The following is a 57,671-nucleotide window of genomic DNA, read 5'->3' as shown; positions in this document are numbered from 1 at the left end:
GTTGTATCCGGTTTCTCAAGAAGTAAAAAATGGTTTAAAATATCTAGAAACAGCAGATTATTCAAAATCCGATGCACTAATTGCTAGAAACATTTCTTGTTTAATAAAACTTTCCTGGACAGAAGAAGAAGTAAAAACGCGTGCAGAAAAAATGGTTGCAGCTATTCAATCCATACTATAAAACCCAAATATGAAAAAAGTACTTACAATTACCTTATTATTTTTATGCATTTTTTCTACCTTTTCTCAAGTTAAACAAGACAAGTTTTGGGATTTATTACTTAGTAATAAGCGTACAGAAGCTGCTAGCCAATTAAAAAAAATAAATGTAAAATCGAATATAGAAGCGCTAGTTTTAAATGAGTTATTGCGAGTAGAACAAGGGAAACTTACAACTAATAAGGCTTTTTTAGGAGCTTTTTTAGAACAGCCAGAATTTGAAAATTATTTATATGCTCTATGGAATGAGCCTTTTATTTTTGATGCCTATTTAGAAACAGGTTTTAGTCCAAAAAACATAAATCATATAGAGCAAGTATATGCAAGCAATCTTAAAAATTTAACCATTAAAGACGCTATGCATTACCTTAAGTCTGTAGAAAAAAGACACCAAGGAGATTGGGATGCCTACTTTAAGCTAAATAATAAAATTAATGCCATTACCAATTGGCAATATTGTGGTGTTTTTGAAAACCTTAATGATAGTGGTTTAGACAAAATTTACGACCCAGAAAAAATAGCACAAAGCACAACCCCTTTTGATGCAGGAAGTAACGGACTTGTAAATTGGTATACCGCAAATACAGAAAAAGAACCTTATCAGTTTTTTACAAATCATGCAGAGTTTGGAGCAGGAGTTCATTATGCTCAAACCTTTATAAAAGCAGAACAAGAAAAACGTGTGTTAATGCGTATTGGTAATGGCTCTGCCTTTAAAGTATGGTTAAATGACGTTTTAGTTTATGAAAATGCAGAAGACCAAACCACAGAGTTAGATGCTTATCAGGTTACTATTACCGTTCCTGCTGGAGAAAATAGATTATTAATTAAAAATGCTGAAAATTCTGCAGTTAGCTACTTTATGGTTTCGTTAATAGAAAACGGTAAAGCTGTAGAAGGGTTTACCTATTCTTCAGAATATAAGGCATATAATAAAAGTACTTTAGCACAAATTAATCCGGAAATAGTACCTAATTCTTTTGAAGAATTCTTCATAAAAAAGAAAGAAGAAAATCCTAATAATTTCTTTTATGACTATTGTTTAATCAATACCTATTTAAGAAACTCAAAATATAAAGAAGCTAAAAAGATAATACTTCCTTGGTCTGAAAAATATCCTAAAAGCTCTTTTATTCGTAAAATTCTTATAGAAATTTATGGTGTAGAAGAAGATTATACCTCTATTAATGAGATTACAGAAAACATGGAAAGGGATGATGAAGACTACTATTTGCCTTTGGTTTTAAAAATTATTGATACAGATGCTTTAAGTAGAATGACAATGAGTGAGTTTGAAACGTTTTTAAATAAATTTAAAAATTCTGTCGATTTAAACTTATTTAATCTAACTGCAGATTTTTACCTAAATGCAAGAAAAGAAAACAAAAAAGGACTGAAAAAGAATTTAGATGATTTAATTGATGAAGCAGAAGGAAATACAAGGTTACTTTTGCGTTATGCGCCTTTGTATGCTGTACTTTATGATGATGATGATACCACTATTAAAATATTAGAAGACATAAATAAAAACTATTCTATTACTCAAGCGTCAAAATCGCTTTCTTATTATTATGATAAAAACGGAAGAAAAGAAGATGCTATTAACGTGCTGTATCAAGATTATGACAATCTAAAAAACGACAATTATTACTTACAATCTATTATTGAAAAACTACAAAGCTATGATAAGTATAAAGAGTCTATTGCGTATATAGCAGAAGGTTTAAAAAATTTTCCACATTCTTTTACCATGCTAGAGTATAAAGGTGATGCATTACTGCAATTAAACAAAAAGAAAGAAGCTATTGCAGCCTATGAAGCTTCTTTAAAATACAATAGTGCACATACTGCTTTGCGTAAAAAAATTAGCGATTTAAAAGAAGAAAAAAATAGAATTGATGATTTGGTTCCAGAAAAAGTATACCATTTTATTGCTGAAAATAAAGGAACAATACCTTCAAACAATTATGGGTATAATGTGTTGTTAGATGATGGTAATATTGAATTGTATCAAGAAGGAGGAGGTAAATATAGATTTATTTTGGTATATGAAATTACTTCAGATAATGGTGTAGAGCGTTTTAAAGAATATGATTTAGGTCTTTCGGGTAATTATAATATTATTAAATCTGAAATTGTAAAAGATAATGGTAGCGTAGTTCCTGCAGATAGAAGTGGTTCTAGTTTAGTTTTTAACGGTTTAACTGTAGGAGATGTTATTCATTTAGACTACCAAAATACATTTTCTAACGTAGGAAGGTTTTATAAAGACTATATAGATTATTTTCAAATGGATAGCTTTCATCCTATAAAACAGTCTAGTGTGCAAATACTAGTGCCTAAATCGTTACACTTTAAACAACAGGTAATTAATGGAACTTTAGATTTTAGTACAAAAGATGTAGATGGCTATACTTTATATACCTGGAATTTAAATGATAGCGAAGGTTTAACACAAGATGAAAACTATATGCCAGCTACTGTAGATGTAGCAAGAGGTATTCATGTTAGTACTATTGACAGTTGGAATGATATTGCAGTTTGGTATTCAGACCTTGTACGTTCTAGAATAGAAATTAACGCTACTGTACAAAAAGTTTTTGATACCCTTTTTCCTAATGGCTATACAACACTGAGCGAAACCGAAAGAGCTGAAACTATTTATAAGTATATAACAGATAATTTTACCTATAGTTATGTAAGTTTCAGGCAAAGTGGTTATGTGCCACAAAAACCTTCAAAAACTATAAATACAGCGCTTGGTGACTGCAAAGATTTTTCAACCTTATTTGTTACACTGGCAAGAATGGCAGATTTAGATGCTAATTTGGTGCTTATTTTAACATCAGATTATGGTGAGCAATCTTTAGTATTACCTAGTCAAGATTTTAACCATTGTATTGCTAAAGTAAAATTAGATGGTAAAGATCAATTTTTAGAATTAACAGATAAATATATGCCGTTTAAGGCATTACCTCGCTCTTTGTATTTAGCAACAGGACTAGAAATACCTTATGAAACTACTAATACCACTAAAAAACACGAGTTATTTCAGTTAAAAGATGTACAAAGAACTCCTGCTGTTTTTTCTAATACAGTAGATGTAAAGGTCAATCCAGATAACTTAGCTTTAGTAGTAAATACAGAGTTTACAGGTCATGTAGCATCGTATTACGAAAGTCTTTTTGCAGAACCAAACCAAGAAGTACTTAAAAATTCTATTTATGATGATTATAACTCCAGAATAGAAGAAGACTTTGTGCTAAACAATCTTACAAGTGTTAAAAGAGTAGCAGATGCTAAAGCTGTAAATTACATTGCAGATATTACTATTACCAATAAAATTAAAAAAATAGGATCTATTCAAATTATACAATTACCAATAGTAGCAAACCCGTATACTAGCGGAATTATTAGTCATGAAACTAGAAACTATCCTATTAATTACGCAGATTATGAAAATGTAGACGAATACAAAACAGCGTATACCATTACTATTGATGAAGAAAAGTCCTTTATTGAAATTCCACAAAACCATAAACTTTCTTTTAAAGAGCATGTGTATGAAATAACCTATACATTAGAAAAAAACAATGTATTACAAGTCAATATTCATGCTATTCCTTCTTTAAAACCTATTCAGCCTGAAGATTATGAAGCGTTTAAAACGTTTGTAAAAACTATTTTAGATGCAGAAAAAGAACTGATTGGGTTTAAATAGATTGCTCTTTATTAAAATTATTAAATCCCTTAAAAGTTTTTTTAAGGGATTTTTTTAGTTCTAAATTTTTTACCAAAACATGTTAACCTTTACTGTAATAGTGACATAAAAGTAAAAACATTTAAAACTATTTATCATGAAATTATGTAAACAATTTAATTCATCTATTTTACTTTTAACTATACTAACAATATTTATGGTTTCCTGTAATATTGATGATTTTGAACCTATGGATAATGAGCAAGAGCAAGAACAAACCTTCGCTTTAGATGATTTACAAGGAGACTGGATTAGAGTTGGAGGAAATAATCCTGTTAATAATGGACTTAAAGTAAATGTACAAAATGACTTAGGAATATTAACAGATGCACAACAATCTGGTTTTGTAGAAGGAGATATTAAATGGAAAAACATTGTAGGTCTTGGTAATGGTGCATATACGCATGACGAGTTAGGAAGCGATTACAATTATTATTCAGCAACTATACAGTATGGTGTAGATGATACTTTGCGTGTAGATGTTAACCATTCTGGGTTAGGAAACATACAAAAATGGGTTCGTGAAGCTAATTTTACTCCTCAAAGTGTTTTTCTTCAAGAATTAGAAGGAAGCTGGATTAGAGTAGGAGGCAACAACCCAGTAAATAATGACGTTGTAGTAGAGGTTTTAAATACCAATGGTACTATAACAGATGCTGCTTTATCAGGCTTTAGTAATGGAGATATTAAGTGGAAAGATATTTACGCTATTGATGCTAATAGTTTTATCTATGAAGAGTTAGGTAGTGATTATAATTACTATACTGCAGAAATGGAAATAGGTGTAGCAGATACCTTAAGAATTTCGGTAAACCACAATGGTACTGGTAATATTCAAAAATGGGTAAGACAGTAATTGTTAAAATATAGATAGTAAAAGACACTATAGCTAGTAACAAAGAAAAACCTATTTAGTTTAGTAAATAGGTTTTTCTTTGTTTTAGTATGTATTTCATTTAATAATTTACATACTCTACAATTTCTAAACCATAACCAATCATACCAACACGTTTGCTTTGTGCAGAGTTAGATATTAGTTTTAGCTTATGTATGTTTAAGTCATGTAATATTTGCGCGCCAATACCAAAATCTTTACTGTCCATTTTAATACGTGGTGCTTTTACTATTTGACCTTCTACCTGTGTTTCTTTTAAAATGTTTAATCGTTTTAAAAGATTCATAGATTGTGATTGCTGATTTATAAAAATAACGGCTCCTTTTCCTGCGTCATTAATAACTTTAAACATATCGTCTAGTTTTTCATCTGCATTATTGGTTAATGTACCAAGAATGTCATTGTTAACAAGTGTTGCATTAACACGAGTTAAAACAATTTCGTTTGCAGACCAACTCCCTTTTGTTAATGCAATATGAATTTGATCGTTTGTAGTTTGATGGTATGCTCTTAAACGGAAGTTTCCAAAACGCGTTTCAATATTAAAATCTTCTTTTTTCTCAATTAAAGAATCGTGCTCCATTCTATAAGCAACTAAGTCTTCAATAGAAATAATTTTTAAATCGAATTTTTTAGCAACTTCAACCAATTGTGGTAAACGTGCCATGGTTCCGTCTTCATTTAAGATTTCAACTAGAATTCCTGCAGGTTTTAAACCGGCTAAACGTGCTAAATCTACAGAAGCTTCGGTATGTCCTGTTCTACGTAGCACACCTCCGTTTTTGGCGCGTAAAGGAAAAATATGCCCAGGACGACCCAAATCTTGTGGTTTAGTATCTTCTTTTACTAAAAATTCAATAGTTTTAGCTCTATCATGTACAGATATTCCTGTGGTGCAACCATGACCTATTAAATCTACAGACACTGTAAATGGTGTGTGGTGTAAAACAGTGTTGTTTTGTACCATTAAATTTAAATTTAATTCTTCACAACGATCTTCGGTTAGTGGTGCACAAATTAATCCACGACCATGTGTAGCCATGAAATTAATCATCTCTGGAGTTACTTTTTCTGCGGCAGCAATAAAATCACCTTCGTTTTCTCTGTCTTCATCATCTACAACAATAATAACTTTACCGTTTTTAATATCGGTTATGGCTGCTTCAATAGTATCTAGAGTATACTCTTTTTTATTGCTTTCTTTTGTTGGTGTTATCATGTTACAAAGGTATTCTTATTTTAATGTATTAGAAAAGTCTTCCGTAATTTTATTTCGTTTTAAAAAATAAGTTAAAGGGTAAACAACCCAACCCAATAGAAGTTCTATAGGTTTTTTAAGGTTTGCTTTTTTATCTATTAACGCATAAAGAGCATGTAAGTTTAAAAACGATTTTATATAATAAATAAGCAACATTACAAATGAAATTATACTTAATTGTATTGAAGCTGTTGCAAAATTAGGAAGTTTATTGTTGTTAAATACAAAGAATAAAATTGTTAAAATTAATCCTGTTATATAAAACGTAAATGCGGTGTTAGAATGAAAAGTATAATTTTTGTAAATAGATTTTGCTTTATCTAGGTTTTCGGGTTTTATTAAACTGTTTTCTGTTGTTTTCGCTATTTCTGTTTTAGATTTGGCTTTGGTTTTAAATAGTTTTTTTAAAGGTTCTATAATGTGATCAAATTCAAATAACCCTCTATCTGCTGTGGCTCTCTGGGTTAGAAAAATACCTAAAGGAAGCATGACTATGGTAGAAATCCATGGTGCTATTACAGGGTTTACACTTCCGTTACTAGCACTGTTTTTTGCAAAAATACCAATAAAGTGGTATGTTAAAAACAATAAAATAGCAATTACCATTGGTAAGCCAATTCCTCCTTTTCTAATTAAAGCACCAAGAGGAGCACCAACAAAAAATAAGATAATACAAGCAAAACCTAAAGCAAATTTTTCATGTAATGCTACTACGTGTTTGTTGTAGTTGGTTTGTTTGTTGTTTAAAAACTTTTCTTTAGTAGTTATTACTTGTTTTGTACTATTGGTAGTGTTTATTGCTAAATCTAACAATTGAATTTTCTTTTTAGTATCAAACAAGTCTAAAATATCACCAGTAAAAGTAGTTTCTTTTTTGGGTATTAATCCAGTATTTAATACCGCAATTTGAGATCTGTTATATAAATTTTCAGCAAAAACATCATATTCTTTTTTGCTTTCAACAGCAAGTGAGTCAATAGTATAATTTAAATCACTAACATTAAGCATGCTGTATTTATCTGAAATGTTTTTTTCGTCTAGATCTTGACTGTTTTCTTCAGATAAATCTAAGTTAAAGGTGTATGTTTTAAAAGAACTTTTAACTAATGGGTTTTTTTCTCTTGCTTTATAATCACTAGGAGGAGTGTCATCATAAAAATAACCATCGTGTAATATAAGTTTTAATACACTAGAGTTTTCATCACCTACAAGTTCACCTGTTTTAGATACAATGGTTCTATAGTTTTTATTTCCTTTTGCGCTGTTACTTTTTTCATGTATAACAACACCTTTTAGATCTTTACCATTTAAACCACTTTTTTCTTCAACTTTGATGTTAATATTACCAACATCATTAAATTGTCCTTCTGCAATTGCCATTGCAGGCTTTAATTTTTTTATATTATTACGTAAGTTGTATGAATTGTATTCACCCCAAGGTATCACACTATTACTAAAAAAGAAAGTGGTAATACCTAGTATACCTATAAATATACCTAGTCCTGCCATGGCACGTTGTAATGAAGTACCTGTAGATTTCATGGCAGCAAACTCATAGTTTTCGGCAAAACTACCAAATACCATAATAGATGCTAATAGTATGGTTAATGGCAATACTAACGGAATTAACTTTGGTGAGTAATACAGTAAGAATTTTAAAACGACAACTAAATCTAAGTCTTTACCTGCTAATTCTTTTATAAATAGCCAAATGGTTTGTAAAACAAAAATCAGCATGAGTATTAAAAACACGCTGATAAAAGTTTTTAGGTACGTTTTTAAAATGTATCGATCTAAAATTTTCACACTTTAATATTTGTAGCTTATTGTTTTGTTATAAGGTAATAGAGTTATTTTTTTACTGAATGAATAACGCAATGCCGAGATAACTTGTTTTTTATTAATCTAATTTTTCTATGTAGTAGTCTTTAAACTTACTTTTGTCAAAGGTAAATAAGCTTTTTGATAAAGTCTCATTAGTTTGAAAAGAATTAACAGTTAAAGTGGTTTTTGTTCCGTTTTTTCCTGTTTCAATTAAATTGTAAATGTGTTTTGTTTGGGCATCTATTCCTAAAAGAACCGATTTAATTTCAGAATTAGAATCTATAGGAATTAATTGTACGTATTGTATTTTTCTTCCTTGTACATTTTGAGTAATATCCATTTTGTACGTAAAGCCTTCTTCGTAAAAAGAAAGCATTTTACTTGGTGTAATACTACCTTCGTCTTCCATACTTTCAGAAGAGATAGTTACCTGCTCGTCTTCTGGACTGATGCTGTATAAGGTTTTACCATCATAAATTCTTGTAATACCAAGGATATTAAGTTTAAATTTTTCGCCTTGCATAACTACATCACCTCGAGTTTCTTGTTTGATGTTTTCTGCTGTATTATGCAACATATATTTAAAATCTATAGTAATATTGTTATAGCTTTTTACTTTTTGAGAAACTTCATCTAATAGCGTTTTTGCATCTTCTTGTGCAACGCTTGAAATGCTTAATAAAATGGTAAATAAGAAAATTAACTTCTTCATGAATGATTTTTTTTTATTTCCTTGTCCTAAAAACTTAAGGAGCAGAAATATTGTTTGTTTTTTTTGTTATAAACTTTCGTTTGCTAATAATTGATCTAGAGCAACTAAATCGGGAACCAGAACTTGTCTTGCTTTACTACCTTCAAAGCCTCCAACAATACCCGCAGCTTCTAATTGATCTATTAGTCTTCCTGCCCGATTGTAACCTAATTTTAGCTTACGTTGTAGTAAAGATGCAGATCCTTGTTGTGCTGTAACAATTATTTCTGCAGCTTCTCTAAATAGTTTATCTCTATCACTTATATCTATATCAAGACTTGTGCCACTTTCTTCTCCAACATACTCCGGAAGTAAATGTGCATCAGGATATGCTTTTTGCGCACCAATAAAATCTACTATTTTCTCTACTTCTGGTGTATCAACAAAAGCACACTGTATACGCACTAGGTCATTTCCTTGGGTGTAAAGCATGTCTCCACGACCAATAAGCTGGTCTGCTCCAGAGCCATCTAAAATAGTTCGAGAATCAATTTTACTTGTTACTCTAAAAGCAATACGTGCAGGGAAATTGGCCTTAATAATACCTGTAATTACATTTACAGATGGTCTTTGGGTTGCAATAATTAAATGAATACCAATAGCACGAGCCAATTGTGCTAAACGTGCAACTGGTGTTTCTACTTCTTTACCAGCAGTCATAATTAAATCGGCAAACTCATCTACCACCAAAACGATATATGGTAAAAAAGCATGACCATCATTAGGGTTTAGTTTACGTGCTTTAAATTTGGTGTTATATTCTACAATGTTACGGCATAATGCGTTTTTAAGCATTTCGTAACGATTATCCATTTCAATACATAACGAGTTAAGAGTATTAATTACTTTAGTATTGTCTGTAATAATAGCTTCTGCTTCGTCTGGTAGTTTTGCTAAATAATGGCGTTCTATTTTATTAAATAATGTAAGCTCTACTTTCTTAGGGTCTACTAGAACAAACTTCACTTCTGCAGGATGTTTTTTGTAGAGTAGTGAGGTAAGTACAGCGTTTAACCCTACAGATTTACCTTGACCAGTTGCTCCAGCCATAAGCATGTGTGGCATTTTGGCTAAATCTACTACAAAGGTTTCGTTGCTAATGGTTTTACCAAAAGCAATAGGCAGTTGCATTTCTGATTTTTGAAACTTTTGCGATGCAATAACAGAGCGCATAGAAACAATGGTAGAACTTTTATTAGGTACCTCAATACCAATAGTTCCTTTTCCTGGAATTGGAGCAATAATACGAATACCTAAAGCAGAAAGTGATAAGGCAATATCATCTTCCAGGTTTTTAATTTTAGAAATACGTACTCCTGCTTCTGGAACAATTTCATATAATGTAACTGTAGGTCCAATAGTAGCTTTTATGCTTGCAATACCAATTTTGTAATTGTTTAAGGTTTCAACAATTCTGTTTTTATTTTCTTCAAGTTCTTCCTGGTTTATAGAAATGCCTTCGTTATCATATTTTTTTAATAAATCTAAAGGCGGAAATTGGTAATTTCCTAATTCTAAAGTAGGATCAAACAACCCAAAATCAGCAACTAGTTTGTTGGCTAGGTTATCGGTTTCAGAGACTTCTTCTGCAACTTTTTCTACTTTCATAGCAAGCGCATCTTCTGCAACAACTTCTTCCTCTTCTTTTGCTATTTCTATTTTAAAGTCATCGGTTGCTATTTCTGTTTTAGCTTCCTTTTTTATTTCGGTGTTTAGCTCTTGTTTAACTACAATAGGTTCTTCTTTAGGTGTAGTAACTTGATGTGCCGCTTTAATTTCTTCCGCTTCCGCTGTTAAGTCGTTATCTATTGGGATAAATTCTTCTTTTATATCGTCAATTTCTTCGTTAATTCCTTTTTTCGCTTTTTTAAAGATATTTTTAAAGGTTTCTACAGTCATTTCAAAGCGTATTGCTAAATAAGTTATTAACCCAAAAAGGAGTAATAGTACGATTCCTGTTTTGCCAATATAATCTTGTAGAAAAGAATTTATTTCAAAGCCTATAACACCACCTAATAAGTCGTTTTTATGGGCAAAAAAGCCAAAAAATATGGATAACCAAATAATAATTAATGTTCCCCAAAACCAATGTTTACGTAGTTTTTCTTTTTTTAAATTAAGTAACACATACACACCAGAAAGAAATATTAAACCAGAAAATATAAAAGAGGAAACACCAAAACCACGTTGTATAAAAAAGTCACTTAACCAAGCACCAGTTTTGCTTAGCCAGTTTTGTGTTTTTACGTTTCTAGAGGTAAATTCAGACAATGTACTTTGGTCTGCTTTTCCTGTGAAAAAGAAAGATAGTAAGGATATAAAAAGTAATAAGCCAAGTATAATAAAAAGGCTTCCTACAACTAGTTTTTGCTGGCTAGTTAGCTTAAAATTAAAACTTGGCGCTTTAATTGTTTTTGTTTTTTTTGTTGTTGTCTTTGTTTTCTTTTTAGCCATATTTATTTTCCACATTAGTGAAAATCTTTAATTTCTAATCCTATTAGAATCTAGTTTAGGTGTAATTTGCTTAATTTTTTATAGGCAAAAATACAAATTACAAATGGTAACGAAACTTTATTCTAAAAAATTGTAAACAATGTTTTTACTATAATAAAAGGAAGTTAATTTATTAAAAAATTTTTGGAAAATATATAATACAACCAATTATAGAGGCTGCAATAGCAAAAATAAAGACAGCGCCTGCAGCAAGGTCTTTAATAAGTCCAATTTTGGTATGATGTTCTGGGTGAATAAAATCGGCTATTTCTTCTATGGCAGTATTTATGCCTTCTATTGCCATGATAAGCGAGATACATAAAATTTGAACAATCCATTCCATAGCAGAAAGCTGGTAGTAAAACCCAAGTATGGTCATGATAATGCCAATACAAAATTGAATTTTAATACTGCTTTCTGTTGTGATTAATAAAAAAGCTCCTTTAAAAGCATACTTTACACTTTTAAGCCTATTTATTAAAAAGGAATCTTTTTTATGCATTATAAAGCTTTAAGTGCAGCCTCGTAATTAGGTTCTTCAGTTGTTTCTTGTACTTGTTCTGTATAGGTAACTACTCCTTTTTCATCTATTACAACTACACTACGTGAATGTAAAGTCTCTAAAGGACCAGTTGTAAAGTTTAAACCGTATGCTTTACCAAAACTTCCATCCTTATAATCAGAAAGGTTTATTACATTTTCTAAACCTTCTGCACCACAAAAACGTGCTTGAGCAAATGGTAAATCGTGTGAAATACATAATACCTTAGTATTTTCTAAGCTACTAGCTTTTTCGTTAAAGGTTCTTACAGATTGCGCACAAGTTCCTGTATCAATACTAGGAAAAATATTTAAAACCACTTTGCTTCCTGCAAAATCAGCTAGTGATTTTGCTCCTAAGTCTGTTGTTGTTAAGGTAAAGTCAGGTGCTTTTGTGCCTACTTTTGGTAATTCTCCTGAAGTATTTATTGGGTTTCCTTTTAAGGTTACTGTTGCCATAGTTATATATTTTAATGAATTTAATTAATGTATAAAATTAAGAATAATTAGATGCTAAAACTATTTGTTTTCTTTTTTTTTAAATTTTTTGTTTTAAAATTAAATAGCTGTAAAACTTCTTATACTTGTTGGTAACTCTCTTATAAATAGTTAAAACCAATATTAAAAGTTTTTAGTTTAATATATTTTAAAATTTAAAGCGCATTTACATACCTGTATATAGCTTATACAATATGTAATTAGTAGTGTGTTTTGTTAATGTGCTGGTTTTTAGTATTGTAATTTTTATTTTTTTGTTGTTGCTTTTGTTTTATCCTGTTTTTTTATTGTTTTAATAGCTCACTTTTTTTAACTTTAAGTTTGTGTGATAATCAGTATCTATGGTAAAATAAAAACAATCGATTTTACTTATACTTATATGCTTTGCTTAACCATTACTTTTATAAAAAATTAAACGAACTTAAAAACGAAAAAAATATGGATCATAACAATAATGGAGATGTTAGTCAATGTCCTTTTATGCAAGGAGCAATTACTACTACTGAAAAAACAGTAACAGATTGGTGGCCAAACACCCTTAATTTAGATATTTTACATCAACACGATACCAAAACAAATCCGTTAGGAGCTGATTTTGATTATCATGAAGAATTAAAAAAACTGGATGTGGATGCTCTTAAAAAAGATTTACATGCCTTTATGACAGATTCTCAAGATTGGTGGCCAGCAGATTGGGGACATTATGGAGGATTAATGATTAGAATGGCTTGGCATGCTGCAGGTTCTTACAGATTACCTGATGGACGTGGAGGAGGAGGAACAGGTAACCAACGCTTTGCTCCTTTAAACTCTTGGCCAGATAATGTAAGTTTAGATAAAGCAAGACGTTTGCTTTGGCCTATAAAAAAGAAATACGGAAACAAAGTAAGTTGGGCAGACCTTATTATTCTTGCAGGTACTATTGCATATGAAAGTATGGGATTAAAAACCTATGGTTTTGCATTTGGTCGTCAAGATATATGGCATCCAGAAAAAGATGTGTATTGGGGAGCAGAAAAAGAATGGTTAGCACCTAGTGATGAACGTTATGGTAATGTAGAAAAACCAGAAACAATGGAGAACCCGCTAGCAGCGGTACAAATGGGATTAATTTATGTAAATCCTGAAGGTGTTAACGGTAAACCTGATCCTTTAAAAACAGCACTGCAAGTTAGAGAAACATTTAAGCGTATGGCTATGAATGATGAGGAAACAGTAGCTTTAACAGCAGGAGGACATACCGTTGGTAAAACTCATGGTAATGGAGATGCCAGTATTTTAGGTCCTGATCCAGAAAGTGCAGATGTAGACGCACAAGGCTTGGGTTGGGCTAACCCAACAAAATCTGGTAAAGGAAGATATACGGTTACTAGTGGTTTAGAAGGTGCTTGGACAACACACCCAACAAAATGGGATAACGGCTTTTTTGAAATGTTATTTAACCATGAATGGGAATTACGTAAAAGTCCTGCTGGAGCTTTACAGTGGGAACCAGTAAGTATTAAAGAAGAAGATATGCCTGTAGATGTTGAGGATATGACTACTAAACATAACCCAATGATGACTGATGCAGATATGGCTATGAAGATGGATCCTATTTATAAAGAGATTTCTTTAAAATTTAAGAATGATTTTGATGCGTTTTCAGATGCTTTTGCACGCGCTTGGTTTAAGTTAACGCATCGTGATATGGGACCAAAAGATCGTTGGTTTGGGCCAGATGTACCTCAAGAAGATTTAATTTGGCAAGATCCTGTACCTAAAGGAAATTATGATTATAATGTGGATGCTGTTAAAGCAAAAATTGCAAGTACAGACTTAACAATTTCAGAATTAGTATCTACCGCTTGGGATAGTGCAAGAACCTATAGAGGATCAGATTTTAGAGGTGGTACAAATGGTGCACGTATTCGTTTAGAACCACAAAATGCTTGGGAAGGTAATGAGCCAGCACAATTACAAAAAGTATTGTCTGTTTTAGAACCTATTGCTGCAGAATTTGGTGTTAGCGTAGCAGATACTATTGTATTAGCTGGTAATGTTGGTGTAGAAAAAGCCATTAAAAATGCAGGAATGCAAGTAGCGGTTCCTTTTGCTCCAGGTAGAGGAGATGCTACTCAAGAAATGACAGATGTAGAATCTTTTGAATCTTTAGAGCCTCTTGCAGATGGGTATAGAAACTGGCAGAAAAAAGAATACGTGGTTAGTCCGGAAGAAATGTTGCTAGACAAAACACAATTACTTGGTTTAACAGCAGCAGAAATGACTGTTTTAGTTGGAGGTATGCGTGTTTTAGGAACCAATTATGGCGGAACAAAACATGGTGTATTTACAGAAAATGAAGGAGCATTAACTAATGATTTCTTTGTACACCTTACTGATATGATTTACGAATGGAAATCACTAAATAATGGAATCTATGAAATTAAAAACCGTAAAACAGGAGAAGTTAAATTTACGGCAACTCGTGTGGATTTAGTATTTGGATCTAATTCTATTTTACGTGCCTATTCTGAGTTATATGCACAAGATGACAATAAAGAAAAATTTGTAAAAGACTTTGTTGCAGCTTGGACCAAAATGATGAATGCTAATCGTTTTGATATAAAATAGAAAAAAGTAAAGTTATTTTAAAAGGAATGGATTTAGATAATTCATTCCTTTTTTATGGAAAAGAAAAATTTAAAAAAAAAATGGAAAAAATAGATACAGTTTTTGAAAGTATACGTAACCAAGATCATGCTACTTTAAGAACACTATTGTTAGAAAATCCAAGATTAGCGGAAGCAAAAGACCAACGTGGTTTTACACCACTAATCTTAGCAACGTATTTTGATAACGAGACTGCTACCAAAATTTTAGTAGAGCACAAAGCACCAATAAACGATAAAGATGCTTCTGGAAACACTGCCTTAATTGGTGTTAGTTTTAAAGGAAACGTTGCCTTTGCAACCTATTTAATTGAAAATGGAGCAGATGTAAATGCCGTAAATAATAATGGTACAACAGCGTTAACTTTTGCTACACAATACAATCAAGTGGCTATTGTAAAATTGTTGTTAGCACATAAAGCAGATACTACAATAAAAGATAACGAAGGTAAAACCGCTTTAAACTATGCCGAAGATAAAGGTTTTACAGAGATTGTGGCACTTTTAAAATAATAAAAGCATTATAATAATAGCGTTTAAAGTAAGCTTTTAAAGGTTTTCTTTAAGCGCTTTTTTTATTAAAGGTATGTTTGTTTTCAAGTTGTATTTATTGCATTAATGCAATCTGAAATTTTGTTGCATGAAATGCCATTTCTAAACCTTTAAGCGTCATATCATTTTTGTTGGCTTCAAATAATTGATGTAAATGTTCTTTTTGTTTTAAAATATTATAGGTGTCTCTCTTAAAAATTAGATATTTTAAAAGAATAAGATTCGTTGCAATAGTATCTGAAGTACTTAAGTCGCTTTCTTTTAAATTTGCATTAAGAATGTCTTTTATCTTGCTATCGTTTTCATAAAGTTCATCAAATAAATACGCATTTGCTAGATCGGTCTTGGTCATCTTTGAATACGCTTTTTCGTCAGACATATCTTTTCTATACGTCATTTTGTTATCCTTTAGAAAATACCATCTGGTGTACGAATCATTTTCAAGTTTTATTTCTTTTTCAAATTTTCTTTCTCTGGAATTCCAATTGGTAAAAGCAATTAAAAGTTCTGTTCCATCTTCTTTTTTTAAAACAGACATTTTTATTAAATAGTTTCTTTTTCCAGGTTTTTCTATCTCTATTTCTAAAGGAGTGTCTACCGAAACATATTTTTTTATTGCTTTTAGTATGGCACTAACATCTGCTGTTGTAGCAGTAGGAAATAAATTTTCTCTTAAAAATAAATCAATATATAAATGATGCGTGGTGTAGAAATCATCCATTTTTAGATAGTTGATTTCCTTAAGCTTATCTGATTTTATTTTTATTTTATCCGATTGTGCAAATGCACCGTTAATAGTTAAGAGAAGTAGTATAACGATACGTGTTATTTTATGCATGTTTTGTTTTTTCTTGTTAATACGGGAAGCAACGAAATTAGCTTTTATTTGTTGGGTAAAAAATACGTAACTCTACGTATTTTAGTTAACAAGGCTAAGGTGTATTAGTGTGTTTGTTTTATGGTAAACCCTAAGCTAAAAAACCACCTTGATTTGGCAAAGTGATTTTTTAAAATTCTTTTCAATTTTAAGCTTCTTAAAGGCAGCTAAAAAGAGAAACTAAAATATGTTGATACAGTAGTTAAAAGGTGTATTAAATTGTAATTGTTGCTCCCATAATTTTTAAGAATTCTCTAATAAAACTTGGGTGTGCTGGCCAGGCAGGAGAGGTAACCAGGTTACCATCTACAAATACACCATCTGCAGGAATATCTTGAAATTCACCGCCTGCTAATGTTACTTCTGGACCAACAGCAGGATATGCAGTAAGTTTTCTTCCTTTAACAACATCTGCAGCAGTTAGTATTTGAATTCCGTGACAAATAGCAGCTACAGGCTTATTTGCTTCAAAAAAGTATTTTACTATTTCAATGATTTTTTTGTTTAATCTTAAATATTCTGGCGCTCTTCCTCCAGCAATTACTAAACCATCATAATCTGCAACTTCAACTTGGTCAAAACTGTAGTTTAATACAAAATTATGTCCTGGTTTTTCGGTATAAGTTTGGTCTCCTTCAAAATCGTGGATTGCGGTTTTAATGCTGTCTCCTTTCTTTTTATCAGGACAAACGGTATGCACTTGATAGCCTACCATTTCAAGCATTTGAAACGGAACCATAGTTTCATAATCTTCTGTAAAATCTCCTGTTAAGAATAGTACTTTTTTCATGGTGTTTTGTATTTGTTAATTGTGTTGTTTGTGTAGTTCAATTTTGATTTTAAAACACTTACTGTGTTGTTGAACGAAGATAGGAGAAAAATCTTATAATTTCAAGTGCTTATTTAAACAAAAAACCACCATGTAAAAGCATGGTGGTTTTTTTATAAATTAACTGTATTATTAATCGTTTTTAGTAAAATATTCTTCATTAGATACAGCAGCTTCACTTACAGATATGCTTGCAGTTTTAAACCAAACTTCGGCGTAGTTACCATCTGCATATTGTTTTTGTACATCACCATCATGTGTTTCTGCACCAGAACACCAGTTTTTATTTACTTCTGGAGATTTGCCGTTGGTTTGGTTGTAAGCACCAAGTTTAAAGAAACATCCTTCACCAGTATAAGCTTCTTTACGTTCTACACCATCTTGACCAATGGGTACAAATAGTTTTTGTGTTTGTTCTGGTATGTCTGCTTTTGTTGTAAATTCAGATTCAATAAGGTTTTTGGTAAAGGTTTTGGTTTCATGACCTTCACTGGTAAAGGTTAGGTGCATGACACCATCTTTAACTTCTACTTCATAGCTAAACTCTTCACCTAAAGCAATACCATCTTTAGGTTCTTCTGGATAGGTGTTTGCTTCTGTACCAACTACAGAAAAATCATTTCCCCAAACAGCAGAAGAGTAATCCCATCTTTTTGAGTTATCATCTCCTGCTGTATTGATTTCATAATGCCAAAATACAGATCCTTTGGTGTGCCCAGGAAACTTTTTATAAAATATTTTTAGAGGTTCGTTTTCAAAGGCATCTGCACTGTGAATTTGCCCTACAACCACTGCGTGTGTTGCTGCTACACGAGCATCACCTGTTGCAGAAACTTGCATTACTTTTAAGGTTGCCGTTAGCTTATCATTAGCTGTTTTTGGATACCATTTTTTTATTTGTGCTAGTTCTGTTCTGGTATTGTTTGAGGTTCCGTGTGTATCTCCTCCATTAGGAGCTTTAAAAACAACCCAGTTTGTATTGTCTTCGTTTACGGTGTAAAAATAATCTTTGTTTTCAAAATTATTTGCAATTCCTGCGTTAGAGCCATCTCCTAAAATTAGTTTCCAATCGTCAAAAAACGGAATCACATCACTTGCGTATACTGTTTTTTCTGTTGTTACTTCTTTTGTTGTTTCGGTTGGTTTGGTTTCTTTTTTACAGCTATTTAGTGTTGTAAAAATACTTAGTAGCACACATGTTGTCAGTGCTGTAATAGGTTGTTTAGTCATTATTAGTTAGTTTTTGTTTAATAATAGTTAAAGCATTAGAAGGAATTATTGTAGAAATACAATAGTAATGCTTGAACTAAGTTAGAAAAATAATTGGTTAACCAATTATTTTTAACAAAAAAAAACCTTATTGAAGCAAAGTTAAATTACTGTTTATTGCTATTGTTGTGTTTTCCAATCGTTTTTTAAATAGCTAAGTGCATCCTGTAAGGCTTGTTTTGATGGTTTAGGATTATAACCTAATTCGTCAATTGATTTACTAATATTATAGTCCTGTTTTAATCCGTAAAACATATCTAGATAGTGACGTTGCATTAAGGGTTCTTTTCCGGTTAGCTTACTACTATATTCCATTAAAGAAGCAACAGCATATAATAGGTATTTAGGTACTTTTTTTGGGGTTTTTAGTTTTAGTTCAGGATATAAATCTGCTGCTATTTTTACACTTTCTTGTAATGTGGTATGTGTTGGATTAGAGAGAATATAACGCGCTCTATTTTTACCTTTTAACATGGCTTGGTAGGTTCCAAATGCAACATCTTTTACATCGACCCAATTTAAAGTAACATGGGTATCTACAGGGATTTTACCTTTTAAAATTTGATACACCAAATTGTTAGAATAGCTAAGCTTGTGTGCATAGCTACCAATCATTGCAGATGGCAGAATTAAAACGGTTCTTATATTGTGTTTTTCACCTAATTTTAAAGCTAATTTATCTGAATCATTTTTAGAATTATAATACCAGTTTCTTCGGTCTTTATTGTACCCATTATCTACATTAGCTGGTAAGGATGTAAAATCTAAAGAAGCAACAGAACTTACATATACTATATTTTTAATACCACATGCATTTGCTGTTTCAAACAGGTTTTGTGTGCCTTTTAGGTTATTATCATAAATTTCTACTTTTGGATTTTTTGCCCACATACTAAAGTTAGCAGCTACTGCATAAAGATGTGTAACATTTTTAAATGCTTTTTTTAGGGATGCTTTATCTAAAAGATCTGCTTGCATAACCTCGCAATCTAATCCTTTAAATGGAGTTCTGTTATGTATATCTCTAACGGTTGTTCTTACTTTTAAATTTTTAGAAAGTAATAAACGTATTAAATTGTTTCCTAAATGTCCATTTCCACCTGTTACTAATGCAATTTCTTTACTCATGTTTTTGTTTTTGTTGGTGTAAAGGTATACAGTAATAGAGGGTTTAAAAATAACATTTGTTAGAAAGCAATTTGTTTTCTAATACGACTTAAAGATTGTGGTTCTATGCCTAAAAAGGAAGCAATATTATCTATAGACACGTTTAAAGCTAGATTAGGGTGTTGTTTAATAAATTTTAAATACCGCTCTTTTGCAGTTAAAACTTGAAAATCTTTAACGCGTTCTAGTTTGCAGCTAAGATGCTCGTTAGTAACCGTTTTTATAAAGTTACTCCAAAAGGTAGATTGTGCTTGTAGTAAATCAAAATCTGGTTTTGCTATTTTTAGCAACTTACAGTTAGTAATCGTTTCGTAGTAGTCAAGCGCTGCAGTTTCGCTCATAAAACTATCTAAAGAGGTAAAGAAATCGTGTGCTGCTACTAAATGTTGCACAACTATTTTTCCGTTTATATTTTCATATCCTTTTACAATACCTTCACTTAAAAAATAAATATAGCGTTCTGTTTTTCCAGCTTCTAAAAGTAGGGTTTGTGCAGGTACATTTTCGGTAATAAAATAGTTTTCAGCCAAACCAATATCTTCATTAGTTAAGGTAAATCGAGATTGAATATAGTTTAGTAGATTTTTCATAATAGCGCATTAACAGTTCTAGAGTATGTATATGATAGAATACGGTTTAAAGTATTGTAATCGAGTAAAACGAAGATAGTAGAAAGATTTACAAGCACAAATTTTCATTTAAATAAAAAAACCACCTTGCTTACGCAAAGTGGTTTAACTACTAATTTTCCTTTTTCGTTTTTCTATTTATCAATAGAACCTAAAACACGCTTCATAAAGGTATTTGCTGCATCTTTTTTAGAGGCACCTTCTTTAATCATTTTATTTACTTCAATAGCACCATACATATTAGAGATTAATTCTCCAATAACATCTAGTTCTTCATCTTTTAATGAGGAAACTTCGGTTAAGGCTTCTAAGGTTTCAATGGTTTCAACAATATAGTCTTCATCATTGTCTTCAATAAATTGTGTTAGGTGTTTTATTACTGGTAATTTCATAAATAGTTTAGTTTTTTATTTCTGCAAATACAGAAATGTGTTTTCATATTATGCTACTTCGTTTACTAATTCTTTTAAAACATCAAATTTGTTCGTCTGTGTTTGATTTACAAATTTTCCGTCTTTAAAAGTGGCAAACGTTGGTAAATTATCTACTGTAGCTAATTTTCTTGATTCCGGAAATTTTTCCGCGTCAGCGATAACAAACGTAATATCTTCTAACTCACCAGCTAATTTTTTAACCTTTGGTTTCATTATACGACAGTTACCACACCAAGTTGCAGAGTATTGTACTACAACGGTTTTGTTAGTAGTAATAATTTCATTTAAGTTATCTTGACTTAATTCTTGAACCATGATATTTGCTTTTTTTTAGTGAGTGGCTAAATATGCTGCTGTTGCTTTGGCGTCAGCAGACATTGCGTCTTTTCCTTCTTCCCAGTTTGCAGGACAAACTTCTCCTTTTTCTTGAACGTGTGTTAAAGCATCGATAATACGTAAAAACTCATTTACGTTTCTACCAATAGGCATGTTGTTTACACCTTCGTGTTGTACAATTCCATCTTCATCAATTACGTAAGTAGCTCTATAAGTTACATTGTCACCTTCTACAGTTACTACTCCTGTTTCTTCGTTATATTTTTCATTAGTGATATCTAAAATACCTAAAGTAGAAGCAAGATTACGGTTTGAATCTGCTAAAATTGGGTAAGTAACACCTTCAATACCTCCATTGTCTTTTGGTGTGTTTAACCATGCGAAGTGTACTTCTGGAGTATCACAAGAAGCACCAATAACAATAGTGTTTCTTTTTTCAAATTCTGCTTTGGCTGCTTCAAAAGCATGTAATTCTGTTGGGCAAACAAAAGTAAAATCTTTTGGGTACCAGAATAATAACACTTTTTTTTTGTTGTTTTTTGCTTCTTCAAGAACGTTCACTTTAAAAGTGTCTCCCATTTCGTTCATTGCGTCTACATTTAAATCTGGAAATTGTTTTCCTACTATAGCCATTTGTTTTAAATTTTTTATAATTAATACTTTGTTTTTTCAGTAGACAAATATACAGTTGAAGCATAAAAAAACAAGCCTAATAAAATTTTAAAATCTTATTAGGCTATAAATTTTTATTATAGTAAAATGTAAATGTGATAATTTACAATTATTTAGATTTAAGTTGTCTTATTTTAATGTTAAGTGCTGCAAAAAATAAGGTTGTAAATGGACTTAGCCAGTTAAATATGGCATAGAAAAAATACTCTCCAACTCCAACACCTAGAACACTAGATTGGTAAGCTCCACAAGTATTCCATGGGATAAGAACAGAGGTTACTGTACCTGAGTCTTCTAAAGTTCTACTTAAGTTTTCTGGAGCTAGACCTTTATCTTCATAAGCTTTTTTAAACATTTTTCCCGGAATAACAATGGCTAAATATTGGTCTGATGCTATGGCATTTAATCCTAAACAGCTAATTACTGTACTGGCAAATAAACCAAATACAGAGTTTGCTAGTTTTAAAAGTTCTTTTGTTATTCTTGATAAAGCACCAATGGCATCCATAATACCACCAAATATCATGGCACAACAAATTAAGTAGATGGTCCATAGCATACCTTGCATTCCGCCAGCACTAAACAAATCGTTTAGTTTTTCATTATCTGTAGCAATTTGGGTGTCTGTGAAAACGGAATTAATTACAGCTGTAAAATTAGAATCTGATAATGCGTTAAGCACCTCTGTTTGAAAAATAAACGCAAAAACTGCAGCAAGTAAAACACCAGAAGTTAATGCTATTAAAGGTTTCGTTTTTAACAATATTAAAACAATTACAGCTACAGGAACAAGAAATAATAAAGGAGTAATATTAAAAGTGGTTTTTATACTGTTTAATAAGCCGCTAATATCTGCACTTCCTGTTGTTTCTATATTAGCACTCATAATAGAGAATGCAATCAAGGTAATAATAAGCGTAGGTACTGTTGTTATGGTCATATATCTAATGTGGGTAAACAAATCTGTTCCAGCCATAGCAGGAGCAAGGTTTGTGGTATCACTTAGAGGAGACATTTTATCGCCAAAATATGCGCCAGAAATTACTGCACCAGCAATCATTCCAGGGTGAATCCCTAATGCAGAGCCTATACCAATAAGTGCAATGCCAACGGTTGCAGAGGTGGTCCAGGAACTACCTGTTGCAATAGAGATTATAGCACAAATAATTACCGAAGCAGGTAAAAATATGGCAGGACTTAAAACTTGTAAGCCATAATACACCATGGCAGGAATTACACCGCTAATTAGCCACGTTCCTGCTAATGCACCAACAAGAAAAAGAATCATAATAGGAACAAAGACACTTTTAAGGTTTTCTTTAATTTCTTTAACCATTACTAAAGGAGAAACTTTATTGTATAAACCATCAATAAAAGCAACAAAACCACCAACTAATAATATAATTTGGTTAGAGTATTCTCCAAACATTTCGCCATCAGCAAAAAAGATATTATAAGCCAATAAGCTCATTAGTATTACAACAGGAATAAGTGCTTCCCAAATATTAAGCTCTTTATTATCTATTATTTTTTGGTCTTGAATATCAATTTCTGAAAGATTATCGTCTTTGTGCATGTATATTGTTGGTTTAAGAAGTGTAATGTTACGATTTTAGTATAAAGTATGCAAATGCAAAAAAGGTTTGAAGCAATTCAAACCTTTTTCTTTTCTTAAAAATAAAATTGTATTATTTTAGAATATGTAATGCTAACATGCATGTTTTTATGTTATTAAATGTACGTTCTATATCGGCATCTAATCCTATAGAAAAACGAATTAAGCCATCACTTAAGCCCATTTCTTTTTGTTCGTTTTCTGGTATTTCTGAAGAAGTAGAACTACCTGGAGCAGAGAATAGTGTTTTATAAAAGCCTAAACTTACCGCTAAGTAACCAAGGTTTTTTTCTTGCATCATTTCCATTAATGCATTGGCTTTATCTAAAGAGCCAACATCTATGGTAAGCATGCCCCCAAATCCGTATTTGTCATTCATCATAGACTTAAATAATTCGTGTGAAGGATGTGAAGCTAAACCAGGATACACTGTTTTAAGCCCTAAATTTTCAAACTTTTCCGCTAAGTAGCTAGCGTTTAAACTATGCTGCTGCATTCTTATATGTAAAGTTCTTAAGTTTTTTAAAATAGAAGCAGCTCTTAGGCTATCCATAGTGGAGCCTAATAACATACATGCGCCATCGTTTACGTTTCGTAAATCGTTTATAAATTCTTGTGTGCCACAAACAACGCCTCCAACGGTATCACTAGAACCGTTAATAAATTTGGTTAAACTGTGTATTACCACATCTGCACCTAACTCTGCAGGAGAAATAGATAATGGTGAAAACGTATTATCAACAACTAATTTAAGGTTGTGTTTTTTTGCTAGCTTGGCTAAGCCTGCAATATCTGCAACTTCTAATAAAGGGTTACTCACAGATTCACAGTATATTATTTTAGTATTTGCTGTAATTGCAGCTTCAACTACATCTAATTTTGTGATATCTACAAAAGTAGTTGCAACGTTAAAACGTGGTGTAAAGTTTTTTAAGAAAGCGTAAGTACCTCCATAAATAGTTCTGCTTGAAACAATATGATCTCCAGAACCACAAAGTTGCATAATTACAGGAGTAATTGCTCCCATTCCTGAAGCAGTAACGTTGGCAGTTTCTGTACCTTCCATAGCAGCAAGTGCTTCGCCTAAATATAAATTAGAAGGTGTTGAGTGTCTGGAGTATAAGTAGCAACCATCTGCATTACCCTCAAAGGTGTCAAACATGGTTTTTGCCGATAAAAATGTATAGGTAGAAGAGTCTGAAATAGAAGGATTAACACCTCCAAATTCCCCGAAATATTGTAAATCTTGTATGTTATTTGCTGGTTTAAAAGTCATAATTAAAAAACGATTTAGTTTATATGCTTGTAAAATTCATTATTATTAGATTAATAATCAATAGATGTGATTTTATTTAGATTTTAAATCTATAAATAGTTATTTTTACAGTTTTAAAACAATAAAGGATAGAGTTATTTCTGTTTTTACTGAAAATTTTTCAATATGACTTTTGATGCCATAGACCAAAAACTAATGCAACTTTTACAACAAGATAGCAAACAAACCAATAAAGAACTATCTAATAAGCTTCATCTTTCTGTAACAGCGGTTTATGAAAGAATTAAAAAGCTGGAAAATCAAGGCGTTATAAATAAGTACGTGGCTTTGGTTAATAAAGAAAAAGTAAATAAATCTTTTGTAGCTTTTTGCCACGTAAAGCTAATACAGCATTCACAAGAGTATGTAATAAAGTTTGAAAAGGAAGTCACCAGTTTACAAGAAGTTTTAGAGTGTTATCATATTAGTGGCGACTACGATTACCTTTTAAAAGTATTGGTGAAAGATATGGAAGCTTTTAGGGAGTTTATGGTAAATAGATTAACTAAAATTAATCATATTGGTAGTACACATAGTATGTTTGTTATAAATGAAGTAAAACATACTACAGCAATAAAGGTGTAAAATTAAAACCTAAAGATTACAGTGTTTTATAAAATTATCAAAAAGAAAAGGAGCTAAAATTAAAATTGCACTATATTTAAAAACAGAATAAAAAAACCTATCTTATTTTAATGAAAATTTTTTCCTTTCTTATATTAATTACAATACTTATAACTTCTTGTTCTAGTGCAGAAAAATTTAATCAACAAATACAATCATTACATAGTGTAGCATCTTTACATAAAGACGTAGATAAAGCATATATACAACTTAAAAAGCAGCATCCTAATCTTAATTTATACATTAGTAAAGAACGCTTAGATTATAAATTTGATAGCCTTAAAAAAAGTATAGATAAGCCACTTACAAGTTATCAATTTTATGCTAAAATTTATCCGGTTATAGGCACTGTAAAACAAGGTCATATAGGTGTTTATGCACCAAAAAAACATTTTACAAGAAAGGAGTATAAGGCCTATACAAAAAAAGAATTTACGTTTAACGATTTAGATTTTGATTATTTAGAAAATAAACTTTTGGTAATCAATACAAGATCTAAAGACTCTTTTCTTGTTGGAAGTGAGGTTGTTAAAATAGAAGAGGAACCTATTGCAGAAGTAATAAATAAATACAAAAACTTAATAACTTCAGATGGCTATAATACCACTTTGTATGATAGGGTTTTAGGAAATAGATTTGCTTCTTATTACAATAGCGATAAATATTTTATAGATAGCTTACAGGTTACTTTTAAAAAAGAAGACTCTATATTTAATAGAAAGTTTAAGTATAGAGAAAAAGATAAAAAAAAGAAAGATACTATAACAAACGATACTTTAAATAAGCCAGTAAAAGTTAAACTAACGAAGGCAGAACGTAAGGAAAACAAACAAAAAGCAAAATTAAAACGAAAACATAACCAAATATATGGTTATAACAAATCTAGAAAAGAATATACTAGAAATATAACCTTTATAGGCAAAGACAGCGCTGTTGCTTACATGAAAATAAGAGGGTTTATGGGCGGAAAATATAAAACCTTTTACAAGGAAGTTTTTAAAAAAATAGATTCTTCAAAAACAGAAAATTTAATCATTGATATAAGAAATAATGGAGGCGGAAGTCTTGCTGAAATTGCAGAGTTATATTCGTATTTAGCAGAAAAACCATTTCAGTTTTTAGAACCAGCAGAAGTAAATAGTAGAATTCCTTACTTAAAGGCATTTATGTCTAATACATCATCTACAGGGTTTAAAATTTTTCTTGGTGTATTTTCGCCAATTATTGCTACACATAATTTGATTAAAACCAAAAAAGAAGATGGTAAGTTGTACTACACATTTAAACAAATAAAAGAAGCAGAACCAAAAAGTACTGGTTTTAAAGGTGACGTTTATGTATTAATTAATGGGCATTCTTTTTCTGCGTCTTCTATATTATCTAACCAATTACAAGCAAATAAAAGGGCTGTTTTTGTTGGCGAAGAAACAGGAGGTGCATACAACTCTACAGTAGCAGGTATATTTAAAATATATGAGTTGCCAGAAACCAAATTAAAAATGCGAATAGGTTTAATGCAGATTGAAACACCTTTTAAACAAGAACCAGCGGGTTATGGTGTAAAGCCAGATTACAAAATTTTGCCAACTATTCAAGATAGAAAACAGAACAAGGATCCAGAATTAAGTTTTATTTTACAAACTATAGCAAACAAAAACAAGCAATAGTTTTTTTTAAGCTAATATTTCTAATTGTTTTCTATAGCAGTAATTTTTGTATATTTAATTATGCTAGCTAATCTCTATAGATACATAGAATTCTTTATCCTGTTTATAATCCTTCCTGTAAGTTTTATATTTAATTATTCTTTTATAATAAAGCTAACATTAGGCTTGCTTGGTTTTGTATACGTGGTTTATTTTTTACTTAAAGTAGAAAAAAACACATTTAAAATAAGCCAAAACCTAAACTGGCAGCGTTTTTGGAAAATGACCTTATTAAAAATGTTACTTATCGCATTTTTAACCATACTTTTTGTGTGGTTTACAAGCAAGGACAGTCTTTTTAGTGTGGTGTTACATAAACCACTTTTGTGGTTGGTAATTTTATTTGCTTACAGCATTTTTTCTGTATATCCGCAAGAACTTATATATAGAACTTTTTATTTTCAACGATATAAAAATTTATTTTACAATACCAATTGGCTAATGCTGGTAAACGCTATTGTTTTTGCTATGGCACATTTGTTTTTTAAAAATGGGTTGGTAATTGTATTAACTTTTCTGGGTGGTTTGTTATTTGCATTTACCTATAGCAAGTCTAGGTCAACCATTTTAGTAACTATTGAGCATGCTATTTATGGTTGCTGGTTATTTACTGTTGGTATGGGAGAAATGTTAGGTTTTCCTACGTAAAAATAATTTCATAAATTGCTGCTTGTCGTTTATTATTATAAACTATTTTATGAAATACTCTCAAATAAAACAACTTTATAAATCTATTTTTGAATCTTATGATTGTCCATCTTTAGAGACACATATTAAAAAAATTATAGATTTAGATTTTTATCTTCCGTATAGTTCTACCTTCTTTTGTATTACAAATACACAAGATCTTACTTTTGAGTATATAAGTAAGAATTTTAATGCCTGTATAGGGTTAGATGCTAGTGAGTTAAAGGCAAAAGGAATGCGTTATTTTTGGAGTAGAATACATCCAGATGATATAGATATATGGTTAAGTGCTTTAAATAGTTTAATGGAATTCACTATTACTGGTATAGAGTCTGAAAATAGACAAAAAGCAAATTATACCTGGAACTACAGGTTTAAAAATGCCAAAGGAGAATATGTAAATATTATTCAAAATACAACACCATTAGCTTTCAATTCAGAAATGAAACCTATTATAGGTTTAGCACATTACACTGTTTTAGATCCTAATATAAAAATGCAAATAACAGCTTCAGCTAAATTACTAAACCCTAATAATGAATATGAAACCATCTATTTTAATAACCATTCGCAAAAATTATTAGAAGGCGGATTAAGTAATAGAGAGCGTGATGTTGTAAGGTTGTTGGTTTTAAATAAGACCAGTAAAGATATTTCAGATAAATTAAATATTAGCTCACATACTGTAGATACACATAGAAGAAATATTCTTAAAAAATTAAATATTTCATCTACAGGAGAATTAATAGGAATGTTAAAAACAAATAAAAATTTAATTTAAAAGATTTTTTACAAATTACTCAAATTGAGTATTGTGTGTGTTTTATAAAACCTAGTAATTTGTAGAGCTATTAATCAGTTACATATAAGCCTGTTCTGTTTCAAAAAGTAACCAGTTTTGAAATATTTTGAATAGGCTTTTTTTTTCTTCATAATTTAAAGTATTCTTTCAAATTTCATTAATTGTAATTCGCAATTCATAAATCAATGTTGTACTTTTGTTTTAAATTTTAACGCTTTGTCTGCCTTAGGTTGGTAAAGCATCTTTTTTAATTAAGAAAAATAAAAATATGAATTCATACGATGTAGCAATAATAGGTTCAGGACCTGGAGGATATGTAGCAGCAATACGTTGCGCGCAATTAGGCATGAAAACTGCTATTATTGAAAAATATTCTACACTAGGAGGAACCTGTTTAAATGTTGGTTGTATACCTAGTAAAGCCCTTTTAGACTCTTCACATCATTACGAAGACGCTGTTAAACATTTTGAAGAACATGGTATTGATATTCCTGGTGATATTAAAGTAAATTTAGAGCAGATGATTGCTAGAAAGCAGTCTGTTGTAGATCAAACCACTGGAGGAATTGATTATTTAATGAAAAAAAATAACATTGATGTGTATCAAGGTTTAGGAAGCTTTAAAGACGCAACTCATATTTTAATTTCAGGAGAAGAAACTACAGAAATTGAAGCAAAAAACACCATTATTGCTACAGGATCTAAACCGTCTACCTTACCATTTATTAAATTAGATAAAGAACGCGTAATCACTTCTACCGAAGCTTTAAAACTTAAAGAAATTCCTAAACACTTAATTGTTATTGGAGGAGGAGTTATAGGTTTAGAACTTGGTCAAGTATATAAAAGACTTGGTGCAGAAGTTTCTGTTGTAGAATATATGGATAGAATTTTACCAACAATGGATGCTGGAGTTTCTAAAGAATTAAATAAAGTTTTAAAGAAACAGAAATTTAAAATTAATACCTCTCACAAAGTAAAATCTGTAGAGCGAGTTGGTGATGAAGTTATTGTAAAGGCAGATAATAAAAAAGGAGAAGAAGTAAGCTTTACAGGAGATTATGTTTTAGTTTCTGTTGGTCGTCACGCATATACTGAAGGCTTAAATTTAGAAGCTGCAGGAGTAAAAGTAACCGAAAGAGGTAAGGTTGAAGTAAATGAGCATCTACAAACTAGCACATCTAATATTTATGCTATTGGAGATGTTATTAAAGGAGCAATGCTTGCACATAAATCTGAAGAAGAAGGTGTTTTTGTTGCAGAAACTTTAGCAGGACAAAAACCACATATAGATTATAATCTAATTCCTGGTATTGTTTATACTTGGCCAGAAGTTGCTTCTGTTGGTAAAACCGAAGAACAATTAAAAGAAGCTGGTGTGGCTTATAAAACAGGGCAATTTCCTATGCGTGCTTTAGGTAGAAGTAGAGCAAGTATGGATTTAGACGGATTTGTAAAAATTCTTGCAGATAAAACTACAGACGAAATATTAGGAGTACACATGGTTGGTGCTCGTGCAGCAGATATGATAGCAGAAGCAGTTGTAGCTATGGAGTATAGAGCATCTGCAGAAGATGTTTCGCGTATGTCTCATGCACACCCAACATTTACAGAAGCTATAAAAGAAGCAGCACTTGCTGCAACAGGAGATAGAGCATTACATGTATAAATATGCTATTCTTTTTTTTAGAAAAAACAAAGAGTAAAAAAAGCGAACCATTTGGTTCGCTTTTTTTATTCATGCTAATCTTACTTTTTATCAGAATTAAAAGAAGAAAATACTCAAATTAAGTATTAGAATTTTTTATAAAAAAGTTTAATTTGCTATCCCAAATTAAATTTTATAAATGAAAAAGCTATTTAAAATCAGTCTGTTGCTCTTGTTTTATTTCTTGTTTTCTAGTGTAGCAACTGCTCAAAGTGAAGTGTCAGATAAGCAAATTATAAAGTACCTAAAGGCTAAAAAACTAGAATGGATAGCTGGAGAAAACAATTTAGCTAAAGTCTACATGAAGTCTACTAAAAAATGGGGAGTTTATGAAATTAATGCCTATAACGATTTTGAAGAAGTTGCAATACATTTTGAGGAAATAGTACCCGCAAAATTTGATTCTATAGGTTGGTTTAAAAACATGCAACCTTTTACAATTGTTAAGAATAAGAAAAAGTATGGTATTCTTATAAATCCTTATGAGATTCATGATGCTTCAGAAAAAGTACAATGCAAATACGATGCTATTACAATTAAAGAAGCAGATGAGCGCTATTATGCACTTGTAAAAGAAGAAAATCTTTGGGGATTGGTAGATTGGTTTGAAGGTATCTATTTGGTAGATCCTTCGTTTGAAAATCCAGAAGATGTTCCGTTACTATGGGTAGAATCTTGGGCAATAGACACCTTTAAAGCGTCTAAGAAAAAATTAAAAGCAGATATTTTAACTTTTGATGCAGGCAATGGTGATGGTGTATTTAAAGCCCGAATTAAAAAAACTAAAAAATGGGGAATGTATCAGTCTTTAGATTCAGAAAAATTAACAACGCTTGTTCCTGCAAATTATGATAGCATTGCATTTTTTCCATTTAATGGTAAGTATACAGCAGTATATAAAAATGAAAAAGTAGGTTTTTATTTGTCTTATTGGAGTTATGGCGAAAAAGCTAAACAAAGCGTTCCTTGTATATATGAAGATTATAAAAGATATGAAGCAGCGGGTATCCCAAAGTTAGCGGTTAAAAAAAATGAAAAATGGGGATGGGTAGATTGGTTAACAGGTGAAGAAAAATCTGAATTTAAATATGATAAACCAAATGATCTTCCATATCCATACTATAAGCAAGAAACTTGGATAGAAGAGTAATAAATAGTTACTTGCAGTGATAATTAACATGAATCTTCAACCCTTAAAAATACCATCTGGATGGACTGTAGAGTGGAATTTACTTACAGAAACAGATCCTACTTTAGAAACTATTCATGAATTTACAGGTAGTTCATTATTGCTAATAAACTCTTCAATAAGATTAAAAGCTATAGCTGTTTCTTGGAGGCCAGAAGGCGATATACATGGCGCTTACCAATTACAGGTTATTTGTTTACTTCCAAAGTTTAATGAAAAAACCAATATAATGGAGTATGAAGGTTTGTGGGAAATACCAGAATTAGCATTTAACACTAAAAGTCGTTTAGAGTTAGTAGAAAAAATAAACCAATTACTTTTTACTTTAAAACCTTATAAAGATACTCGTATATTATTAAAACCAGGTGTTGTAGATAAAGATAATGAAGCCCTTAGGCAAAAATTACTTACAGGTGTAACAACTAATGTGGTACGTAAAATTATAGAATCTAAGCATAAAGTGCTTCAAGATTTACTTTTAAATCACAAAGATGTTTCTAAAACTATTATTGAAAAGCTGCTGCTATCTGGAGCAAGTAAAGGTGTTAAAAATAAAGCACAACAATTATTAAATAGTAAACGCTTTAAAACATAAAAAGGCATAATGGGTATTATAAATGGCTTGGTATAGAACTAAGCAAAGCTTTATAAGCAAATCCTTTTAAAGGGTTACATATTTCTTAAAATAGGGAAATAGCTATTTGCAGTGTGCTTTTTAATTACAATTCTCGTATTAAGTCTCTTATACGTAGTCGTTTATTGTAATTGTATTCATTAACATCTCTTACAAAACAGTATTCGCTAATAGTTTCAGAATTTACTTTTTCGGTAAGTTCTTCAACAGTAAAAGGCCCAAATTCTTCAGATTTTTCTATATAATAAAACTCGTGTACAGCAATTATGTTGTTTGCTTTTTCTTTGTATTTGTTATGCAAAAATTGTTGCACATCTTCAAAAGTATTTAATTCTTTACAATGGCTGTTTTCGTTAATAAATACAGCACAATCATCTGTTTTTAATCGGTTAAGAACTAAGATGTCATCATCTTTAAAATATGCTTTTACTGTGGTTTTTCCGTCTTCGGTTTCAATTAAAAAAGTGTTTTTTGTTGCAATACACCAAGATGTTTCTGTTGTAATTTCGTTTTCAGAAATATGAAGCGTGTTTTCGTCTTTAAACACATAAACTGCTTTTTTGTTATTGATGCCATTTACTAAAACCCAATTCTGATTTAAAAAAAGGCTTTTATAATGCGTGTCGTGATGAAACGGTTTTAAATTAGGAAGTAAGTTAAAAATAGCAGTAGACATCGTTAGTTTGTTTAGAGTACTTCAATAAATCTAACGAAAAAAATAATTGTTTATTCTGAAATAGAGTATTTTTCGATGAGTTACATATATTTTAAGAAGATTGAACTTTGAGCGCTACTTCCTCTTATTGCGTTTGTTATAATTTTTATCGCCTCGTGTTTTTGGCTTTTTATATTTGGCAGCAATTTTAAACTTGTAGGAACCTCCTAAATTTTCTTTAGAATTTTTTGCCGACTTTTCATGAAAAGCTGGTCCTGGAGCATCCTCGTCTTTTAAACGTTTATGCGGATTGTTACGTTCTTTTATTTGTGGTCTTTCTTCTTCTATTAACTCATCAGAAATTTGTACTTCGTCAGGAATAGTAAGTAACGGAATTTCCATTTGCATTAAGCTTTCAATATTTTGTAAAGCCTCTTGTTCTTTTTCGGTAGAGAATATAATAGATTGTCCTTCACGTTCTGCACGACCTGTTCTACCAATTCTGTGCATGTAATTCTCTGCAAAATCTGGTGTGTCAAAATTAATAACATGACTTACGTTATCAATATCTAAACCACGAGCCATAACATCTGTAGCTACTAAAATTCTATTTGCACCTTCTCTAAATTGCTCAATACTACGCAATCTGTAGTTTTGTGTTTTGTTAGAATGTATTACACAGAGTTCTTCATGAAACTCTTGGTCTAAGGCTTCAAATAGCCTGTCAGCCATTTTTTTGTATGCTACAAAAATTAAAACTTTATTATACGTTTCTGTGTCTTGTAGCAAATGCTTTAACAAGTTCAGTTTGGTATAAAAATTAGGAACCGTATATTTTGTTTGCGCAATATTATCTAAAGGAGTACCAGAAACAGCAATAGATACGCGTTCTGGAGTAATAAAGAAATCATTAATTAATTCGCTTACATCCTGTGTCATGGTTGCAGAAAACATGATGTTCTGTCTTTTTTCTGGCAGAATATCAAATATATTAATTAGCTGATGTCTAAAACCAAGGTCTAGCATGACATCTACTTCATCAATCACAAGTTTTTGAATAGATTTTAATTGTAAAACTCTAGTTAAAGCCAAATCATACATTCTTCCAGGAGTAGCAACCAAAATATCAATACCTTGAGCAATAGCTTGCTTTTGGGTGTTAATATTTGTTCCTCCGTAAACACCTAAAACACGATTGTTTATGTATTTGCTAAGTTTTTCAATCTCATCAACCACTTGTACTACAAGCTCTCTTGTTGGCACTAAAATTAAAACTCTAGGATTTTCTTGTTTTGAAAATTTTAGGTTTCTTAAAATTGGTAGCATGTAAGCAAAAGTCTTACCTGTTCCTGTTTGTGCAATACCAACCATATCTTTTCCGCTAGCAACCACATTAAATGCTTCAGCTTGAATAGGAGTTGGTGTAGTAAACCCTAAATCGTCTAAAGCGTTATATAAAGGTGTATTTAAATTAAGGTCTTGAAAAGTACTCATGGTTTTGTTATAAGCTGCAAAGCTACTACTTATATATTAATTACACTAAATGCGCCTTATGTATTTCTATACTATAGCTTGCTTTAAAATCACTGTTTGGCGCTAATTTTATAATCCCTTCTTTATTGGTAATGTCTTGGTTGGTAGTTTCTACATCTGCATAACCAATCCAGGGTTCTATGCAAACATAGTTAGCATTTGGTTTTGCCCAAACACCTAAATGCGAAAAATTGGTGTGTGTAACCGTTATTATTGCTCCTTTTGTTTTACTGGTTAGCGTAACTTTTCTAGACTTTAAATCTTTAAAAATCAATGCGTCTTTATTAAATAAATTGTAGTTTAATTCAATTTTATCTGGAGTGTTAAATACAGGTTCCGTTTTATCTGTTAGCAAACCGTTAGCTGTATTTAGCAAATAGGTTTCAGCAGTTTCTTGCTGTTCAAAAACTAATGAATAGTCGGTGTATTTTTCATCTGTATACACAGGACATTTAAAAGCAGGATGGCCACCAAGGCTAAAATACATTGGTTTTTTATCAAGATTTATAATTTCATGACTAACAATTAAAAAATTATTTTCTAGCGTATAGCTTATTTGGTAACTGCATTTAAAAGGATATATTTTTAATAACTCTTTGTTGTACGTAAGCTTAAAAGTTACACTGTTTTTGGTTTTTTTTACTAACTCAACATCTTGATTATGTCTAATAAAACCATGTTTAGGCATGTTGTACGTTTTATTTTCAAAAATATAAGTATTGTTTTTTAAAGCTCCTATTACAGGAAAAAGGTTAGGAGCAAAGCTTCCCCAAATAGATGGATCTGCATGCCACATAAATTGTGTGTTGTTTTTTACCGAAGAAATTTCGCAAAGTTCTGCACCAATTTTTTTTACTGCAATTTTAACTAATTCATTGGATATCTGATACATCTAAAATAAGGATTTAATCTAATAGGCAAAAGATATTATTTTTTAACTATTCTCATTAACTTTACGCGTAATTTTTTTCATTGAGAACAACATCTACACATATACCAAAATCTATTCAAGCTTTTAAAAATCAATTATTGATTTGGAGCCAGCAGTTTCATGAAGTGGTTTGGTTAGACTCTAACAAGCATAAATCTAAATACACGAGTTATGATGCTGTTTTAGCTGTAGATGCTTTTACAGGTATACAAACCGATTATACCAATGGTTTTGCAAAGCTAAAAGAATACCAAAGCATTACCAACGATTGGATTTTTGGTTACCTCTCTTATGATCTTAAAAACGATGTAGAACAGTTAAAATCTAATAATTTTGATGGTTTAGGGTTTCCTGATTTGTGTTTTTTTCAACCTAAAAAACTTTTTTTAATAAAAGGAAAAACAGTTAAAATTAAATACTTAAAAGCTGTTGATGATGAGTTAGAACAAGATTTAAAAGCAATTGGTTATTGTAAGGAGGAACAACCAAACAATCTGCCAAATGATATCAAGATTAAATTAAGAATTCATAAAGACGAATATTTTAGTAAGCTAGACAAAATGCTTGCACATATTCATAGAGGTGATATTTACGAAGCTAATTTTTGTCAAGAATTTTATGCTGAAGATGCAGAGATTAATCCATTAGATACTTACAAGAAGCTAAACACAATTTCACAAGCACCTTTTACCTCTTTTATAAAACTAAACAATAAATATGTGTTGTCTGCTTCGCCAGAACGTTATATACAAAAAAAAGAGACTAAAATTGTTTCGCAACCCATAAAAGGAACTGCAAAACGAAGTGCCAATCACCATGAAGATCAAGCCTTAAAATACCAGCTAAAACATGATGATAAAGAGCGAAGCGAAAACATTATGATTGTAGATTTAGTAAGAAATGACTTGTCTAAAACAGCTAAAAAAGGAAGTGTAAAAGTAAAAGAGTTGTGTAAAATATATTCCTTTGAGCAAGTGCATCAAATGATTTCTACAGTAGTTTCTAAAGTTAAAAAAACAACACATCCAGTAGATATTATACAAACCACGTTCCCTATGGGAAGCATGACAGGAGCACCTAAAGTTTCGGCAATGCAAATTATTGAAGATTTAGAAGAAACCAAACGAGGTGTGTATTCTGGAGCTATTGGTTACTTTTCGCCAAAAGGAAATTTTGATTTTAATGTGGTTATACGCAGTATTTTATACAATGCAACTAATAAATATGTTTCGTATTCTGTTGGTGGTGCAATAACAGCAAAAAGCAAACCTTTAAATGAATATGAAGAATGTTTGGTAAAAGCCAAGGCAATGCGTGAGGTTCTTGAAAATTAGTTTGCCGTACTTTACAAAGTAGTATTTTTAGCTTGTATTAAAAATTAATATTAAATTTGAAAAATGCTTAAAAAATTTCAAAAACATATAAACCAAAATCTCCCTTTTTTAAACAAAGGAAAACTTCTTGTTACCATTTCTGGCGGAATTGATTCTGTTATCTTGGCGCATTTGTGCAGCCAAGCAAAACTTCATTTAGCACTTGCTCATTGTAATTTTAATTTACGCGGAAAAGAAAGCGATGCAGACCAAGATTTTGTTGTACAACTGGCAAAAGACTTACGTGTAGAAATCTATACCAAAAGTTTTGATACCAATGCAGTTGCAGAAAAACTAAAGATTTCTACGCAAATGGCTGCAAGAGATTTAAGGTATAGTTGGTTTGATGTGTTATGCACGCAACAGCAATTTGATTATGTTTTAACAGCACATCATGCAGATGATAATCTAGAAACGTTTTTAATAAATCTTACGCGTGGAACAGGTTTAGATGGACTTACAGGCATACCAGAAGTAAACGACAACATTATAAGACCTTTGTTAAAATTTTCAAGAGAAGAAATTGTAAGTTTTGCAAAAGTCAATAATTTTAAATGGCGTGAAGATAGTAGTAATGCATCTACCAAATATTTAAGAAATAAATTGCGTCATGACGTTATTCCTGTGTTAAAGGAAATGAATACCGAATTGCTTCATAATTTTGAAACCACACAAAGCAATTTAAAATACTCTAAAAGTATTATTAAAGATGCTGTAAAAAGAATATATAAGGATGTAGTTTCTATAGAAGATGCTGTAATTAAATTACATACTAAAAAGCTACAAGAGTTACCTAATACCAATGCCTATGTTTTTGAATTGCTGAAAGATTTTAATTTTACAGCATGGAAAGATGTTTACAATCTATTAGAAGCACAATCTGGAAAACAGGTTTTCTCAGCGACGCATAGATTAGTAAAAGACAGAGATTATTTGTTGGTAACAGGAGTTAGTGATGCTAATAATAGTACTAGTGATGTATCTATTTCTATAGCAGAAGATGTAAAAAGTATAGAAATACCTTTTGGAGTATTATCTTTTGAAACCACACAAAAAATTCAAGAGTCTAACACATCTACATTATATTTAGATAAAGATTTGTTAAAGTTTCCGTTAACGGTAAGAAAATGGCAAAAAGGCGACTACTTTTACCCTTTAGGCATGCATGGTAAAAAGAAGTTAAGTAAGTTTTTTAAAGACGAAAAATACTCCTTGTTAGAAAAAGAAAAAGCCTTAATTCTGTACTCAGGTGAAGATGTTATTTGGGTTATTAATAAACGTGGTGACAATCGTTATAAAGTCACAGAAAAAACAAAAAACATATTAAAAATTACATTACAATAATGAAACAGTTCTTATTAGTAGTTATTACTCTTTTTTCCATTAGTACTTCCTTTTCGCAATTGCAACCCGTAAAATGGTCCACAGAAGTTGAAAAACTTTCAGAAACAGAATATAACTTGATTTACCAAGCACAAATTCAAGACCATTGGCATTTATACTCGCAACACCTTCCTGAAGGAGGAGCTTTACCAACCGAGTTTGAATTTGATTCTATAGCACAAACAAAAGACTTTAAGCGTATTGGTGAGGTTTTAGAAAGCCAGAGTATCACTAAGTTTGATAAGGTGTTTCAAATGGATTTAACCTATTTTGATGGTACAGCAACCTTTACGCAAAAAGTAGAATTACTAAACTCAGACGTTAGTATCATTACTAGTGAAGTGTATTTTCAAGCTTGTGATGATGAAAAATGTATTTTTGAAAGTGAAGTGCTAAACTTTAACTTAAGCAATTCTGGTGCTACAAACACAGCAGCTTCTGCAACTGTTGATGCTAAGAGTAAAGAGCTCTCTAATAAACTGCAACTTAACATAACCGGTTGGGAGAAATACGAAAAAGAAGAAGTTAAAGAAAAAACCAATCTAGGTATTTTTATTCTTGGTTTTCTTGGTGGTTTAATAGCCTTATTAACACCATGTGTATTTCCTATGATTCCGTTAACGGTTTCCTTTTTTACAAAAAGTGCTAGCAACTCACAAAAAGGATTAGCAAATGCCATGCTTTACGGATTATTTATACTAGTTATTTATGTGCTTTTAAGTTTACCTTTTCACTTCTTAGATTCGTTAAATCCAGAGATATTAAATACTATTTCAACCAATGTGTGGCTAAATATTATCTTTTTTATCATACTTGCTTTTTTTGCATTTTCCTTCTTTGGCTATTACGAAATTACTTTGCCAGCTTCTTGGGGAAATAAAATGGATTCGGCATCTAACGTAGGAGGTATTATTGGTATTTTCTTTATGGCATTAACTCTTGCTATTGTTTCGTTTTCTTGTACAGGACCAATTTTAGGTTCTTTACTAGCAGGATCACTAACTAGTGATGGTGGAGCCATGCAACTTACTATGGGAATGTCTGGTTTTGGTTTAGCTTTAGCCTTACCATTTACCTTATTTGCTATGTTTCCAAAATGGTTAAACGCCTTACCAAAATCTGGAGGTTGGTTAAATACAGTAAAAGTAGTTCTAGGATTTTTAGAATTAGGAATGGCTTTTAAATTCTTGTCTAATGCAGATTTAGTAAAACATTGGGGACTTTTAAAACGTGAAGTATTTATTGCTATCTGGATTGTTTTAGGTATTGGTTTATTACTATATCTTTTAGGAAAAATTAAATTTCCGCATGATAGTCCGCTAAAAAAATTAAGCTTTGGTAGAATCTCTTTTGCAGTATTAGTAGGTGCATTTGTAGTGTATTTAATTCCTGGTTTAACCAATACAGAACACGCAAACTTAAAAATGTTAAGTGGTTTTCCGCCACCATTACCTTATAGTTTATATGAAAAAGAATCCGACTGTCCTTTAGGTTTAAATTGCTATAAAGATTTAGAAGAAGGCGTTGCAGCAGCAAAAGAACAAAACAAACCAATCATGTTAGATTTTACGGGTTGGGCGTGCGTAAACTGCCGAAAAATGGAAGAACAGGTTTGGAGTAAAGACAAGATTTATAATGTGTTAAATGATGAATATGTAATCATTTCTTTATATGTAGATGATAGAAAAGAACTTGAAAAAGAGGAGCAATTTCAATTCTTAAAACACAACGGAAGCATTAAAAATATTAAAACCATTGGCGATAAATGGGCAACCTTACAAACGCTAAACTTCCAGAACAACTCGCAACCTTTTTATGTGTTATTAAACCATGATATGGAACTTTTAAATCATACCACAGCATATACGCCAAATGCCGAAGAGTATTATGATTGGTTAATAAAAGGAGTAGCAAATTTTAAGAAATAACCAATTTCTAAAAAGGTAAAAACCTTAATAATTAAAATATATTTTAAAACCTTCCGTTTCTGGAAGGTTTTTTTTTGAACCATATTTAATAGTTTTTAAAAATTATTATAAGATCAATAAAAAAGCATAGTGTTGAATTTCAGTAAAATACGTATATTTATGTTTGTAAAAAACTGGTTTTTAGGTTTTTATGCTTTTTTTTTGGTTTGTTGATTTTAAATATAAAGTTATGGCTACAGTTGCAGATTACCCTTTAGTAAAATTCCATTTCTCTGTAGAATGGGGAGATAGTTTTAGAATAGAATTTTCTGAAGTTAGTGGATTAGATTTTGAAACAGAAGTTATTGAATATCGTTCTGGAAACAGTAAAAGTTATTATAAAACAAAACAACCAGGACTTACAAAGTATAGTGATGTAACCTTAAAAAGAGGAACCTATTTAGGCGATTTTGACTTTTTTAAAGAATGGAAAAAAACCTATTTTTTTCAAGAAGGAAATGAAACCGGTTCTATGTATAGAAGAACGGTAACTATTAAACTGCTTAATGAAAATCATGTTCCAGTAATAACCTGGGTATTAAATAACGCTTGGCCAAGAAAAATTCAATCTGCAAGTTTAAAAGCAGATAGTAATGAAATTGCTATTGAAACAATGGTCTTAACACATGAAGGTATAACCATTTTAGAAGCAAAATAATACCATGGCAAAAGATGTGTATCCCTTAGTTAATTTTCACTTTCATGTTTCCTTTATCGGATTGCCTAAAACAAAGCATTTACAAATTGGCTTTCAGTCTGTATCTGGTTTAAACGTGTATACAGAGAATACTTTTTTAAAAGAAGGTGGTGAAAATAGATTTGTGCATCAGCTTCCTGCAGGTATTAGGTATACACCAATAATATTAAAAAAAGGGGTTGTTAAAAAAGAAAATTCAGCGTTATTACAATGGTGTCAAAATGCTTTTCAGAACACTATAAAACAACCTATAAAAGGAATAGATATAGATGTTTTAGATGATAAACATCAAGTTTTATTCCGTTGGCATTTATCTTACGTTTGGCCAATGCGTTGGGAAATAGGTAAGCTAGATGCCGAAAAAGGAGAAATTCTTATAGAAACCTTAGTTTTAAAATATAATTACTTTCAGCTTGTTTAATGCTTGCTATAAAATGATTTTACATAAAAATATTTTAAAAATGAAATTATGGCAACAACAGAAAAATTGATTAAAATTTTAATATATGCTTATACAGATGCAAGCTTTTCTAGCTTGGCTAAATTACAAACTAACCCCATTGTATTACCAGTAAACCCTAAAAGTTTCTCTCAAAATTATAAATTAACTACTAGCAACATAAAACCCATAACAAAGGTTGTAGCAGATCCAGAAATATTAAAATTAGATTTTATTTTAGATGGTACCAATACCATTGCTGGTTATAAATACAACTCCAAAAATCACGATGTTAAAGAGCAGTTATCTATTTTTATGAATACTGTATATGAAAAAAAAGATACAGAAAAGCATACTAGGTTTTTAAAAATTAAATGGGGAGACACTTTAGAGTTTCACGGAATTCTTGAAAATTTAGATTTACACTATACTTTATTTAAACCCAATGCAGACCCTTTACGAATAGAAATTAGTGCAACGTTTTCTAATATTATAAGTAAAATTAAAAATGCAGAAGTTATAACTACTGAATGGCATTGGGATGATTTAGTTTTAAACAATGCAACAAATGAAGCTATAGAAAATGTTTTAGATTGGTTAACATATAGCGCTACACTTTTTAATACTTGGGGAATATCAAAAAAAGTGAACCCAAGTTATTTGGTGTTATTTCATGGTCCTCCTGGCACAGGAAAAACACTAACAGCAACTTTGATAGGACAGAAAACTAACAAAAATGTACATAGAGTTGTCTTGGCAAGCTTGATTTCAAAATATATTGGTGAAACAGAAAAAAAATTGTTAACACTGCTTCAATTTGCTCAAAAATCAAATAGTATTTTGTTTTTTGATGAAGCCGATGCGTTATTTGGTAAAAGAACAGAGATAAGTGATGCACACGATAGTTATGCAAATTTAGAAGTTTCATACTTATTAAGTATTCTTGAAAGTTTTAATGGAATTGTTATTTTTTCAGTACAGAAAGATACGCTACAACCACATATTAGTAGAAAATTTCAAGAAAAAGTACCATTCTTTTTGCCAAATGCAACCGAAAGATACAAGCTATGGCAAAACGCTATTCCAAAAAAAATAAAACTAAACCCTGAAGTTAACCTAGAATTGCTTTCTGAAAAATACGAACTCAGTGGTGCAGAGATTAGTAATGCATTACAGTTTGCAGTTTTAAAAATGATTAAAGCAAAAGAAAAAACAATTAGTCAAGCTTTAATTGTTAAAGCAATTCTTCGCGAATATGAAAAAAGAGAATAGAAGTTTTATTTCTATAACATGTATTTTATTTCATTTAAAACCTGTTTTTTCTTAATTTGAAACAAAATAAACCAACAAAATTAAAATTACTTTTGTTTTTTGACTGAAGCTTTTTTCCTTTATATTACATTTTTATAATTCAATTACATTTTAATGAAAATACAAGGAAACATAGTAGATATTGTAAACAAAAGAATCTATAAAGGAGAAGTTACCATAGCAAATGGTAAAATTGCATCTATAGTAGAAAAAGATACTACTAGTAACCATTATATTCTTCCTGGTTTTGTAGATGCACATATACATATAGAAAGTTCTATGTTGGTGCCAAGTGAATTTGCAAAATTAGCTGTACAACATGGTACAGTTGCAACTGTTAGTGATCCGCACGAAATAGCAAATGTATTAGGAGTTCCTGGAGTGGAGTTTATGATTGAAAACGGAAAACAAGTGCCTCTAAAATTTAATTTTGGTGCACCAAGTTGCGTTCCTGCTACCAGTTTTGAATCTGCAGGAGCTATAATAGATTCTGAAGACATTAAGAAGCTAATGCAAAATCCAGATATTAAATATCTAGCCGAAATGATGAATTATCCAGGCGTTTTATTTGATGATGACGAAGTGCTTAAAAAAATAGCTCATGCAAAGCAAAATAATAAACCCGTTGATGGTCATGCACCAGGAGTTCGTGGTGCAGATATTACCAAATATATAGCAGCAGGAATTTCTACAGATCATGAGTGTTTTACCTATGATGAAGGTTTAGAGAAACTACAAAAAGGAATGAAAATTCTTATTCGTGAAGGTTCTGCAGCCAAAAATTTTGAAGCATTAATCGATTTGCTTCCTGAGCATTTTGAAAACATGATGTTTTGCAGTGATGATAAGCATCCAGACGATTTAATGATTTCGCATATCAATGCATTATGTGCAAGAGCAGTTGCTAAAAATATAGATGTATTTAAAGTATTGCAGGCTGCATGTATCAATCCGGTAAAACATTATAATCTGGACGTTGGTTTACTGCAAATTGGTGATGCAGCAGATTGTATTGTAGTAGAAGATTTAAAGGAGTTTAAGACGCTTCAAACCTATATTGATGGAGAATTGGTGTATGATTTTGGTAAGGTAAACATTAAAGATGTAGCTTTTAAAAACCTGAATAATTTTAATACCGAAAAGAAAAAAATAGAAGATTTTAGTTTTAATTCTTCCGCAGAAAAAATTAGAGTTATTGAAGCTTTAGAAGGGCAGTTAGTAACTAATGAACTTATGGAAGAAGCAACCATTGAAAACGGAAATCTTGTTTCGAATACAGAAACAGATATCTTAAAAATGACAGTTGTAAATAGATACAATAACGACGTACCAGCAATAGCATTTATAAAAAATTTCGGATTAAAAGAAGGTGCTATAGCAAGTTCTGTTGGTCATGATTCGCACAATATTATTGCTGTTGGTGTTAGTGACGAAGCTATCTGTAAAGCAGTAAATTTAATCATTGAAAACAAAGGAGGTATTTGTGCTATTAGCAATTCTGAAGAAAAAATAGTAGCACTTCCAGTGGCAGGAATTATGAGTGATCAAGATGGCGAAACTATTGGTAAAGATTATGCAGCTTTAGATAAAATGGCAAAACAATTAGGAAGCACATTGCATGCGCCTTATATGACCTTATCTTTTATGGCACTATTAGTAATTCCAGATTTAAAACTAAGCGATAAAGGATTGTTTAGTGGTAAAGAATTTAAATTTACTAGCTTAGAAGTGTAATGCCAATTCTAACCAGCACATACAAGCCTTCCATTTTTTTTAGAAATGGAAATATAGCAACCATATATTCTGGACTTCTTCGAAAAGTTAAGTTAGAACAAAAACGCGAGCGTATTACACTTAGCGATGGAGATTTTCTGGACTTAGATTGGAGTTATGCTAAAGAGAAATCAGAAAAGCTAATTATTGTTTTACATGGTTTAGAAGGTAATGCGCAACGTCCTTATGTTACTGGACCTTCCAAATTATTTAATGAAAATGGAGTCGATGCTGTATGTATCAATTTTAGAGGTTGTAGTGGCGAACCTAATTTAAAATATAGGTCTTATCATTCTGGAGCAACCGAAGATTTACATGAGGTAATAGAATATATTCTAGAAAATAAAAACTATTCAGAAATATATATCAATGGCTTTAGTTTAGGTGGTAATATCACTTTAAAATATCTTGGCGAAGACAGAGTGCTTCCAAAGCAAATTAAGGCAGCAATTTCAATTTCAGTGCCTTGCTATTTAGAAGGTTCTGCTAATGAGCTGCACAAACTTAAAAACAAACCGTATGCTATTCGTTTTAAAAAGCATTTGGTAGATAAGTTACAACCAAAATTACTTCAATTTCCAAACAATATTTCTGAAGAAACCATTAGTTCTATTAAAGTTTTAAGAGATTTTGATGAGGTTTATACCTCAAAAGCACATGGTTTTACAGATGCAAGAGATTATTATACTAAATCTAGTTGTTTGCAGTTTTTACCAAATATAAAAGTGCCTACGTTAATTATTAATGCCTTAAACGATTCGTTTTTATCTCCAGAATGTTATCCTGTAATAGAAGCAAAAAACAATAAAAATCTACATTTAGAAATGCCTAGTTATGGTGGTCATGTAGGGTTTGTTAAAAAAGGAGGTTATTACTATAATGAGTTGCGTGCTTTAGAATTTATTAAGCAACTATAAGTTTATATTTTTTTATATATTTAAGCAAATCAATAGTTTATGCTTAAAAAAGTTTTCGGTAGCGCAGTCTTTGGCGTAGAGGCAACCACAATAACTGTAGAGGTAAATGTAGATTCTGGAATTGGGTATCATTTAGTTGGTTTACCCGACAATGCTATTAAAGAAAGTAATTTTAGAATTGCTGCAGCATTGCAAAATAATGGTTTTAAAATTCCGGGAAAAAAGATAATTATAAACATGTCTCCTGCAGATTTACGCAAGGAGGGAAGTGCTTATGATTTAACATTAGCCATAGGTATTCTAGTTGCTACCAAACAAATTCAAGCCCAAAATTTAGAAGACTTTTTAATTATGGGAGAACTTTCTCTTGACGGAAGTTTACAACCAATAAAAGGAGCTTTACCAATAGCAATTAAAGCTAAAGAAGAAGGGTATAAAGGGTTTATACTGCCTCTAGAAAACGCAAAAGAAGCTGCTATTGTAGATGACTTAGACGTCTATGGTGTAGAAAATATAAAGCAAGTCATTGATTTTTTTGATAAAGGCGAAGCATTAGAAAAAACTATTATTGACACCAAAAAAGAATTTGAAAAAAATCTGGAATTTCCTGAGTTTGATTTTAGTGATGTTAAAGGGCAAGAATCTATTAAACGTTGTATGGAAATTGCAGCAGCAGGAGGACATAATATTATATTAATTGGTCCTCCAGGAGCAGGAAAAACCATGTTGGCTAAGCGTTTACCAAGCATTTTACCTCCAATGACTATTCATGAAGCATTAGAAACTACAAAAATTCATAGTGTGGTTGGTAGAGTAAAAGCAAATACAGGAATTATGGCTCAACGTCCTTTTCGTAGTCCACATCATACTATATCAAATGTAGCTCTTGTAGGAGGCGGAAGTTATCCGCAACCAGGTGAAATTTCCTTATCGCATAATGGTGTTTTGTTTTTAGATGAATTACCAGAATTTAAACGCGAAGTTCTAGAAGTAATGCGCCAACCGTTAGAAGATAGAGAGGTGACTATTTCTAGAGCAAAATTTACAGTAACATATCCTTCATCTTTTATGTTGGTAGCCAGTATGAACCCAAGTCCAAGTGGTTATTTTAATGATCCTGATGCTCCTATAACTTCTAGTCCTGCAGAAATGCAACGTTATTTAAGCAAAGTGTCAGGTCCTTTGTTAGATAGAATAGATATTCATATAGAAGTAACTCCTGTTCCTTTTGAAAAGCTTTCTGAAGAACGTAAAGGAGAAAGTTCTGTAGAAATAAGAAAACGGGTTACTAAGGCAAGAGAACTACAAACACAACGCTTTCAAGACTCTGAAACAGTACATTATAATGCACAAATGAATACCAAACAAATTAGAAAGTATTGTGTTTTAGACGATGCTTCTAAGGCTTTGTTAAAAACAGCAATGGAGCGTTTAAATCTTTCTGCAAGAGCGTATGACCGCATTTTAAAAGTGTCTAGAACCATAGCAGATCTAGAAAACCAAACTGCAATTAACGGTTCGCATATAAGTGAAGCCATACAATACAGAAGTTTAGATAGAGAAGGTTGGTTGGGTTAATTTGTTATAACGCAAAAAATATTGGTTTACTGAGTTGTAAGTATCGTTTTAAAAGATTGTCTGCTATGTTAATTTTCTTACCTTTATACAGCTATTAATAAATATCTTTATTTTATGAAAAAATTATTTTTACTATTACTTGGTGTTGTTATTGGTTTTTTGATTTGTTATTTTTATTGTGATAATAAAATTAAATTAGGAGCACCACCAATGAATACACCAAAAGGAATTATTACACCAGAACAAGCAAAGATATTAGATGACGCTTACGATTCAAGACACGATTTAATTAGTGACTCCATTGTTGGAAGACCAGACAATCGTTCTGCTTGGTGGTCTTTAGAGGATATAGAAGGTTTTATTAGCTATGCTAAAAAACAAAGTACAGAGTTAGGTTATGACATGAATGGTATACGTGTATATTTAGGCGCTCATGAAAATGATGGTTATACAACGGTATTCATGGTTCCTACAGGTAATCCTTCTGTGTCTAAAGGCAGTATGCTTTCTATTGCGCCAGGTAATGGTGATGTTCCTGGAGGAAATGGATTAAATGATGGAGGAGAAGGTGAGCCTCCACGAGCAAAATACCCACAATAATGTGATAGAGTTTTTAATAAATAATAGATTAAATATACTCATATTTGTTGAAATTTTAGCAGCTGTAACAGGTGTACTACTTTACGGTAAGTATAAAGGTTCAGCTGCTAAATATTTTATATACTTTTTAGTTTATATTGTATTTATGGCTATAGGTGGTAGATATACCTATTGGGTTTATAATGATGGTATTTTTAGTTTTTTAGAAGGTACTTTATTAGAAAGTAATTATTGGTGGTATACCCTTTTTTGGAAAATTGCTGCTGTGGTATTTTTTGGTTGGTATTATTTACAGGTTTTGCAGAATACTACAAGTAAAAAGATATTAAAAGTTTCTATTATTCTATTCTTAATTATTTCATTTGGTACCATATTAGTCACCTTACCAGATTTCTTTAAAGGCGCTATACCTATTATAAGCATTTTGGGAGCTTTAATTATTTTACAATGTGTTTTTTATTATTTTTTAGAAATATTACAAGGAGATAAAATATTAACCTTTTATAGGTCTATAACTTTTTATATTTCTTGCGCTATTTTACTTTTTTGGCTTATTAAAACACCTCTAGTGTTTTTTGATCCTTATTACAGAATGGCAGATATGCAGTATGTAAACTTAAGAGCTGGTATTAACTTTTTTGTAATTTACTTTATGTATATAACTTATACCGTAGGTTTAATTGTAGCAAAACCAGAATATGATTAATATGTTATTTATTTTATTACAAGTTGCAGAACCAGTTTCTACAGCAGCTGAAAGAAATTTATTGGTGTATATGATTGGTGTTATGCTTGTTGTATGTACCATAATTATTGTGTTTTTTATCGTTTTTCAGAAAAGAAAAAATAAACTGCTTTTAGATAAAATAAAAATGCAACAAGCCTTTGAAAGAGCTTTTGCAGAAACTAATGAAGAAATTCAAGAGCAAACGTTAAAATATATTGGACAAGAATTACATGATAATATAGGTCAATTACTATCTGTTGCTAATATGCAGTTGAGTATTTTAAATACAGAAATTCCTGAAACCTTAAAGGAACGATTTTCTGAAAGTAAAAGTGCTGTAAAAGAAAGTTTGACAGAAATTAGAGCATTATCTAAGTCTTTAAATAGAGATGTAATACAGAATAAAGGAGTTTATGATTCTATACAATCAGAAATTAATAGGTTAAATAGAATGAAGCTTATTAAGGCAGAATTAATTAAAACAGGTGATAACACAGTTACTGAAAATAGTAAGGATGCTATTATTTTATTTAGAATCTTGCAAGAGTTTATTTCTAATACCGTAAAATACTCTAACGCAAAACAGTTAAAAATTCATTTAAACTATTATCCAGAAAAGCTAATAATTCACGCCAGTGATGACGGAGTTGGTTTTGATGAAAAAACAGTAGAAAGTAATTCTGGTTTAGTAAACATGAAGAGTAGAGCAGAACTTATAGAAGCAAGCTTTAGTTTAGCATCTAAACCAAATCAAGGTGTGCATTTAACTCTTGAATACCCATTATTAAAACGCGTAGTTTAAGTTGTTTTCTATTTTTTTATTAAATACTAGTTACAAGCCTGCCAAATAGCATCTTTTGGTAAAGGAGCTGTAATGTGTAATGCTTCATTAGAAACAGGGTGTGTAAAGGTAATTTGTCTTGCATGTAAGTGTATGCTGGCATCTTTATTACTTCTATCAAAACCATATTTTAAATCCCCTTTTATAGAACAGCCAATACTAGATAATTGCGAACGTATTTGATGGTGTCTTCCTGTTTCTAAATTAACTTCTAATAAATAATAGTTGTCTAATTTTTTTAGTGTTTTATAATGTAGGATTGCTTTTTTACTACCTGCAACCTCCTTTATAAATGCTGTAGATTTATTGTTTTTCGGGTTCTTTTTTAACCAATGAATTAAGGTGTCTTCCGTTTTTTGTGGTTCATTTTTTACAACAGCCCAATAGGTTTTACTAATATCTTTAGTAAGAAAAAGTTTGTTTAATCTTGGTAGTGCCTTGCTTGTTTTTGAAAAAATGACTAATCCTGTAGTTGGCCTGTCTAGCCTATGAACAGTTCCTAAATATACATTTCCAGGTTTGTTGTATTTTTCTTTAATGTATTCTTTAACTACATCGCTTAATGGTTTATCACCAGTTTTGTCTCCTTGTACAATATCTCCTGCTCGTTTATTTACAACAATAATATGATTGTCTTCGTAAATTACTTGAAGGTTGTTTTTATTAGAAAGAGTTTTGGAATTTTTGCTCACTAGATTGTTCTATTTTTGGATTTATTTGAGAGTAGATTTAAATTTTAGAGGGCATTTGTAAAAATCTTATAAAATCTTTATTAGAATGTCTAGAAGAGCCTTCAGCAATATTAGAAGGAATTGAAACAGCTACTCTTGGTAATTGATTTGTTAACCCAAATTTTTCGCTTTCAGGAAACTTAGAGATTATAAAATAAATTTCAGAACAAAACAATTTGCTTTTTTTCCATGCTTCTAAATCCTTAAATCGATGCATTTGCTTCGTTTTATCTGTATTAAGTTCTTTTATTGCTAAGTTCTAACAATCTAACAATCTAACAATCTAACAATCGAGATTAATACTGCTCTTCATCATTAGGGAAATCGCCACTTTTTACATCCTCACCATATTGTGTAAAAGCAGAAGTCATTTCTTCGTATAAGTTCATGTATCTTCGTAAAAAACGTGGGTTAAATTCATGTGTCATACCCAACATATCATGCGTTACAAGTACTTGACCATCTACACCATTTCCTGCTCCAATACCAATTACAGGAATAGAAACACTCTCTGCAACTTCTTGTGCTAATTTAGCAGGTATTTTTTCTAGTACTATAGCAAAACATCCTGCTTTTTCAAGCATTAAAGCATCCTCTTTAAGTTGTTTAGCTTCTTGTTCTTCTTTGGCTCTAACGGTATAGGTTCCAAATTTATATATAGATTGTGGTGTTAACCCTAGATGTCCCATAACCGGAATTCCTGCATGTAAAATTCTTTTTATAGAATCTTTCACTTCTTTACCACCTTCCATTTTTACAGCATGACCTCCAGATTCTTTCATAATTCTTATGGCAGAACGTAAGGCTTCTTTAGGATCACTCTGGTAACTACCAAAAGGTAAATCTACTACAACTAAAGCTCTATCTATGGCTCTAATTACAGAAGATGCATGATATATCATTTGGTCTAGAGTAATAGGTAAAGTGGTTTCATGTCCAGCCATTACATTACTTGCAGAGTCACCAACAAGTATTACATCAATTCCTGCGCCATCTACAATTTTTGCCATGGTATAATCATAGGCTGTAAGCATTGATATTTTTTCTCCATTAGATTTCATTTCTACTAGAGATTTTACGGTTACTCTTTTATATTCTTTTTTTGCTACAGACATCTGTTTTGTGTATAATTTGATAGAATGTAAATGTACTAAAATATGTGTATACTGTTAAACTTTTATTTAAAAGAGGTCTTAAAATAGTAAATTTTAATTTTTTTAGTTGAAAAAGCAAGAATATAGCAAGAGTTCCATGTTTTTATATGCTACTAGTAAATAGCGCATATTTAGTTTTTTAAAAGCAATAACACAAGTCTTTACTTTAAGTAGTAAGGCTAATTTTATTTTTTTAAAAGATGAGGTTTGTACTACTAGAGTTGTTTAACTAATGGCTTGTTTTTTTAGCAATCTGTTAAATTAACACCAATAGCTAATCCGCCTTCGCTAGTTTCTTTATATTTAGTATTCATGTCTTTTGCAGTTTCCCACATAGTATTTACCACTTTGTCTAAAGGGACTTTTACATTTTCCGGGTCTGTATCTAAGGCTAACTCTGCAGCATTAATAGCTTTAATAGCTCCCATAGCATTACGTTCAATACAAGGTATTTGCACCAAACCACCAATAGGGTCACAGGTAAGTCCAAGATGATGTTCCATAGCAATTTCTGCGGCTATTAAAACTTGCTCTGGTGTACCACCAAGTAGTTCGGTTAAAGCACCAGCAGCCATTGCAGAACTTACACCAATTTCTGCTTGACATCCTCCCATGGCAGCACTAATAGTTGCTCCTTTTTTAAAGATACTTCCTATTTCTCCAGCTACCAATAAGAATTTTTTAATGTCTTCAAAGTTTCCGTCGTGGTTTTCAATCACTAAATAATACATTAAAACAGCAGGAATAACACCAGCACTACCATTAGTAGGAGCTGTAACTACACGACCTAAAGAGGCATTTACCTCGTTTACAGCTAAAGCAAAACAGCTAACCCATTTTAAGATTTGTCTAAATTTAACTTCGGTATTTCTTATGGCATAAATCCATTCTACAGGATTGGTATATGGTGTTTCTCCTTTTAGTTTTTGGTGCATATCATACGCTCGACGTCTTACGTTTAAGCCTCCAGGAAGGTTTCCTTCGGTATGACAGCCAATGTACATACACTCTAACATGGTATCCCAAATGCGTTGTAGTTCTATATCTATTTTAGGTTCTTCACGAATAGATTTTTCGTTTTCATAAACCACTTCAGATATAGGCAAATTTAAATCTTTACAAAATTGTAAAAGTTCTGTTCCTTTTTCAATAGGATAAGGAAAAGAGCATTTTATTTCAAAGTTACGTTTAGAGTTTTTACGTTCTTCTTTAACCACAAAACCTCCACCAATAGAGTAGAAGGTAGATTTTTTCTTTTTACCATTAATTATTGCGGTAAAGGTCATTCCGTTAGAATGGAATGGCAAGAACTTTCTATTAAAAACAATGGCTGTTTCTGGATTGAAATCTATTACTTTTTCATTATTAAGAGATAATGTATTTGTGCTTTTAATATTTGAAATAATTATAGGAATGGTATCTGTAGCAACATATTCTGGGTCACAACCACACAAACCAAGCATTACAGCATAGTCAGTTGCATGCCCTTTTCCTGTAAGTGATAAAGAACCATATAAATCTATATGAATGCCTTCTACTTTATTAAACGTATTATTTGCTTTGAGTTCTTTAATCCAGCGTTCTGCAGCTCGCCAAGGACCTAAGGTGTGAGAACTAGAAGGCCCAACACCTATTTTTAACATATCAAAAACCGAAATACACTCCATTTACAAAAACTTTTTAAAGTTGGCGTAAATATACATTTTGTAATGAAAGTATATTATTTTTTTTCAAAAGCTTCAATTCTATATGCTTCCATTATAGCTTCTATGTTAGAAGTGTCAACAGCATCTACATTTTCTGCAGGAATTACCACTACTCGAAACACTTGATTTTGAGTCCATTCAGAGCCTATAGCGCTAAGATCTACGGTTCCGTCTAAAAAGAATCTAACATCGTTTTGTGTAAAATCATAATTGTACGTTAACTCACTTTCATTGGCAGTATCCTCATCAAAGGTAACTTGTTGTGGCATTAACCTCCATACATCTTGTCCGTCTGCTGTTTCCCATAAAATATAAACTAATGTCACATCAGAAGGGTATACATAAAAGCCATAATCTTCAAAGTATTCATAATTATTGGCAGCGTTAAAATCAATTTCTATTTCAAAAGAACTGGCAACAAAAATACCTCCATCTTCCCCGTCAATCCCGTCTTCTCCCTGACAAGAAGTTAATAATAATGCAAATACAAATAGTGTAGATAAGATTCTTTTCATAATTTTTTTTGTTTAAAGTTACAAATCACTTTCAATATTAATAGTTAAAAATAAATAAAATAAAGGATTTAATAATTTTATGACATCATGTCAGTCGTTTTGTATTGGCATAATCATTGACTTATAGTTACCGAACAAAAAAATAAATGTCAACACAAATAAAAATATAATTATGAGTAAGATTATTGGAATCGATTTAGGTACAACAAACTCTTGCGTTTCTGTAATGGAAGGTAATGAAGCAGTTGTAATCCCAAACGCAGAAGGTAAGCGTACAACACCTTCTGTTATCGCTTTTGTAGAAGGAGGCGAAATTAAAGTTGGAGATCCAGCAAAACGTCAAGCAGTTACAAACCCAACAAAAACAGTTTATTCTATTAAACGTTTTATGGGTAATAAATATTCTGAATCTAAAAAGGAAGCAGAAAGAGTACCATATAAAGTGGTAAAAGGAGATAATGATACTCCAAGAGTAGATATTGATGGTCGTTTATATACACCTCAAGAATTATCTGCTATGATTCTTCAAAAAATGAAGAAAACTGCTGAAGATTATTTAGGACAAGATGTAAGTGAAGCAGTAATTACTGTTCCTGCATATTTTAATGATGCACAACGTCAAGCAACTAAAGAAGCTGGTGAAATTGCAGGTTTAAAAGTGCGTAGAATTATCAATGAGCCTACTGCAGCAGCTTTAGCTTATGGTATGGACAAAAAAGGAACAGACCAAAAAATAGTAGTATTTGATTTTGGTGGAGGAACACATGATGTATCTATCCTTGAATTAGGAGATGGTGTATTTGAAGTACTTTCAACAGATGGTGATACACACTTAGGTGGTGATGATGTAGATCAAAAAATTATTGACTGGTTAGCAGATGAATTTAATGCTGAAGAAGGTATTGATTTACGTAAAGACCCAATGGCTTTACAACGTATTAAAGAAGCAGCTGAAAAAGCAAAGATTGAATTATCATCTTCTGCACAAACTGAAATTAATTTACCATACGTTACAGCTACAGCTAGTGGACCAAAGCACTTAGTACGTACTTTAACTAAAGCTAAATTTGAGCAATTAATTGACGATTTAGTAAAACGTACTATTGAGCCATGTCAATCTGCATTAAAATCTGCAGGTTTATCAAAATCAGATATTGACGAAGTTATTCTTGTTGGTGGTTCAACACGTATTCCAGCTGTACAAGAAGCAGTAGAAAAATTCTTTGGTAAAGCACCAAGTAAAGGAGTTAACCCAGATGAGGTTGTGTCTTTAGGAGCAGGAATTCAAGGAGGAGTATTAACAGGAGATGTTAAAGATGTATTACTTTTAGATGTAACACCTTTATCTCTTGGTATTGAAACAATGGGTAATGTAATGACAAAACTTATTGAGGCAAATACAACTATTCCTACAAAGAAAAGTCAAGTATTCTCTACAGCAGCAGATAATCAACCTTCAGTAGAAATTCATGTTTTACAAGGGGAACGTTCTATGGCTGCAGATAATAAAACCATTGGTCGTTTTCACTTAGATGGTATTCCACCAGCACAACGTGGTACTCCTCAAATTGAAGTAACTTTTGATATTGATGCAAACGGAATTATTAAAGTTTCAGCAACAGATAAAGCGACTAATAAAACACAAGATATCAGAATTGAAGCTTCTTCAGGATTAACAGAAGAAGAAATTCAAAAAATGAAAGCAGATGCAGAAGCAAATGCTGAAGCAGATGCAAAAGCAGCAGAAAGCGCTCAAAAATTAAATGAAGCGGATTCTATGATTTTCCAAACGGAAAAACAATTAAAAGAATTTGGGGATAAATTATCTGAAGATAAAAAACAACCAGTTGAAGCAGCTTTAGAAGAACTTAAAAAAGCTTACGAAACTAAAGATTTAGAGGTAATTACTCCTGCTTTAGATAAAATAAACGAAGCTTGGAAAGTAGCTAGTGAAGAAATGTATAAAGCACAAGCAGAAGCACAAGGTGGAGCTGCACCTGGTCCTGATGCAAATGCAGGAACAGATACTAATGAAGGAAGCGACGTTGAAGACGTTGACTTTGAAGAAGTGAAGTAATACATCTCTGCCTGAGCAGAAATCTAATTATAAAAAACGCAATCATTAATTTGGTTGCGTTTTTATTTTTTATAATTATGTTACAAAAGTTTCTTACAGTAAATAAGCAAATTAATTACTATATACAAAAAACTATGCATGCATAGTAAATTTTGTTATATTTGTAAAAACACTTTATAAATAAGAAGTCAATTTTAGTTTAATTAAAAAATTCACATTCAAATGTGATATTACTATGGAAACCAAACTTACACAACTTTTAAATATAAAATATCCCATTATTCAGGCTCCAATGTTTTTAGTTTCTAATACAGCAATGGTAATAGAAGCAATGAAAGGTGGAATTGCAGGCTGTATTCCTGCACTTAACTATAGAACATTAGATCAATTAAGAGCAGCTATTAAAGAATTAAAAGCAGCAAAAGTTGAAGGAGGTTCTTTCGGGTTTAATTTAATTGTAAATAAATCGAATATAAAATACAAAGAGCAATTACGAGTGCTTTGTGAAGAAGGCTGTGATTTTATTATTACCTCACTTGGTAGTCCAGAAGAAACTATAAAAAAAGCACATGCAGTTGGCATTAAAGTTTTTTGTGATGTAACCGATTTACGTTTTGCTAAAAAAGTAGAAAGCTTAGGTGCAGATGCGGCTATTGCTGTAAATAATCAAGCAGGAGGACATAGAGGGAATCTCTCACCACAAGAATTAACAAGTCAATTAAGTACAGCTTTAAGCATTCCTGTAATTTCTGCAGGAGGAGTTGGTTGTAAAGCAGATATTGATAAAATGTTAAGTTATGGAGCAGCAGGAGTTTCGGTTGGTAGCCCTTTTATAGCTTCTATTGAGGCTGGAGTTACTGATGAATATAAACAAGCATGTGTAGATTATGGTGCTGATGATATTATTATGACACAACGTATTTCTGGTACGCCATGTACAGTTATAAATACACCTTATGTTCAAAAAATAGGAACAAAGGAATCTTGGTTAGAATCTGTTTTAAACAAGAATAAGAAACTTAAAAAATGGGTTAAAATGATTCGTTTTTCCATTGGTATGAATGCAACTACTAAAGCAGCAACACAAGCTACTTATAAAACGGTTTGGGTTGCAGGACCAAGTATAGAGTATACAAAAGCTATCTTACCTACTAAAGATATTGTTGCAAAGCTAACAACCTAATACACTTAGTGGTAATGAGATTGAAAAAAAAGGTTTTCTTAAAAAGGAAACTTTTTTTTTGTTTTAAAGTATTGTTTTTTAAGTAGTTATAGTTGGTTTTGTTTAAAAAAAAGTTTTTTTATTGTAACTTATAAGGCTATTAATCGTCTTATTTTTAATCAATCAAAATCAAAAAACTTATGAAACAGCAATTCAAATTTTATTTCAGTGAAACAAATACCGTTTTCTTATTTGCATTATTATTTTTTGTCAACCTTAGTTTTAGTCAAGTAAAAGAAGCACAAATAACCAAATTAATTAATACCTATACAGCATACAATACATTTAACGGATCTGTTTTAATTGCAGAAAACGGTAAAATTATGTACAAAAAAGGTTTTGGTTTGGCTAATATGGAATGGGATATTCCTAATGCTCCCAATACAAAACACAGATTAGGCTCTATAACCAAACAATTTACAGCAATGTTAATTCTTCAATTAGCAGAAGCAGGTAAAATAGATTTACAGGCACCAATAACAAAGTATCTTCCAGATTATCCAAAGGCTAACGGAAATAAAATAACAACACATCATTTATTGACGCATACTTCCGGAATACCTAATTACACTTCGTTTCCAGATTTTTTTCAGAATAAAAGTAGAAATCCCTATACACCAGAAGCATTTGTTAAAGAGTTTTCAGAAATGGCATTAGATTTTACTCCTGGAGAAAAATTTAACTATAGCAATTCTGGTTATTTCCTTTTAGGTGTTTTAGTCGAAAAAATTTCAGGAAAAAGCTACGAGCAAATGCTACAAGAAAAAATATTCACTCCTTTAAATATGAAAGATTCTGGGTATGATCATCATGAAACTATTTTAAAAAACAGAGCTACAGGTTATGAGCCAAAGGGAAACAAATTTGTGAATTCTGAATATTTAGACATGAGTATTCCTTATGCTGCAGGTTCTTTATATGCAACCGTTGAAGATTTATTTCTTTGGGATCAGGCTTTATATACTAACAAACTACTTTCTAAAGAGTATATGAATTTGTTTTTTAAAAAGCATACAAAAGCAGGAAACGGTTACTATAGTTACGGCTGGTTTATAGGTAATGAACCTATTGGTAATACAAGTGAAACCATGGCTACCATAGCTCATGGAGGAGGTATCAACGGTTTTAATACCTATATTACTAGAGCCACTTCAGATCAATCTTTAATTGTATTATTAAATAATACAGGAATGGCACCACTAAATGATATTGCACAAGCAATTAGAGGAATTATGTATAATAAAACTTATGATTTTCCTAAAAAATCTGTAGCCAAAACGATATACGATGAAATACAATCTAAAGGAATAGAATCTGCAATACAAAAGTATCATAGCATAAAATCATCTAGTGACTATACTTTAGAAGAAAGAGAAATAAATACTATTGGTTATCAATTATTACAAGAAGAAAAAATTGATGAAGCGGTAACGGTTTTTAAATGGAATGTAGAAGCTTTTCCTGGTTCTTACAATGCTTATGATAGTTATGCAGAAGGATTAATGCATCAAGGAAATAAAGAGTTAGCTATAGAAAACTATAAGAAGTCTTTAGTTATAAACCCAAACAACCAAAATGGTATAGATTATTTAAAGAAACTAGGAGAA

The 57,671-nt window shown here is 31.1% G+C and carries 51 protein-coding genes (2 of these 51 running past the window's edge); 27 read left to right on the top strand and 24 right to left on the bottom strand.

Features of this window, described 5'->3' with window-relative positions; genetic code table 11:
* The 3 genes from KO494_RS13455 to KO494_RS13445 form a co-directional block, all read left to right on the top strand.
* Window positions 1-181 carry the final stretch of a DegT/DnrJ/EryC1/StrS aminotransferase family protein gene (locus KO494_RS13455; RefSeq protein ID WP_215968134.1) on the top strand. The gene continues 1,013 nt to the left of window position 1, outside the view, so only the last 181 of its 1,194 coding nucleotides appear in the window; its start codon lies beyond the left edge, outside the window; the stop codon is at window positions 179-181.
* A gap of 9 nt (window positions 182-190) precedes the next feature.
* On the top strand, window positions 191-3,940 hold the full coding sequence (locus tag KO494_RS13450) for a transglutaminase domain-containing protein (protein WP_215968133.1): 3,750 nt from the start codon (window positions 191-193) through the stop codon (window positions 3,938-3,940).
* 136 nt (window positions 3,941-4,076) lie between these two features.
* Complete coding sequence (locus KO494_RS13445) at window positions 4,077-4,835, top strand: hypothetical protein (protein WP_215968132.1); 759 nt, start codon at window positions 4,077-4,079, stop codon at window positions 4,833-4,835.
* Window positions 4,836-4,935: 100 nt separating this feature from the next.
* On the opposite strand, the gene ribB is transcribed toward KO494_RS13445, so the two are convergent.
* From ribB to tpx, 6 genes are all read right to left on the bottom strand, one after another.
* On the bottom strand, window positions 4,936-6,093 hold the full coding sequence (ribB, locus tag KO494_RS13440) for a 3,4-dihydroxy-2-butanone-4-phosphate synthase (protein ID WP_215968131.1): 1,158 nt from the start codon (window positions 6,091-6,093) through the stop codon (window positions 4,936-4,938).
* Window positions 6,094-6,108: 15 nt separating this feature from the next.
* Entirely contained in the window at window positions 6,109-7,938 is a 1,830-nt protein-coding gene (locus KO494_RS13435; RefSeq protein ID WP_215968130.1) for an LptF/LptG family permease, read from the bottom strand.
* A gap of 94 nt (window positions 7,939-8,032) precedes the next feature.
* Window positions 8,033-8,668: an outer membrane lipoprotein carrier protein LolA gene (locus KO494_RS13430; protein WP_215968129.1), complete on the bottom strand. Its 636-nt coding sequence runs from the start codon at window positions 8,666-8,668 to the stop codon at window positions 8,033-8,035.
* A gap of 66 nt (window positions 8,669-8,734) precedes the next feature.
* On the bottom strand, window positions 8,735-11,161 hold the full coding sequence (locus tag KO494_RS13425; RefSeq protein WP_215968128.1) for a DNA translocase FtsK: 2,427 nt from the start codon (window positions 11,159-11,161) through the stop codon (window positions 8,735-8,737).
* Window positions 11,162-11,333: 172 nt separating this feature from the next.
* Window positions 11,334-11,702, bottom strand: coding sequence for a diacylglycerol kinase (locus tag KO494_RS13420; RefSeq protein ID WP_215968127.1), 369 nt, complete (start codon window positions 11,700-11,702; stop codon window positions 11,334-11,336).
* Complete coding sequence (tpx, locus tag KO494_RS13415) at window positions 11,702-12,199, bottom strand: thiol peroxidase (RefSeq protein WP_215968126.1); 498 nt, start codon at window positions 12,197-12,199, stop codon at window positions 11,702-11,704. Before tpx ends, KO494_RS13420 begins: the two co-directional genes overlap by 1 nt.
* A 477-nt stretch (window positions 12,200-12,676) precedes the next feature.
* Between tpx and katG the strand changes: the two genes are divergently transcribed.
* Together katG and KO494_RS13405 are read left to right on the top strand one after the other, a co-directional pair.
* Window positions 12,677-14,851 (top strand): catalase/peroxidase HPI, encoded by a 2,175-nt coding sequence (katG, locus tag KO494_RS13410; RefSeq protein ID WP_215968125.1) that lies wholly within the window; start codon window positions 12,677-12,679, stop codon window positions 14,849-14,851.
* Window positions 14,852-14,931: 80 nt separating this feature from the next.
* On the top strand, window positions 14,932-15,402 hold the full coding sequence (locus KO494_RS13405) for an ankyrin repeat domain-containing protein (RefSeq protein ID WP_215968124.1): 471 nt from the start codon (window positions 14,932-14,934) through the stop codon (window positions 15,400-15,402).
* A 94-nt stretch (window positions 15,403-15,496) separates the two neighbouring features.
* On the opposite strand, the gene KO494_RS13400 is transcribed toward KO494_RS13405, so the two are convergent.
* The 10 genes from KO494_RS13400 to KO494_RS13355 all read right to left on the bottom strand — a co-directional run bounded on the left by KO494_RS13400 (window position 15,497) and on the right by KO494_RS13355 (window position 24,545).
* Window positions 15,497-16,279 carry a hypothetical protein gene (locus KO494_RS13400; protein WP_215968123.1) on the bottom strand — a complete coding sequence of 261 codons (783 nt, stop codon included), beginning with the start codon at window positions 16,277-16,279 and terminating at the stop codon, window positions 15,497-15,499.
* A gap of 253 nt (window positions 16,280-16,532) precedes the next feature.
* Window positions 16,533-17,108, bottom strand: a complete 576-nt coding sequence (locus tag KO494_RS13395) for a DJ-1/PfpI family protein (protein WP_215968122.1) — start codon at window positions 17,106-17,108, stop codon at window positions 16,533-16,535.
* Window positions 17,109-17,279: 171 nt separating this feature from the next.
* Entirely contained in the window at window positions 17,280-18,377 is a 1,098-nt protein-coding gene (locus KO494_RS13390) for a polysaccharide lyase family 7 protein (protein ID WP_215968121.1), read from the bottom strand.
* Window positions 18,378-18,536: 159 nt separating this feature from the next.
* Window positions 18,537-19,544, bottom strand: a complete 1,008-nt coding sequence (locus KO494_RS13385) for an NAD-dependent epimerase/dehydratase family protein (protein WP_215968120.1) — start codon at window positions 19,542-19,544, stop codon at window positions 18,537-18,539.
* 59 nt (window positions 19,545-19,603) lie between these two features.
* Window positions 19,604-20,173 carry a Crp/Fnr family transcriptional regulator gene (locus tag KO494_RS13380; RefSeq protein WP_215968119.1) on the bottom strand — a complete coding sequence of 190 codons (570 nt, stop codon included), beginning with the start codon at window positions 20,171-20,173 and terminating at the stop codon, window positions 19,604-19,606.
* A 173-nt stretch (window positions 20,174-20,346) separates the two neighbouring features.
* The gene (locus tag KO494_RS13375) at window positions 20,347-20,604 is read right to left on the bottom strand and encodes a hypothetical protein (RefSeq protein WP_215968118.1); all 258 of its coding nucleotides are present in this window, start codon (window positions 20,602-20,604) and stop codon (window positions 20,347-20,349) included.
* Between the two features lie 48 nt (window positions 20,605-20,652).
* Window positions 20,653-20,961, bottom strand: a complete 309-nt coding sequence (locus tag KO494_RS13370) for a co-chaperone YbbN (RefSeq protein WP_215968117.1) — start codon at window positions 20,959-20,961, stop codon at window positions 20,653-20,655.
* Between the two features lie 15 nt (window positions 20,962-20,976).
* The gene (locus KO494_RS13365) at window positions 20,977-21,615 is read right to left on the bottom strand and encodes a peroxiredoxin (protein WP_215968116.1); all 639 of its coding nucleotides are present in this window, start codon (window positions 21,613-21,615) and stop codon (window positions 20,977-20,979) included.
* A gap of 148 nt (window positions 21,616-21,763) precedes the next feature.
* Window positions 21,764-23,230, bottom strand: coding sequence for a Na+/H+ antiporter NhaC (gene nhaC, locus KO494_RS13360; RefSeq protein ID WP_215968115.1), 1,467 nt, complete (start codon window positions 23,228-23,230; stop codon window positions 21,764-21,766).
* Window positions 23,231-23,342: 112 nt separating this feature from the next.
* A complete protein-coding gene (locus KO494_RS13355; protein WP_215968114.1) occupies window positions 23,343-24,545 on the bottom strand; it encodes an aminotransferase class I/II-fold pyridoxal phosphate-dependent enzyme in 1,203 nt (400 codons plus the stop codon).
* Between the two features lie 165 nt (window positions 24,546-24,710).
* Between KO494_RS13355 and KO494_RS13350 the strand changes: the two genes are divergently transcribed.
* The 7 genes from KO494_RS13350 (at window position 24,711) to KO494_RS13320 (ending at window position 31,895) form a co-directional block, all read left to right on the top strand.
* Window positions 24,711-25,169 (top strand): Lrp/AsnC family transcriptional regulator, encoded by a 459-nt coding sequence (locus KO494_RS13350; RefSeq protein WP_215968113.1) that lies wholly within the window; start codon window positions 24,711-24,713, stop codon window positions 25,167-25,169.
* Between the two features lie 110 nt (window positions 25,170-25,279).
* A complete protein-coding gene (locus tag KO494_RS13345) occupies window positions 25,280-26,875 on the top strand; it encodes a S41 family peptidase (RefSeq protein ID WP_215968112.1) in 1,596 nt (531 codons plus the stop codon).
* Between the two features lie 276 nt (window positions 26,876-27,151).
* Window positions 27,152-27,562, top strand: a complete 411-nt coding sequence (locus tag KO494_RS13340) for a CPBP family intramembrane glutamic endopeptidase (protein ID WP_252730397.1) — start codon at window positions 27,152-27,154, stop codon at window positions 27,560-27,562.
* Between the two features lie 49 nt (window positions 27,563-27,611).
* Complete coding sequence (locus tag KO494_RS13335; protein WP_215968110.1) at window positions 27,612-28,382, top strand: LuxR C-terminal-related transcriptional regulator; 771 nt, start codon at window positions 27,612-27,614, stop codon at window positions 28,380-28,382.
* 289 nt (window positions 28,383-28,671) lie between these two features.
* Entirely contained in the window at window positions 28,672-30,072 is a 1,401-nt protein-coding gene (lpdA, locus tag KO494_RS13330) for a dihydrolipoyl dehydrogenase (protein WP_215968109.1), read from the top strand.
* Between the two features lie 178 nt (window positions 30,073-30,250).
* Window positions 30,251-31,261 (top strand): WG repeat-containing protein, encoded by a 1,011-nt coding sequence (locus KO494_RS13325; protein ID WP_215968108.1) that lies wholly within the window; start codon window positions 30,251-30,253, stop codon window positions 31,259-31,261.
* Between the two features lie 28 nt (window positions 31,262-31,289).
* On the top strand, window positions 31,290-31,895 hold the full coding sequence (locus tag KO494_RS13320; RefSeq protein WP_215968107.1) for a hypothetical protein: 606 nt from the start codon (window positions 31,290-31,292) through the stop codon (window positions 31,893-31,895).
* A 124-nt stretch (window positions 31,896-32,019) separates the two neighbouring features.
* On the opposite strand, the gene KO494_RS13315 is transcribed toward KO494_RS13320, so the two are convergent.
* From KO494_RS13315 to KO494_RS13305, 3 genes are all read right to left on the bottom strand, one after another.
* Window positions 32,020-32,610, bottom strand: a complete 591-nt coding sequence (locus KO494_RS13315; RefSeq protein WP_215968106.1) for a hypothetical protein — start codon at window positions 32,608-32,610, stop codon at window positions 32,020-32,022.
* A 114-nt stretch (window positions 32,611-32,724) separates the two neighbouring features.
* The gene (locus KO494_RS13310) at window positions 32,725-34,083 is read right to left on the bottom strand and encodes a DEAD/DEAH box helicase (protein WP_215968105.1); all 1,359 of its coding nucleotides are present in this window, start codon (window positions 34,081-34,083) and stop codon (window positions 32,725-32,727) included.
* 40 nt (window positions 34,084-34,123) lie between these two features.
* A complete protein-coding gene (locus tag KO494_RS13305) occupies window positions 34,124-35,014 on the bottom strand; it encodes an aldose 1-epimerase family protein (protein ID WP_215968104.1) in 891 nt (296 codons plus the stop codon).
* An 80-nt stretch (window positions 35,015-35,094) separates the two neighbouring features.
* Here KO494_RS13305 and pabB point away from each other — a divergent pair, with 80 nt between their 5' ends.
* From pabB to KO494_RS13245, 12 genes are all read left to right on the top strand, one after another.
* Window positions 35,095-36,387 (top strand): aminodeoxychorismate synthase component I, encoded by a 1,293-nt coding sequence (gene pabB, locus KO494_RS13300; protein WP_215968103.1) that lies wholly within the window; start codon window positions 35,095-35,097, stop codon window positions 36,385-36,387.
* A gap of 63 nt (window positions 36,388-36,450) precedes the next feature.
* Window positions 36,451-37,770, top strand: coding sequence for a tRNA lysidine(34) synthetase TilS (gene tilS / locus KO494_RS13295; protein WP_215968102.1), 1,320 nt, complete (start codon window positions 36,451-36,453; stop codon window positions 37,768-37,770).
* Window positions 37,770-39,737: a cytochrome c biogenesis protein CcdA gene (locus KO494_RS13290; protein WP_215968101.1), complete on the top strand. Its 1,968-nt coding sequence runs from the start codon at window positions 37,770-37,772 to the stop codon at window positions 39,735-39,737. Before tilS ends, KO494_RS13290 begins: the two co-directional genes overlap by 1 nt.
* Window positions 39,738-39,966: 229 nt before the next feature.
* Window positions 39,967-40,434 (top strand): phage tail protein, encoded by a 468-nt coding sequence (locus KO494_RS13285; protein ID WP_215968100.1) that lies wholly within the window; start codon window positions 39,967-39,969, stop codon window positions 40,432-40,434.
* 4 nt (window positions 40,435-40,438) lie between these two features.
* A complete protein-coding gene (locus tag KO494_RS13280; protein ID WP_215968099.1) occupies window positions 40,439-40,894 on the top strand; it encodes a phage tail protein in 456 nt (151 codons plus the stop codon).
* 48 nt (window positions 40,895-40,942) lie between these two features.
* Entirely contained in the window at window positions 40,943-42,184 is a 1,242-nt protein-coding gene (locus KO494_RS13275; RefSeq protein ID WP_215968098.1) for an AAA family ATPase, read from the top strand.
* Window positions 42,185-42,337: 153 nt separating this feature from the next.
* Window positions 42,338-43,957, top strand: coding sequence for an adenine deaminase (gene ade / locus KO494_RS13270; RefSeq protein WP_215968097.1), 1,620 nt, complete (start codon window positions 42,338-42,340; stop codon window positions 43,955-43,957).
* On the top strand, window positions 43,957-44,913 hold the full coding sequence (locus KO494_RS13265; RefSeq protein WP_215968096.1) for a YheT family hydrolase: 957 nt from the start codon (window positions 43,957-43,959) through the stop codon (window positions 44,911-44,913). Before ade ends, KO494_RS13265 begins: the two co-directional genes overlap by 1 nt.
* Window positions 44,914-44,952: 39 nt before the next feature.
* Window positions 44,953-46,491 (top strand): YifB family Mg chelatase-like AAA ATPase, encoded by a 1,539-nt coding sequence (locus tag KO494_RS13260; RefSeq protein WP_215968095.1) that lies wholly within the window; start codon window positions 44,953-44,955, stop codon window positions 46,489-46,491.
* A 114-nt stretch (window positions 46,492-46,605) separates the two neighbouring features.
* Window positions 46,606-47,091, top strand: coding sequence for a hypothetical protein (locus KO494_RS13255; RefSeq protein ID WP_215968094.1), 486 nt, complete (start codon window positions 46,606-46,608; stop codon window positions 47,089-47,091).
* 1 nt (window position 47,092) lies between these two features.
* Complete coding sequence (locus tag KO494_RS13250) at window positions 47,093-47,797, top strand: hypothetical protein (protein ID WP_215968093.1); 705 nt, start codon at window positions 47,093-47,095, stop codon at window positions 47,795-47,797.
* Entirely contained in the window at window positions 47,790-48,620 is an 831-nt protein-coding gene (locus tag KO494_RS13245) for a sensor histidine kinase (protein WP_252730396.1), read from the top strand. The genes KO494_RS13250 and KO494_RS13245 overlap by 8 nt, the downstream gene beginning before the upstream one ends.
* Window positions 48,621-48,646: 26 nt before the next feature.
* Here KO494_RS13245 and KO494_RS13240 read toward each other — a convergent pair whose 3' ends face one another.
* The 5 genes from KO494_RS13240 to KO494_RS13220 form a co-directional block, all read right to left on the bottom strand.
* Window positions 48,647-49,351, bottom strand: coding sequence for an RluA family pseudouridine synthase (locus KO494_RS13240; RefSeq protein ID WP_215968092.1), 705 nt, complete (start codon window positions 49,349-49,351; stop codon window positions 48,647-48,649).
* A gap of 37 nt (window positions 49,352-49,388) precedes the next feature.
* Window positions 49,389-49,607, bottom strand: coding sequence for a four helix bundle protein (locus tag KO494_RS13235; protein ID WP_215968091.1), 219 nt, complete (start codon window positions 49,605-49,607; stop codon window positions 49,389-49,391).
* Between the two features lie 79 nt (window positions 49,608-49,686).
* Window positions 49,687-50,505 (bottom strand): 3-methyl-2-oxobutanoate hydroxymethyltransferase, encoded by an 819-nt coding sequence (gene panB, locus KO494_RS13230; RefSeq protein WP_215968090.1) that lies wholly within the window; start codon window positions 50,503-50,505, stop codon window positions 49,687-49,689.
* A 284-nt stretch (window positions 50,506-50,789) separates the two neighbouring features.
* Window positions 50,790-52,211, bottom strand: a complete 1,422-nt coding sequence (locus KO494_RS13225) for an L-serine ammonia-lyase (RefSeq protein ID WP_215968089.1) — start codon at window positions 52,209-52,211, stop codon at window positions 50,790-50,792.
* A gap of 53 nt (window positions 52,212-52,264) precedes the next feature.
* Window positions 52,265-52,765: a hypothetical protein gene (locus tag KO494_RS13220; RefSeq protein WP_215968088.1), complete on the bottom strand. Its 501-nt coding sequence runs from the start codon at window positions 52,763-52,765 to the stop codon at window positions 52,265-52,267.
* Window positions 52,766-52,937: 172 nt separating this feature from the next.
* On the opposite strand from KO494_RS13220, the gene dnaK reads away from it, so the two are divergent.
* The 3 genes from dnaK to KO494_RS13205 form a co-directional block, all read left to right on the top strand.
* Window positions 52,938-54,842 carry a molecular chaperone DnaK gene (gene dnaK, locus KO494_RS13215; protein WP_215968087.1) on the top strand — a complete coding sequence of 635 codons (1,905 nt, stop codon included), beginning with the start codon at window positions 52,938-52,940 and terminating at the stop codon, window positions 54,840-54,842.
* 235 nt (window positions 54,843-55,077) lie between these two features.
* The gene (locus KO494_RS13210; protein ID WP_215968086.1) at window positions 55,078-56,025 is read left to right on the top strand and encodes a nitronate monooxygenase family protein; all 948 of its coding nucleotides are present in this window, start codon (window positions 55,078-55,080) and stop codon (window positions 56,023-56,025) included.
* A gap of 179 nt (window positions 56,026-56,204) precedes the next feature.
* Window positions 56,205-57,671: the 5' portion of a serine hydrolase gene (locus KO494_RS13205; RefSeq protein ID WP_215968085.1), read on the top strand. It continues 294 nt past the right edge of the window; 1,467 of the gene's 1,761 nt are visible here — the first part of the coding sequence; it begins with the start codon at window positions 56,205-56,207; the stop codon falls past the right edge of the window.

It is taken from the genome of Lacinutrix sp. C3R15, from assembly GCF_018860825.1.
GTDB lineage: Bacteria > Bacteroidota > Bacteroidia > Flavobacteriales > Flavobacteriaceae > Oceanihabitans.
This window is presented reverse-complemented; position numbering and strand designations above follow the sequence as displayed.

What these genes read in the sequence shown, in the direction of transcription:
- KO494_RS13450 (WP_215968133.1), top strand. Translation starts at nt 191, where the DNA reads ATGAAAAAAGTACTTACAATTACCTTATTATTTTTATGCATTTTTTCT.
- KO494_RS13445 (WP_215968132.1), top strand. Translation starts at nt 4,077, where the DNA reads ATGAAATTATGTAAACAATTTAATTCATCTATTTTACTTTTAACTATA.
- ribB (WP_215968131.1), bottom strand. Translation starts at nt 6,093, where the DNA reads ATGATAACACCAACAAAAGAAAGCAATAAAAAAGAGTATACTCTAGAT.
- KO494_RS13430 (WP_215968129.1), bottom strand. Translation starts at nt 8,668, where the DNA reads ATGAAGAAGTTAATTTTCTTATTTACCATTTTATTAAGCATTTCAAGC.
- KO494_RS13425 (WP_215968128.1), bottom strand. Translation starts at nt 11,161, where the DNA reads ATGGCTAAAAAGAAAACAAAGACAACAACAAAAAAAACAAAAACAATT.
- KO494_RS13420 (WP_215968127.1), bottom strand. Translation starts at nt 11,702, where the DNA reads ATGCATAAAAAAGATTCCTTTTTAATAAATAGGCTTAAAAGTGTAAAG.
- tpx (WP_215968126.1), bottom strand. Translation starts at nt 12,199, where the DNA reads ATGGCAACAGTAACCTTAAAAGGAAACCCAATAAATACTTCAGGAGAA.
- katG (WP_215968125.1), top strand. Translation starts at nt 12,677, where the DNA reads ATGGATCATAACAATAATGGAGATGTTAGTCAATGTCCTTTTATGCAA.
- KO494_RS13405 (WP_215968124.1), top strand. Translation starts at nt 14,932, where the DNA reads ATGGAAAAAATAGATACAGTTTTTGAAAGTATACGTAACCAAGATCAT.
- KO494_RS13400 (WP_215968123.1), bottom strand. Translation starts at nt 16,279, where the DNA reads ATGCATAAAATAACACGTATCGTTATACTACTTCTCTTAACTATTAAC.
- KO494_RS13395 (WP_215968122.1), bottom strand. Translation starts at nt 17,108, where the DNA reads ATGAAAAAAGTACTATTCTTAACAGGAGATTTTACAGAAGATTATGAA.
- KO494_RS13390 (WP_215968121.1), bottom strand. Translation starts at nt 18,377, where the DNA reads ATGACTAAACAACCTATTACAGCACTGACAACATGTGTGCTACTAAGT.
- KO494_RS13385 (WP_215968120.1), bottom strand. Translation starts at nt 19,544, where the DNA reads ATGAGTAAAGAAATTGCATTAGTAACAGGTGGAAATGGACATTTAGGA.
- KO494_RS13380 (WP_215968119.1), bottom strand. Translation starts at nt 20,173, where the DNA reads ATGAAAAATCTACTAAACTATATTCAATCTCGATTTACCTTAACTAAT.
- KO494_RS13375 (WP_215968118.1), bottom strand. Translation starts at nt 20,604, where the DNA reads ATGAAATTACCAGTAATAAAACACCTAACACAATTTATTGAAGACAAT.
- KO494_RS13370 (WP_215968117.1), bottom strand. Translation starts at nt 20,961, where the DNA reads ATGGTTCAAGAATTAAGTCAAGATAACTTAAATGAAATTATTACTACT.
- KO494_RS13365 (WP_215968116.1), bottom strand. Translation starts at nt 21,615, where the DNA reads ATGGCTATAGTAGGAAAACAATTTCCAGATTTAAATGTAGACGCAATG.
- nhaC (WP_215968115.1), bottom strand. Translation starts at nt 23,230, where the DNA reads ATGCACAAAGACGATAATCTTTCAGAAATTGATATTCAAGACCAAAAA.
- KO494_RS13355 (WP_215968114.1), bottom strand. Translation starts at nt 24,545, where the DNA reads ATGACTTTTAAACCAGCAAATAACATACAAGATTTACAATATTTCGGG.
- KO494_RS13350 (WP_215968113.1), top strand. Translation starts at nt 24,711, where the DNA reads ATGACTTTTGATGCCATAGACCAAAAACTAATGCAACTTTTACAACAA.
- KO494_RS13345 (WP_215968112.1), top strand. Translation starts at nt 25,280, where the DNA reads ATGAAAATTTTTTCCTTTCTTATATTAATTACAATACTTATAACTTCT.
- KO494_RS13340 (WP_252730397.1), top strand. Translation starts at nt 27,152, where the DNA reads ATGTTACTTATCGCATTTTTAACCATACTTTTTGTGTGGTTTACAAGC.
- KO494_RS13335 (WP_215968110.1), top strand. Translation starts at nt 27,612, where the DNA reads ATGAAATACTCTCAAATAAAACAACTTTATAAATCTATTTTTGAATCT.
- lpdA (WP_215968109.1), top strand. Translation starts at nt 28,672, where the DNA reads ATGAATTCATACGATGTAGCAATAATAGGTTCAGGACCTGGAGGATAT.
- KO494_RS13325 (WP_215968108.1), top strand. Translation starts at nt 30,251, where the DNA reads ATGAAAAAGCTATTTAAAATCAGTCTGTTGCTCTTGTTTTATTTCTTG.
- KO494_RS13320 (WP_215968107.1), top strand. Translation starts at nt 31,290, where the DNA reads ATGAATCTTCAACCCTTAAAAATACCATCTGGATGGACTGTAGAGTGG.
- KO494_RS13315 (WP_215968106.1), bottom strand. Translation starts at nt 32,610, where the DNA reads ATGTCTACTGCTATTTTTAACTTACTTCCTAATTTAAAACCGTTTCAT.
- KO494_RS13310 (WP_215968105.1), bottom strand. Translation starts at nt 34,083, where the DNA reads ATGAGTACTTTTCAAGACCTTAATTTAAATACACCTTTATATAACGCT.
- KO494_RS13305 (WP_215968104.1), bottom strand. Translation starts at nt 35,014, where the DNA reads ATGTATCAGATATCCAATGAATTAGTTAAAATTGCAGTAAAAAAAATT.
- tilS (WP_215968102.1), top strand. Translation starts at nt 36,451, where the DNA reads ATGCTTAAAAAATTTCAAAAACATATAAACCAAAATCTCCCTTTTTTA.
- KO494_RS13290 (WP_215968101.1), top strand. Translation starts at nt 37,770, where the DNA reads ATGAAACAGTTCTTATTAGTAGTTATTACTCTTTTTTCCATTAGTACT.
- KO494_RS13285 (WP_215968100.1), top strand. Translation starts at nt 39,967, where the DNA reads ATGGCTACAGTTGCAGATTACCCTTTAGTAAAATTCCATTTCTCTGTA.
- KO494_RS13280 (WP_215968099.1), top strand. Translation starts at nt 40,439, where the DNA reads ATGGCAAAAGATGTGTATCCCTTAGTTAATTTTCACTTTCATGTTTCC.
- KO494_RS13275 (WP_215968098.1), top strand. Translation starts at nt 40,943, where the DNA reads ATGGCAACAACAGAAAAATTGATTAAAATTTTAATATATGCTTATACA.
- ade (WP_215968097.1), top strand. Translation starts at nt 42,338, where the DNA reads ATGAAAATACAAGGAAACATAGTAGATATTGTAAACAAAAGAATCTAT.
- KO494_RS13265 (WP_215968096.1), top strand. Translation starts at nt 43,957, where the DNA reads ATGCCAATTCTAACCAGCACATACAAGCCTTCCATTTTTTTTAGAAAT.
- KO494_RS13260 (WP_215968095.1), top strand. Translation starts at nt 44,953, where the DNA reads ATGCTTAAAAAAGTTTTCGGTAGCGCAGTCTTTGGCGTAGAGGCAACC.
- KO494_RS13255 (WP_215968094.1), top strand. Translation starts at nt 46,606, where the DNA reads ATGAAAAAATTATTTTTACTATTACTTGGTGTTGTTATTGGTTTTTTG.
- KO494_RS13245 (WP_252730396.1), top strand. Translation starts at nt 47,790, where the DNA reads ATGATTAATATGTTATTTATTTTATTACAAGTTGCAGAACCAGTTTCT.
- KO494_RS13235 (WP_215968091.1), bottom strand. Translation starts at nt 49,607, where the DNA reads ATGCATCGATTTAAGGATTTAGAAGCATGGAAAAAAAGCAAATTGTTT.
- panB (WP_215968090.1), bottom strand. Translation starts at nt 50,505, where the DNA reads ATGTCTGTAGCAAAAAAAGAATATAAAAGAGTAACCGTAAAATCTCTA.
- KO494_RS13225 (WP_215968089.1), bottom strand. Translation starts at nt 52,211, where the DNA reads ATGGAGTGTATTTCGGTTTTTGATATGTTAAAAATAGGTGTTGGGCCT.
- KO494_RS13220 (WP_215968088.1), bottom strand. Translation starts at nt 52,765, where the DNA reads ATGAAAAGAATCTTATCTACACTATTTGTATTTGCATTATTATTAACT.
- dnaK (WP_215968087.1), top strand. Translation starts at nt 52,938, where the DNA reads ATGAGTAAGATTATTGGAATCGATTTAGGTACAACAAACTCTTGCGTT.
- KO494_RS13210 (WP_215968086.1), top strand. Translation starts at nt 55,078, where the DNA reads ATGGAAACCAAACTTACACAACTTTTAAATATAAAATATCCCATTATT.